Origin of the sequence: Clostridium sp. AM25-23AC, from assembly GCF_003435125.1 — a bacterium.
Lineage (GTDB): Bacteria > Bacillota > Clostridia > Lachnospirales > Lachnospiraceae > Pilosibacter > Pilosibacter fragilis.
The window spans coordinates 57,672-115,342 of sequence record NZ_QWGI01000005.1 but is presented as its reverse complement, the minus strand read 5'-3'; the positions used below and the strand labels follow the sequence as shown (position 1 = coordinate 115,342).

48 protein-coding genes (1 of these 48 only partly in view) are annotated in these 57,671 nt (G+C 51.2%); 4 read left to right on the top strand and 44 right to left on the bottom strand.

Annotated features, from left to right (window positions below; translation table 11 throughout):
* The 7 genes from rpoZ to citD all read right to left on the bottom strand — a co-directional run.
* Positions 1-140 carry the beginning of a DNA-directed RNA polymerase subunit omega gene (rpoZ, locus tag DW677_RS04905; protein ID WP_015554588.1) on the bottom strand. Its footprint begins 178 nt before the window's first position, so only the first 140 of its 318 coding nucleotides appear in the window; it begins with the start codon at positions 138-140; its stop codon lies off the left edge, out of view.
* Positions 141-230: 90 nt separating this feature from the next.
* Positions 231-857 (bottom strand): guanylate kinase, encoded by a 627-nt coding sequence (gene gmk, locus DW677_RS04900; RefSeq protein WP_117469648.1) that lies wholly within the window; start codon positions 855-857, stop codon positions 231-233.
* 16 nt (positions 858-873) lie between these two features.
* Positions 874-1,752: a YicC/YloC family endoribonuclease gene (locus DW677_RS04895; protein ID WP_117469649.1), complete on the bottom strand. Its 879-nt coding sequence runs from the start codon at positions 1,750-1,752 to the stop codon at positions 874-876.
* Positions 1,753-1,982: 230 nt separating this feature from the next.
* Positions 1,983-3,383 carry a citrate:proton symporter gene (locus DW677_RS04890; protein WP_117566585.1) on the bottom strand — a complete coding sequence of 467 codons (1,401 nt, stop codon included), beginning with the start codon at positions 3,381-3,383 and terminating at the stop codon, positions 1,983-1,985.
* Between the two features lie 127 nt (positions 3,384-3,510).
* Positions 3,511-5,082: a citrate lyase subunit alpha gene (gene citF / locus DW677_RS04885; protein ID WP_117566584.1), complete on the bottom strand. Its 1,572-nt coding sequence runs from the start codon at positions 5,080-5,082 to the stop codon at positions 3,511-3,513.
* 1 nt (position 5,083) lies between these two features.
* Complete coding sequence (locus tag DW677_RS04880; RefSeq protein ID WP_021904969.1) at positions 5,084-5,983, bottom strand: aldolase/citrate lyase family protein; 900 nt, start codon at positions 5,981-5,983, stop codon at positions 5,084-5,086.
* On the bottom strand, positions 5,983-6,282 hold the full coding sequence (gene citD / locus DW677_RS04875) for a citrate lyase acyl carrier protein (RefSeq protein ID WP_015554593.1): 300 nt from the start codon (positions 6,280-6,282) through the stop codon (positions 5,983-5,985). The genes DW677_RS04880 and citD overlap by 1 nt, the downstream gene beginning before the upstream one ends.
* 382 nt (positions 6,283-6,664) lie before the next feature.
* Here citD and DW677_RS04870 point away from each other — a divergent pair, with 382 nt between their 5' ends.
* The 3 genes from DW677_RS04870 (at position 6,665) to DW677_RS04860 (ending at position 10,227) form a co-directional block, all read left to right on the top strand.
* Entirely contained in the window at positions 6,665-7,579 is a 915-nt protein-coding gene (locus tag DW677_RS04870) for a LysR family transcriptional regulator (RefSeq protein WP_117566583.1), read from the top strand.
* A 45-nt stretch (positions 7,580-7,624) separates the two neighbouring features.
* Positions 7,625-8,194 (top strand): citrate lyase holo-[acyl-carrier protein] synthase, encoded by a 570-nt coding sequence (citX, locus tag DW677_RS04865; RefSeq protein WP_117483706.1) that lies wholly within the window; start codon positions 7,625-7,627, stop codon positions 8,192-8,194.
* Positions 8,195-8,484: 290 nt separating this feature from the next.
* A complete protein-coding gene (locus tag DW677_RS04860) occupies positions 8,485-10,227 on the top strand; it encodes an NFACT RNA binding domain-containing protein (RefSeq protein WP_117566582.1) in 1,743 nt (580 codons plus the stop codon).
* Positions 10,228-10,323: 96 nt separating this feature from the next.
* On the opposite strand, the gene DW677_RS04855 is transcribed toward DW677_RS04860, so the two are convergent.
* The 36 genes from DW677_RS04855 to DW677_RS04680 form a co-directional block, all read right to left on the bottom strand.
* Positions 10,324-11,007, bottom strand: coding sequence for a precorrin-8X methylmutase (locus DW677_RS04855; protein WP_242992106.1), 684 nt, complete (start codon positions 11,005-11,007; stop codon positions 10,324-10,326).
* Positions 11,004-12,560 (bottom strand): cobyric acid synthase, encoded by a 1,557-nt coding sequence (locus DW677_RS04850; RefSeq protein ID WP_117566581.1) that lies wholly within the window; start codon positions 12,558-12,560, stop codon positions 11,004-11,006. The genes DW677_RS04855 and DW677_RS04850 overlap by 4 nt, the downstream gene beginning before the upstream one ends.
* Positions 12,561-12,665: 105 nt before the next feature.
* Positions 12,666-13,652 (bottom strand): adenosylcobinamide-phosphate synthase CbiB, encoded by a 987-nt coding sequence (gene cbiB / locus DW677_RS04845; RefSeq protein WP_117566580.1) that lies wholly within the window; start codon positions 13,650-13,652, stop codon positions 12,666-12,668.
* A gap of 128 nt (positions 13,653-13,780) precedes the next feature.
* Positions 13,781-14,071, bottom strand: coding sequence for a hypothetical protein (locus DW677_RS04840; RefSeq protein WP_117469656.1), 291 nt, complete (start codon positions 14,069-14,071; stop codon positions 13,781-13,783).
* 46 nt (positions 14,072-14,117) lie between these two features.
* Positions 14,118-14,744 (bottom strand): histidine phosphatase family protein, encoded by a 627-nt coding sequence (locus DW677_RS04835; RefSeq protein ID WP_117566579.1) that lies wholly within the window; start codon positions 14,742-14,744, stop codon positions 14,118-14,120.
* On the bottom strand, positions 14,741-15,496 hold the full coding sequence (gene cobS, locus DW677_RS04830; protein ID WP_117566578.1) for an adenosylcobinamide-GDP ribazoletransferase: 756 nt from the start codon (positions 15,494-15,496) through the stop codon (positions 14,741-14,743). The genes DW677_RS04835 and cobS overlap by 4 nt, the downstream gene beginning before the upstream one ends.
* The gene (gene cobT, locus DW677_RS04825) at positions 15,493-16,659 is read right to left on the bottom strand and encodes a nicotinate-nucleotide--dimethylbenzimidazole phosphoribosyltransferase (RefSeq protein ID WP_117566606.1); all 1,167 of its coding nucleotides are present in this window, start codon (positions 16,657-16,659) and stop codon (positions 15,493-15,495) included. Before cobT ends, cobS begins: the two co-directional genes overlap by 4 nt.
* A gap of 163 nt (positions 16,660-16,822) precedes the next feature.
* A complete protein-coding gene (locus tag DW677_RS04820) occupies positions 16,823-18,340 on the bottom strand; it encodes a cobyrinate a,c-diamide synthase (protein ID WP_242992105.1) in 1,518 nt (505 codons plus the stop codon).
* 22 nt (positions 18,341-18,362) lie between these two features.
* Positions 18,363-20,516 (bottom strand): precorrin-6y C5,15-methyltransferase (decarboxylating) subunit CbiE, encoded by a 2,154-nt coding sequence (gene cbiE, locus DW677_RS04815; RefSeq protein ID WP_117566577.1) that lies wholly within the window; start codon positions 20,514-20,516, stop codon positions 18,363-18,365.
* Positions 20,513-21,253, bottom strand: coding sequence for a precorrin-3B C(17)-methyltransferase (cobJ, locus tag DW677_RS04810; RefSeq protein ID WP_117503849.1), 741 nt, complete (start codon positions 21,251-21,253; stop codon positions 20,513-20,515). Before cobJ ends, cbiE begins: the two co-directional genes overlap by 4 nt.
* Entirely contained in the window at positions 21,250-22,020 is a 771-nt protein-coding gene (gene cobM, locus DW677_RS04805; RefSeq protein WP_117566576.1) for a precorrin-4 C(11)-methyltransferase, read from the bottom strand. The genes cobJ and cobM overlap by 4 nt, the downstream gene beginning before the upstream one ends.
* Positions 22,017-23,321 (bottom strand): hypothetical protein, encoded by a 1,305-nt coding sequence (locus DW677_RS04800; RefSeq protein ID WP_117566575.1) that lies wholly within the window; start codon positions 23,319-23,321, stop codon positions 22,017-22,019. Before DW677_RS04800 ends, cobM begins: the two co-directional genes overlap by 4 nt.
* A gap of 97 nt (positions 23,322-23,418) precedes the next feature.
* Positions 23,419-24,831, bottom strand: a complete 1,413-nt coding sequence (cbiD, locus tag DW677_RS04795; protein ID WP_117566574.1) for a cobalt-precorrin-5B (C(1))-methyltransferase CbiD — start codon at positions 24,829-24,831, stop codon at positions 23,419-23,421.
* A gap of 2 nt (positions 24,832-24,833) precedes the next feature.
* Complete coding sequence (gene cobA, locus DW677_RS04790) at positions 24,834-27,317, bottom strand: uroporphyrinogen-III C-methyltransferase (RefSeq protein ID WP_117566573.1); 2,484 nt, start codon at positions 27,315-27,317, stop codon at positions 24,834-24,836.
* A gap of 3 nt (positions 27,318-27,320) precedes the next feature.
* Complete coding sequence (cobI, locus tag DW677_RS04785; protein WP_117566572.1) at positions 27,321-28,013, bottom strand: precorrin-2 C(20)-methyltransferase; 693 nt, start codon at positions 28,011-28,013, stop codon at positions 27,321-27,323.
* A gap of 96 nt (positions 28,014-28,109) precedes the next feature.
* Positions 28,110-28,913 (bottom strand): zinc dependent phospholipase C family protein, encoded by an 804-nt coding sequence (locus DW677_RS04780; RefSeq protein ID WP_181968297.1) that lies wholly within the window; start codon positions 28,911-28,913, stop codon positions 28,110-28,112.
* A 127-nt stretch (positions 28,914-29,040) separates the two neighbouring features.
* Complete coding sequence (gene serS / locus DW677_RS04775; RefSeq protein WP_015554613.1) at positions 29,041-30,321, bottom strand: serine--tRNA ligase; 1,281 nt, start codon at positions 30,319-30,321, stop codon at positions 29,041-29,043.
* An 83-nt stretch (positions 30,322-30,404) separates the two neighbouring features.
* Positions 30,405-31,232: a pyridoxamine kinase gene (locus DW677_RS04770; protein WP_015554614.1), complete on the bottom strand. Its 828-nt coding sequence runs from the start codon at positions 31,230-31,232 to the stop codon at positions 30,405-30,407.
* A 210-nt stretch (positions 31,233-31,442) separates the two neighbouring features.
* Positions 31,443-32,027 (bottom strand): ECF transporter S component, encoded by a 585-nt coding sequence (locus tag DW677_RS04765; protein ID WP_015554615.1) that lies wholly within the window; start codon positions 32,025-32,027, stop codon positions 31,443-31,445.
* A 265-nt stretch (positions 32,028-32,292) separates the two neighbouring features.
* The gene (locus DW677_RS04760) at positions 32,293-32,985 is read right to left on the bottom strand and encodes a thiamine diphosphokinase (RefSeq protein WP_015554616.1); all 693 of its coding nucleotides are present in this window, start codon (positions 32,983-32,985) and stop codon (positions 32,293-32,295) included.
* Between the two features lie 52 nt (positions 32,986-33,037).
* A complete protein-coding gene (rpe, locus tag DW677_RS04755) occupies positions 33,038-33,703 on the bottom strand; it encodes a ribulose-phosphate 3-epimerase (protein ID WP_015554617.1) in 666 nt (221 codons plus the stop codon).
* Between the two features lie 4 nt (positions 33,704-33,707).
* Positions 33,708-34,586: a ribosome small subunit-dependent GTPase A gene (gene rsgA / locus DW677_RS04750; protein ID WP_117469667.1), complete on the bottom strand. Its 879-nt coding sequence runs from the start codon at positions 34,584-34,586 to the stop codon at positions 33,708-33,710.
* On the bottom strand, positions 34,583-36,757 hold the full coding sequence (gene pknB, locus DW677_RS04745) for a Stk1 family PASTA domain-containing Ser/Thr kinase (protein WP_015554618.1): 2,175 nt from the start codon (positions 36,755-36,757) through the stop codon (positions 34,583-34,585). The genes rsgA and pknB overlap by 4 nt, the downstream gene beginning before the upstream one ends.
* Positions 36,754-37,494 (bottom strand): Stp1/IreP family PP2C-type Ser/Thr phosphatase, encoded by a 741-nt coding sequence (locus DW677_RS04740; protein WP_015554619.1) that lies wholly within the window; start codon positions 37,492-37,494, stop codon positions 36,754-36,756. The genes pknB and DW677_RS04740 overlap by 4 nt, the downstream gene beginning before the upstream one ends.
* The gene (rlmN, locus tag DW677_RS04735; protein WP_117566570.1) at positions 37,491-38,537 is read right to left on the bottom strand and encodes a 23S rRNA (adenine(2503)-C(2))-methyltransferase RlmN; all 1,047 of its coding nucleotides are present in this window, start codon (positions 38,535-38,537) and stop codon (positions 37,491-37,493) included. Before rlmN ends, DW677_RS04740 begins: the two co-directional genes overlap by 4 nt.
* A 102-nt stretch (positions 38,538-38,639) precedes the next feature.
* A complete protein-coding gene (gene rsmB / locus DW677_RS04730; RefSeq protein WP_117566569.1) occupies positions 38,640-39,971 on the bottom strand; it encodes a 16S rRNA (cytosine(967)-C(5))-methyltransferase RsmB in 1,332 nt (443 codons plus the stop codon).
* A complete protein-coding gene (locus tag DW677_RS04725; protein ID WP_015554621.1) occupies positions 39,961-40,686 on the bottom strand; it encodes a zinc metallopeptidase in 726 nt (241 codons plus the stop codon). Before DW677_RS04725 ends, rsmB begins: the two co-directional genes overlap by 11 nt.
* Positions 40,687-40,780: 94 nt before the next feature.
* Positions 40,781-41,707 carry a methionyl-tRNA formyltransferase gene (fmt, locus tag DW677_RS04720; protein WP_117552406.1) on the bottom strand — a complete coding sequence of 309 codons (927 nt, stop codon included), beginning with the start codon at positions 41,705-41,707 and terminating at the stop codon, positions 40,781-40,783.
* Between the two features lies 1 nt (position 41,708).
* Positions 41,709-42,185 carry a peptide deformylase gene (def, locus tag DW677_RS04715; RefSeq protein WP_117469670.1) on the bottom strand — a complete coding sequence of 159 codons (477 nt, stop codon included), beginning with the start codon at positions 42,183-42,185 and terminating at the stop codon, positions 41,709-41,711.
* Positions 42,186-42,222: 37 nt separating this feature from the next.
* The gene (gene priA / locus DW677_RS04710) at positions 42,223-44,442 is read right to left on the bottom strand and encodes a primosomal protein N' (protein WP_117566568.1); all 2,220 of its coding nucleotides are present in this window, start codon (positions 44,440-44,442) and stop codon (positions 42,223-42,225) included.
* 36 nt (positions 44,443-44,478) lie between these two features.
* Positions 44,479-45,867: a UDP-N-acetylmuramoyl-tripeptide--D-alanyl-D-alanine ligase gene (gene murF, locus DW677_RS04705; RefSeq protein WP_117566604.1), complete on the bottom strand. Its 1,389-nt coding sequence runs from the start codon at positions 45,865-45,867 to the stop codon at positions 44,479-44,481.
* Positions 45,868-45,916: 49 nt separating this feature from the next.
* Positions 45,917-47,401 (bottom strand): UDP-N-acetylmuramoyl-L-alanyl-D-glutamate--2,6-diaminopimelate ligase, encoded by a 1,485-nt coding sequence (locus DW677_RS04700; RefSeq protein WP_117566603.1) that lies wholly within the window; start codon positions 47,399-47,401, stop codon positions 45,917-45,919.
* A gap of 73 nt (positions 47,402-47,474) precedes the next feature.
* A complete protein-coding gene (locus DW677_RS04695) occupies positions 47,475-49,145 on the bottom strand; it encodes a formate--tetrahydrofolate ligase (protein ID WP_117469672.1) in 1,671 nt (556 codons plus the stop codon).
* Between the two features lie 92 nt (positions 49,146-49,237).
* Positions 49,238-52,528 (bottom strand): DNA translocase FtsK, encoded by a 3,291-nt coding sequence (locus DW677_RS04690; protein ID WP_117566567.1) that lies wholly within the window; start codon positions 52,526-52,528, stop codon positions 49,238-49,240.
* Positions 52,529-52,635: 107 nt separating this feature from the next.
* On the bottom strand, positions 52,636-53,310 hold the full coding sequence (locus tag DW677_RS04685) for an ATP-dependent Clp protease proteolytic subunit (protein WP_117566566.1): 675 nt from the start codon (positions 53,308-53,310) through the stop codon (positions 52,636-52,638).
* Between the two features lie 87 nt (positions 53,311-53,397).
* Positions 53,398-55,041: an SH3 domain-containing protein gene (locus DW677_RS04680; RefSeq protein ID WP_117566565.1), complete on the bottom strand. Its 1,644-nt coding sequence runs from the start codon at positions 55,039-55,041 to the stop codon at positions 53,398-53,400.
* Between the two features lie 314 nt (positions 55,042-55,355).
* On the opposite strand from DW677_RS04680, the gene DW677_RS04675 reads away from it, so the two are divergent.
* Positions 55,356-55,922 (top strand): hypothetical protein, encoded by a 567-nt coding sequence (locus tag DW677_RS04675; protein ID WP_117469678.1) that lies wholly within the window; start codon positions 55,356-55,358, stop codon positions 55,920-55,922.
* A gap of 91 nt (positions 55,923-56,013) precedes the next feature.
* On the opposite strand, the gene cls is transcribed toward DW677_RS04675, so the two are convergent.
* Entirely contained in the window at positions 56,014-57,600 is a 1,587-nt protein-coding gene (gene cls / locus DW677_RS04670; protein WP_181968296.1) for a cardiolipin synthase, read from the bottom strand.
* Positions 57,601-57,671: the final 71 nt, after the last annotated feature.

Sequence of the window (57,671 nt, the reverse complement as noted above, 5' to 3'; positions counted from 1 at the left end):
TCGTCACCTGCGATGAGCTGTCTCGCACGCTTGGATGCTGCGATAACGATGGAATAACGGCTCTGGACTACCGGCTGCTCGCCCGGCTCAACGTCGCTGTTTACGGCTTCAATTAAGTCTGTATAAGACGGATGTAACATAAAATATGCCCCTTTCAGATCATGAAATTAAAAAGTTCTTAAATATCTGAAGTATCCGGTTTTACACATGGTATTTTTCGGATACATTCTTTATTTTGTCATATCGTGCAGCTCCTGCTTCATTCTCGCCACGAGGTCTGTGTTCGCAGACTCTTTAAAGTGGCTGGAACGGATCAGGCTGTGAAGGTCTTCCACACAGGTGTCCACATCGTCGTTGACAACGATATAGTCGTAGGAATCCATTCCATCGGACTCCTCCGCGGCACGGCGGAGACGTTTCTCGATTACTTCCGCACTTTCCGTTCCGCGTCCGATCAGACGTTTTTTTAAGTCTTTTGCGGTCGGAGGAACGATAAATACGAGAAGGGCGTCCGGGAACTTCTTCTTGATATTCAACGCTCCCTGAATCTCGATCTCAAGGATCACGTCTTTTCCCGCAGCCATCTTATCTTCCACATATTTTCTGGGTGTTCCATAATAATGGTCCACATAGCGCGCGTGCTCGATCAGCTCATCGTTTCTGATCATATCCTCAAACTGGGATTCTGTGAGGAAGAAATACTCTCTTCCGTTTTCCTCACCCGGTCTCGGGCTTCTTGTTGTGGCCGATACAGAAAGCGCGTAGTTATCATATTTTTCTAAAAGCGCCTTCATCACGGTTCCTTTTCCGGCTCCTGAGAACCCGGAAACTACAACAAGGACTCCTTTTGTCTGCATTACAAATGCCCCCTGATCATTCAATATTCTGGATCTGCTCTCTTACCTTTTCGACCTCAGTCTTTAAGAGGATCGCGCGGTCAGAGATCTCAAGATCCGTAGATTTCGAGAGGATCGTATTTGCCTCCCGGTTCATCTCCTGGGCGATAAAATCGAGCTTTCTTCCGACACTGCCGCCGGCCAAAAGTTCCTTCTTCATTCCCTCGATGTGGCTTCTCAAACGGACGGTCTCCTCATCCACACAGATCTTATCGGCAAAGATCGTAACCTCCGTCGCGATCCTGGAATCGTCCACAGAGGCGGAAGCGAGAAGTTCTTTCACCTTGTCCTCTAACTTCTGGCGGTACTCCACGATCACCTTTGGGGAACGCTCCTCGATAAAATCAACTAATTCCAGCATATGGTCAAGCTTTCCGATCAGGTCGTTCTTTAAATTCTCTCCCTCGCGGATCCTGGACTCCACAAAGCCCTCGCAGGCCTTAAGTAAAGCATCCTTTAAGAGTTCCCACATATGCTCTTCGTCCTCCGGAACCTCCTCCATCGTGAGGACCTCCGGACACCTTGCCAGCATAGACACTTTTACGTCGTTGTCGATGCCGAAATCATCGGACATCTTTTTAAAGCTGTCCATATATTCCTGCGCAAGGGATCTGTTATATTTGAGGAATACCTTCGCATCGGTATAATCCTCGTAGGTTACAAATATATCTACCTTTCCCCTCTGGATATGATCCTTTAAGAGGGTACGCATGGATGCCTCGAAGTAATTGAATTTCTTCGGCATCTTAATTCCCAGATCCAGATACCGGTGGTTTACCGCCTTTATCTCTACTGAAATCTTACACTCGTCCGTCACCATCTCGTGGCGGCCGAATCCGGTCATGCTCTTAATCATCAGACATGCCTCGCTTTCCCATAGATAACTTTTATTATACGGCAAATAAAAAATACAGTCAACCAGATTCTGTAAATCAAAAGATTTATGAACGGGAACCTTATGAACAGGAAAACACCCCGGAGATCCGATCGAAGCTCCGGGGTGTTTGAAAAGAGGGTAGTTTGCAGCCGTCTGTGGGGTAAAAAGAGCGGCCGCTCTATTCTATCTGAATTCAAGAAAATTGTCGTTTATAACGGAAGGATTCCGATCAGTACTGCAAACAGCATGCAAAGGATCGAGAAGATCCATACATAACCGAAGCTGGCCTTGATGTGATCCTTGATGTCCACATCGGCAAGTCCGATACCAAGCAGAGTTGCCGGTACCATCGGGCTGATGAAGGTTGCGCAGTTACGGCAAACAACCATTGCAACGGCGATCGGGAATGCCTCAACTCCGAAGGAAGCACCGATTGCGATCATGACCGGGAGCATTCCATAGAAATAGGAATCGGTATCAAAGCAAAGTGCAAGCGGAACGGAAAGGATACCGATCACAAGCGGTAAGTGCTGGCCAAGTGCTGCTGGGAGGATCATGGAAATGATGCTGGCCATGTTGGATACAACGGAGGTCTTCATCATCTCTACGCCCGGCTTTGCGATCGCAGCGGCACCGCTTGCGTTAAAGCCATATACAAGGACACCCATAAGGACTGCAGCGCCCATCAGAGTGGAACACATCATAAGCGCCGGACCCGCATGGCGGTTGATCATCTTCTTCTGAAGCTTGATCGGTGTATAGTTTACAAGAAGAGCTGCCGCCACACCGAGCATGAACGGGAAATAGCTTGGGAACTGATCCCATACAAGCATAGCGATAACTGCGATGGTCAGGCAGATATTGAAAGCGAAAAGCTTCGGTCTCGCATACTCATTCTCGTCCTTCTGATGCTGTACTTCTTCTGCAGCGTCCTCAGAAGCTGCTTCCATTGCAAGCTTTCCGTTCAGACCGGCGCCTCTCTTCTTCTCCTGAATACCTGCAAACACCGCATGTGCCAGGCAGAGAATGATTCCAAAGATCTGGATCGGGATCAGACCGCCCCAGAGCTGTCCTGCCTCCATACCGAGAACAGATGCTGCACGCATGGTCGGACCGGCCCATGGCATCAGGTTTAATACACCCATTGCAAGAACAGCTACGCGAAGGAGTGTTGTCGGTCTCATATGCATCTTTTTGTAGACCGGAAGCATGGACGGAACAACGATCAGGAATGTGGATGCTCCGCCGCCGTCAAGATGACCGATCAGGGCAATAACCGCTGTCATGACGGTCACACCGATCACATTGTCACCGACGCACTTCATAAGCTTGTCGATAATTACATCAAACATACCGGCATCTGTCATGATTCCGAAGAACAGGACAGAGAACACAAACAGGGCTGCGGTCGGGCCGGTGCTTTTAAATCCGCCTTTGATCAGGTCTCCGATCTCACCGATGGTGTAATATCCACCAAGGACAAGAATGAGACCAAGGATCGATGGGAAAATGATGAATGCCATACTTGGCATGGTCTTGCTCTTAAAAAGGGTTATAACGATCGCAATGATACAGACAAACCCTAAAATACCTACTGTTAATTCTGACATATGTGTGATCCCCTATACTTTATTATTTGTCCGGCCGGAATCTGAAGCTTCCGGCCGATGTTCCACAGGCTGCAAAGTGTTCCCCCACGCTTTCCAGTCAGAGCAAGCTGACAGATCGCTCTCTGAGTCACTCTACATCTGTTGTAAACTCATAATCCTTGATCTTTCTGACTACATCAATGATGGTGCCGTCACGGGCCTCGATGACACCGACAATGCGGTCATCAAACTGTACCGGATCCGGTGTTCCGACCATGGCATATGCCTTGTCGCGAAGCTCTTCGATCGTACAGAATGGAAGGTCAACATCCTTCATGCATTCGATGAGGTCCTGTCTTCTCGGGTTGATGGCAATACCATAATCTGTGATTACCACGTCAACAGACTCACCCGGTGTTGTAACAGTCGTAACATTTGTACAGATTGCCGGGATTCTTCCCTGAAGCAGCGGAGCAATGACGATCGTGCACTTCGCTCCTGCTGCCGTATCCGGATGTCCGCCCTGAGCACCTGTGATCATGCCGTCGGAACCGACAACGACGTTACAGTTAAAGTTTACGTCAACCTCAAGAGATGCAAGGATCACGAAATCCAGCTTGTTGACATAAGCGCCCTTGTTGAACGGGTTTGCGTACTCGGACGCGGAGATTTCGAAGTGGTTCGGATTTGTCTTGATGGATTCGATCGCACCCTGATCAAAATCCTGGGTATCAACGAGCTTGTTTATGAGGCCTTTCGCCAACAGCTCACACATCGGAGTTGTGATTCCGCCGAGGCCAAGTCCCATATGGATGCCTCTCTCTTCCATGATCTTTCCGAGGGAGATCGTGGAGGCGATGGAAGCTCCGCCGACACCTGTCTGGTAGGAGAAACCTTCCTTGAAATACGGGGTATTGACAACAAACTTTGTGCAGTAATCCGCCATCATGATCTTTCTGACATCCGTCGTCGGTTTTGCAGCACCTGTCGCGATCTTTGCCGGATTTCCAATCTCATCTACGACACAAACGTAATCCACATCTACCATGGAGATGCTTGCCGGAATGTTCGGGAACGGAACGAGACAGTCTGTCACAGCAACAACCTTATCTGCATACCGGGCGTCGACCATCGCGTAGGATAATACGCCGCAGTCGCTCTTTCCGCCGTTTGCGCGCATGTTTCCGTACTCATCACATGTCGGAGCGCCGATGAAGGCGATATCGATATGGACTTCGCCGGACTCGATGGCGCGGACACGTCCGCCGTGGGAGCGCATGATCGCAAGGTTTTTTAACCGTCCTGTGGAGATCGCCTCACCGATCTTTCCGCGGACACCGGAGGACTGGATGCCGGTGATGGTGCCATCCTCGATGTACGGAACGATCGGATCGTGAGCTTTTCCTAAGGAGCTTGCACAGATCGTGATGTCCTTGATGCCCATCTTATGAACCTCTTCCATGACCATGTTTACCACATAGTCACCCTCGCGGAAATGATGATGGAAGGAAAGGACCATGCCGTCCTTAATGCCGCATTTTGCAAGGGCATCATGGATGTTCTCGACAAGCTTGCTTCTTGTCGGATCGTTTAACGTACGGACGGTCGGAGCCGCCTTTGTATATTCGTAATTATCATAGGCATAGACGCCCTTGAACGGCTCCTTGCCTGTTGCTTTTAAGATCTCTTCGGGAATTTCTCTTCCAACTGCATTGATCATCTTATAAATCCCCCTTATAAACGCCTGCTGCTTTCGCCATGGCGAGTGTTCTCTTTGCTCCGTCGTAGAATGCGATGTCGATCATCTTTCCGTCAACAGTGAAGACTCCGATTCCCTTTGCCTTCTTGTCATCGATCTCGCGGACAACCTTCTCCGCGAAGATGATCTCTTTTTCCGACGGTGTGAAGACCTTATGGACGATGGCGATCTGTCTCGGGTTTACGAGAGACTTCCCGTCGAAGCCCATCATCTTGATCATTCTTGTCTCATTCTCGAAGCCTTCCATATCGTCAAGGTTTGTGAACACCGTATCCCAGCACTGGACACCTGCCGCTCTCGCCGCCATGATCATGTGCTGTCTCGCTCCCATGAGCTCCACTCCGGTTCCTGTGATCGTTGTCTGGAGGTCCTTTGTGTAATCTCCGCCGGATAAAGCGATTCCGATAAGTCTGTCAGAAGACTGACATACCTCCAAGGCATTTAAAACACCTTTGCAGGACTCTAAGGCTGCCATTAAGAGCGTGCTTCCCTCCGGGCGTCCAAACTCTTTCTCTGCCGCAAGGACATGCTCCTCAACGGTCTTAACATCCTGTGCTGTCTCGGTCTTTGCGATACGGATCGTATCAGCACCTCCGGCAACACAGACACGGATATCCTCTTTCCAGTGCGGGGTATCAAGACCATTGATTCTTACGACTCTCTCAACACCGCGGTAATCGATCTCCTGAAGTGCATGATATAAGGAATATCTCGCTGCGTCCTTCTGGTTCTCGGCAACTGCGTCCTCAAGGTCCAACATGATGGAGTCCGGTTTATAGATATACGGATCCTTGATGAGACCCGGTTTCTGGCAGTTTAAAAACATCATGGATCTTCTTAAGCGTTTTTTATTCGGATGCATTATTTGATGACACCTCCCCACGGAAGATTTTCGGTGATGCCGTTGGAACGGTAGACCGCACACTCAACTCTCGCCTTTAAGGTACAGTCGAGAGCTCCCTTATCGAAGATCGTGACCTTCGCGTTGTCAACACCGAGACGGTCCAGCGTCTCTAATGTGACTTTTCTGATCTGTCTGCCGTACTGATGGATCACGCTGCTCTCGATGGTGAGCTCGATCGTTCCATCGCCCGGTTCAACAGTGACCTGGGCATCGCTGGATTCCAGTGTGCCGGCCATGGCTGTCTTCTTGATTTCCATTTAATCCCCTCCTGTGATCATTCACGGTCGGCAGCCATTTTTCAGGCGGCCGCATGGTCCGCTGTTGTCATTCCTATGTATATCCCGCTGCCGGACCTTCCGTTTTTCTTTTTATGCAGGATGCACAAAATCATTTTCGTTTCCTGCTTGAGTTCTATGACTTTCTATGACTTTACTATATCACTTGTATTTTTTTTAATCCAATACATATCCGTCTATAGTGAATATAGGAGAATTCTTATGAGGGAAATTGCGTTGTCCTTTTCCGCACGTTGAATTTTCAGGCGTGATATGATAAAATATAGGAACGCAAAATATCAGGGAAATTCAGATGGAATGGTGTATTTTTTACAAATCTGTTCTGGAAAGGAGTGCCCCTCTCATGAATGAAAAACATATGCAGTACGTACTGACCGTCTTAAAAGAAGGCAGCTTTACGAATGCGGCAAAGAAGCTCTATGTCTCCCAGCCCTCTTTGAGCCAGATCATAAAGACGGCAGAAAGCAATCTCGGCGCTCCGATCTTTAACCGTTCTACCGATCCGATCACCCTGACGCCCGCGGGACAGCTCTATGTGGAAGCAGCAAGACAGGTCACAACGATCTCCACGAATCTTGTAAAGCAGGTGGAAGAACTCAGTAATGAGGAATTCGGAAAGATCCGTCTTGGTATCTCTGTTCAGCGCGGCATGGAGCTTTTACCGGAATTATATCCGCGTTTTAAAAAACGATTCCCCCATGTGGAGATCGAGCTTCACGAGCAGGGGTCCGCGACGATGGAAAAAAGTGTTCTGGAGGGGGAGGTCGGAATCGCACTCCTGACCACGTTTCCGAAGCATGCGGATCTATATTATGACCTGATCCAGGAGGAACAGCTCGTTCTCATCGTGAACAGAGACTGCGCACTCGCAAAACGGATCCGGCCCGGAACGCCTATCGATATTATAGAGGCAAAGGATGAGACCTTTGTCTCCAGCCGCCCCGGACATTCTGTCCGGTCGATTCAGGACACTCTCTTCATCACAAGAGATATGAAGCCGAAGATCGATCTTGAGACGATCAGCATTGAGATTGGAAAGCATGTAGTAGCGTCGAGCCCCGTTGTTATGGCGTGTCCGGACGCCTATGTGGATACGTCCCACTCCGCAGAATCCCCTTACTTTTCCTATCCGATCCTCGGAGTAGAGAATCCACGGCACTTTTATGCCTGCTACCGGAAGGACATGTATCTGACAAAATATATGAAGGGATTTCTCGAGATCCTGCACACGCTCCGCAATCCGGCAAAAAACACTTAACGGATCCTGCACGGAGTCTCCGCATTTTCAGAATTTGAGGTTTTTATGGAACATTTTTTATTGAGTGATACAGAAAAAGAAGAATTAAAACAGTTTATCGGTGCGGAGGCAGAACTGCCGGATATGCTGAATGCCAGAGAGCGGCGTGTCTGGGTACAGGAGAAACTTCTCGCGGAATATTCAGGAGTTCTCGTCTCCTTCACCCTGAATATTCCGGGTCCTGTGAAGGTCCTGCCCTATGTGCCGGAGACCTTTGAGCTTGCGTTGAAGGAGATCCTTCAGGCGTTATCCGATTCCGGTATCCCGGTCTTAAAGCGCAGTCTGATCCTGGATCGGACAGGTCCGGAGGCCTTCTTATGCGTGGACGCGGATGCCCTTGATGTAAAGCGTCTGCTGGTGCCGTTGGAGGACGCGTCAAAGCTTGGACGTCTTTACGATATCGACATCATCGGACGGGATGGGAAAAAGATCTCCCGAAGTGATATCGGAAAACCGGGACGGACCTGTCTTCTCTGCGGACGCCCTGCGAGGGAGTGTTCCAGAAGCCGGACACATTCCGTGGCGGAACTGACAGCCGCGATCGAGAAGATTTTTAAGGAAAACTTTGCCGGATAATGTTCCACCAGAAATCGGTTAAGGCCTTATCTCCTTCCTTGTCCGGCATTCCATATTTTGTACAAAATCGTAACTATTCAGTACCTTCATAGTTACACGCAAAAATCCATTCCAGATCAGCTTCGCTGATGGGATTTTTGCCCTCAAGCCCATGTTTTCTTACGGTCAGCGCAGCAAGTGCGCAGACCTACTGAACAGTTACACAAAATCTATATTGAGACAGCAGATTCCACAGTCACGGCTTTTGACATTTCAGACGGAGCTGTTGTCAGAAAGGAACCACCACAACAATGGCATTTGACGGAATTGTGATCGCGAATCTGGTCCGCGATCTGAACGATAAGATCGTCTCCGGCAGGATCTCAAAGATCGCCCAGCCGGAAAAGGACGAATTACTTTTTACGATAAAAGGAAACCGGGAGAACGTGCGGCTGCTCGTCTCAGCCAACGCCAGTCTCCCGCTTCTCTATTTTACGGCAAACAATAAACCGAGCCCGATGACGGCCCCGAACTTCTGTATGCTCTTAAGAAAGCATATCGCCAATGGCAGGATTATCTCTGTCACCCAGCCGGGGCTGGAGCGGATCGTCCGGATCGAGGTGGAGCATCTGGATGAGATGGGCGATCTCAGAAGAAAATTTATCGTGATCGAGCTCATGGGAAAACACAGCAATATCATCTTCTGCGATGAGAATAACGTGATCTTAGACAGCATCAAACATATCTCGGCTCAGGTAAGCTCTGTCCGGGAAGTCCTCCCGGGAAGAGATTATTTTATCCCCCACTCCGGTGAGAAGAAGAATCCGCTTACGATCACGGAAACGGAATTTAAAGAGCTTCTGCACAGCACACCGCAGGATCTTTCCAAAGCGCTCTACATGGACCTTACCGGCTTAAGTCCTGTGGTTGCCGCAGAGATCTGCCATCTGGCATCCTTAGACGGTGATATCTCCGCGAAAGAATTTTCCGACGCGGAACTCACCCACCTCTTCCACGCGTTCAACTGGATCATGGACGATATCCGCGAGGGCAATTTCACCCCGAATATTATCTACGAGGGAGAAAAACCCATCGAATTTGCCGCTGTCTCGCTGACGATGATGGAAGGCGGAAATTACAGGACTGTAAAGTTTGATTCCATCAGCGAGCTCCTCGAGCGGTACTACTCGGAAAAGAATACGGTATCACGGATCCACCAGAAGTCCACGGATCTTAGAAAGATCATCTCCAATGCACTGGAGCGCAGTGTGAGAAAGCTGGATCTTCAGACAAAGCAGCTCAAGGATACTGAAAAACGGGAAAAATACCGGATCTACGGAGAACTTTTGAATACCTACGGATATGGTCTCTCCGGCGGTGAAAAAAGTTTCAAATGTTTAAATTATTACGACAATGCGGAAATTACGATCCCTCTGGATCCGACGATGACAGCCCAGGAGAACGCAAAGCGGTATTTCGATAAGTACAATAAACAGAAACGGACCTACGAGGCCGTCACGGAACAGCTCGCGCAGACAAAGGCGGAGATCGACCATCTGGAATCCATCAGTACCTCCATGGATATCGCAAGGCTGGAGGAGGATCTTGTACAGATCAAGGAAGAACTTACGGAGTACGGCTATATCAAACGCCATTACACCGGCGGGAAAAAGGTAAAGATCACAAGCCGCCCGTTCCACTACCTTTCCAGCGACGGATTCCATATCTATGTCGGAAAAAACAACTACCAGAATGAAGAACTCGACTTCAAGTTTGCCAACGGCGGCGACTGGTGGTTTCACGCGAAGGGAATCCCCGGCTCCCATGTGATCGTAAAGACCGAGGGAAAGGAGCTGCCGGACCGCGTTTTTGAGGAAGCCGGAGCGCTGGCTGCCTATTACTCCAAGGGACGGGGAAACGAGAAGGTGGAAGTCGATTATATCCAGAGAAAGAATCTGAAAAAAGTTCCCGGCGCTGCTCCCGGTTTCGTTGTGTATCACACGAACTACTCCCTGATGGCTGTACCGGGGATCACGGTGCAGGAAGTGAAATAGACAAATTATCATGCAGGCATAAAAAAGCCTCAGAGTTTTGCACATTCTGTGCTGCTCTGAGGCTTTTTCTATATCAGTATTCCATCCTATATTCTTTTATCTTCCGCCAGCTTCATATAATAACGCATTGCAGATCGCCGCCGCGATATTACTGCCGCCTTTCCGTCCTCTTGCGACGATGGCCGGAACATCTGTCCCTAAGATCAACTCTTTTGCTTCCACCACATTTACAAATCCCACCGGGACTCCGATAATAAGCGCCGGGCGGATCTTTTTCTCTTCGATCAGCTCATAAAGGCGCATCAGGGCTGTCGGTGCGTTGCCCACCGCGTAGATGCATTCCGGATAACATCCTGCGGCTTTTTCGACACTGACCGCAGATCTTGTCATGCCGCTCTCCTTCGCTTTTACCTTCACATCCTCATCTCCGATAAAACAGTGCACCTCGATCCCAAATTTTCCTGCCGCCGTTTTATTGATCCCGGATGCAGCCATCGTGGTGTCCGTGATGATCGGAAGTCCGCGTCGGATCGCTTCCTTTGCCTTTTCGACAGCTCCGTCGGTGATCGTCAGGGTGTCCCTGTAGGAAAAATCCGCCGTCGTGTGGATCACCCTGCAGAGGAGCGGCAGTGCATCCGCCGGATAGGAGGAAACGAACTCGTCCCCCAGCTCTCCCTTTATGATCTCAAAGCTCTTCTTTTCGATCTCCATCGGGCGGGTCGTCAAAAAATCGATGCCCGTCCGCTTCTTTAATTCTTCTGTCCAGTCGAGTCCGCTCATCCTCTCACATCCTTTCGCTCTAAGATCCGGTAGATCATATCCATATCGAGATTTTCCCGGATGATCTTTGCCATTTTATCGTACTGTTCCTCTTTGTATTTCGCCATGGAAAAGGTCACTCCGCTCTCATATTCTTCCAGACGTACACCTTTCTGTTTTGCAAGGAAGTTACGAACCGCTGTCTGCATCTCTTCCGTATCGAAAACGCCATGGACGTAGGTTCCGAATACATTTTTGTATACACAGCCATCGTCTTTCGTATCGGCTGTGTGTCCGCCAGTTCCATCACTGCAACAGATTTCCGAGAAATTCCTTCCACCATCCCGGATCGTCTCACCCATATGGATCTCGTAGCCGGAGATTTTAACCGGTTCGCCGTCCTCCGAAAATCTCGCCGTGCCGGTTACTCTCGTTCTCGTTTTCTTCTCCGCGAAGATCGTCCGGATCGGTAAGAGCTCCATTCCCCGCATGGTCCCGCCCTCCTCGACCCCATGAGGATCGTCGAGACTCGTTCCGAGCATCTGGAATCCACCACACACACCGATAACAGGAGTTCCCTTTCCTGCCATCCGTGTGATCACTGCCTCCAGCCCGTTCTGGCGGATCCATTTGAGATCACCCATCGTATTCTTTGTTCCGGGTATGATAATGAGATCGGATCCTGTCAGTTCTTCCGGCCGGCTCACATAGGAAAGAGCGATTCCCGGAAGGCGTTCAAGGGAATTGAAGTCCGTGAAGTTAGAGATCCGCGGAAGTCTTACCACCGTAACCTTTGCAAACGCCTCATGTCCGGATCGGTCGAGCAGTGGCCCTGAACCATGTTTTCCGGTCAGTCGCTCCGAGAGACTGTCCTCATCGTCCACATCCACATCCATATATGGGATCACACCCGCGAACGGGATCCGGATCCGCTCATAGAGCATGGCAAGGCCCGGTTTTAAGATCTCCTTATCGCCGCGGAATTTGTTGATCACAAAGGCCCGGATCCGCTTTTGCTCCGCTTCTGTGAGCAGGGCCGCTGTCCCGTAGAGCTGGGCGAAAACGCCGCCCCGGTCGATGTCCCCGGCGAGAAGTACCGGCGCATCCAGCATCTCGGCGAGTCCCATGTTCACGATATCGTTTTCCCTCAAGTTGATCTCTGCCGGACTTCCGGCGCCTTCCACAACGATCACATCGAAGCGGGATGCCAGGGAATTGTAGGCATCCATGATGTCCGGGATCAGACTCTTTTTCATCTTAAAATACTCCGCCGCCGGATAATTGCCGCGGACCTCGCCGTTCACGATGAGCTGGGATCCCATGTTCGAGGTCGGCTTTAAAAGGATCGGGTTCATCGCCGCCTCCGGTTCGATTCCCGCCGCCTCCGCCTGCATGACCTGAGCACGGCCCATCTCAAGACCGTCCTTTGTGATGTAGGAATTTAATGCCATATTCTGGGATTTGAACGGGGCGGTCTTGAGCCCGTCCTGTTTAAAGATCCGGCAGAGCCCCGCCGCGAGAAAGCTTTTCCCAGCATTCGACATCGTTCCCTGGATCATGATTACTTTTGCCAATTTGATTCCTCCGTAGTGCTGCAGCCGTTTTAACACAATTTATAATCGTATATACTCTGCATTACGACTGCTGCCATATCCTGTTTTTATGCCTCTAAACCATCTTTACAATAAATTGAGAACCGTTTCCACCACCGCACAGAGTCCCATAAGGATCCACGATGTCCGGTAAAGAAGCTTATTCGCCCGCGGAATATCCTCGATCTCTACCGGCCGCAGATCATCCCCAATGTATTTCTTCTTCACAAGTTTTCCGAAATACCAGGCATCTCCCGCAAGGCGGATCCTGAGTGATCCGGCGCAGACCGATTCCGTCTGGGCGGAATTTGGGCTCGCGTGGTTGAAACGGTCCCTTAAAAAGATCTCCTTCGCATGGGAACCGTCAAATTCATGATCTTTTGATGGCAGATAGGAGGCGAAGATCATGACCCAGGCGCAGAGTCTCGCCGGTATGAAGTTCAGGAGATCGTCAAGCTTTGCCGCCGCCCTTCCAAGATAAAGATACTTGTCGTTCTTGTATCCCACCATGGAATCCATGGTGTTAACTGCCTTATATATCCAGCCGAGGACCGGGCCGCCGAGAGTCATATAAAAAAGCGGGGCTGCGACACCGTCCGAAGTATTTTCCGCTACAGTTTCCACCGCCGCTTTCGTGACTCCCGTCATGTCGAGACGTTCCGTATCACGGCCCACGATCATGGAGACCGCGTACCGGGCTGCCGGTAGATCATCTTTTTTCAATTCCCGGTAGACCTTCATGCTCTCATCTTTTAAGGATCTCACCGCAAATAGCTGATAGCAGAGGATCACCGAGACCAGAAATTTAAGCCCTGGGGAGATCCGCCCACAGGCATAAAGAATGCCGCCGGATACGACCGCCGTCGTTCCCGTCGCAAAAAGGACAAGGACGACGCCGCCCGCAAGCAGCGCCCGTTCCCCGTCTCCGAAGATCTTCCGTATTCCTTTTTCCAGAAAACTGATATATGCCCCGATCAGCCGCACTGGGTGATACAGCCAGTGCGGATCGCCGAGGACCTGATCCAGCAGAAAACCAAGCGTGATCACCGCCAGAAGTTCTATTCTGTCTATCATGTAAATTCTTCCTTATCTGCCGTAATTTTCCTGTTTTCAGCTGCACAAACGAAACTATATTTCCATACGCATGTGAGCCTGTCGTTCTTTTCTCCCGCAGACAAAAAATTCAGGAATCATCACAACCTCTATTTCAAATATTTTCCGTTATTCTTATATGCCATGATGATAATAACCACCGTCAGTACAAGAAATGCCGCCAGCCATAAAACTGCCGGAAATACGCTGCATCGGTACATGACAAAGAATGCCAGATCCAGCCCCCAGAGCATCTTTGTGACGCCCTCTGTGTGGCACCATTTTGCCCGCTCTTCGTCCTCCACAAGGATCTTTGAGCTGATCGGCGTGTAGATGCCGCTTACAACCAGCGCACCGTAAATCAGAAATCCGATGCTGCATGCAGATAATAAAAGTATCATGTTTTTGTTCTCCCTTCATCGTTTCCTTTACACGTTTCGTTATCGGTCATTTAGCTTTAATGATCCGCGCGTTGCGGATCTGTCCATCTGACGCATCCATTTTTCCCAAAACGCCTTCCCCGTTCCCAACCTGCCAGTCATAGTAACTTTTCTTTTCCTCCGAAAACGCCTCCATGACTGCCATGATCGTTCCTCCATGAACGACAAAAACGAGCGTCCGGTCAATCCCCTGTTCAGCCTGAGAAGAAATTTCCTTCCATACTTCCTGAAATGCCTCCACTGTCCGGGCTTTAAATGCCTCCGTGGTCTCCCCGCCGGGAAATCCCTCTCTCCCCAGCGTGTCGATAAAATGCTGATACTCCGCATCCCCGGAAAGTTCCAGATAATTCTTATACTCAAAGGTTCCAAAATCACACTCGGAGAGTCCGGCTTTCTGGATTCTCGGAACATGTTCATATAGCTTCTCCGGGAACAGAATTTCTGCCGTCTCAAGACACCGCTTCATCGGGCTTGTGATGATCGCTGCCACGTTTCCTGAAATCTCCCGAAGCTTCAGTGCTTCTTCCTTCAGATCCGACACTGCCTGTTCCGTCAGTCCCTCATCAGTCCGGCCCACATACCGTTTTTCCAGATTCCCGGCCGTTGCCCCATGCCGGATCATGAAAAGTTTCATCCGATCACCGCCTTCCCGATCACGGCCGCAAGGAGGATCCCAAGCTCACAGATCTGCAGGAAAAATCCCGCCAGATCTCCCGTGACCCCACCGAACTCCTTCACTGCCATATGCCGGTAGTAGAAAAAGATCAGGATCGATGCTGATAGAATGATTCCCCCAATTCTGCCACCCAGAAAAAGTTCCAGAACTGCTGCCGCAAGGAACAGGATGACCATCCAGACCGCCACCGTCTTCTTTTTCGCGTCCTTCATAAAATCTGCCAGCATCCCATGTTTTCTCGCCTCCGGGAATGTCACCGTGGAGAGTCCGCTTAAGGATCTTGAAATCACAAAACCGATCGAGACAAGCACCGCCGTCTCCCGGTCAAGCTCCATACACGCCGCCGCATAAAGGATCAGATACAGTGCGCCAAAGATCACAGCGAACGCCCCCGTGTGGGTATCCTTTAAGATCGCGAGTTTCTTCTCCCTGTCTCCGTAGGACGCCCTTGCATCACACGTATCCATAAATCCATCCATGTGGATTCCGCCTGTTATGAAGATCGGAACTGCGAGAAGGATTCCCGCTGCCAGAAAGCTTCCCGGAAGAAGCCATGAGAGCAGCAGGAACATCCCGTAAAATACTGCCCCGATCACCATGCCGATGGCCGGGAAGAAACACATGGCATATTTCATGTCCTCCTCTTTCCACTCGAACATCGGCATCGGTATTCTGGAATACATGGAAAAAGCGATAAATGCCGCCCTCATGGCCGCTCTCCTTTCTCCTGATAGTCCACGTACTGTTCCACAGAGATATCAGAAAATGTGCTCATCTCCTCATATACCTTTGCACCCATCCTGAGAAGCGGGATCATGGCAACCGCCCCGCTTCCCTCGCCGAGATGCATTCCCATGTGAAGAGGTGCCGGAAGATCCAGCATCTGAAGGACCGCCGCCCCGGCAGGTTCTGTGGAGATATGGGACGCGAGCATATAGTCCTTCGCCTCTTTCCTGATGAGAACCGCCAGAAGGCCAGAGACGGTGGAGAGGAATCCATCCGTCAAAACCGGGATCTTTGCCGCCGCTCCGCCGAGGAATAGCCCCGTCATTCCAGCGAGATCGAAACCGCCAAGCTCTGCAAGCACCGTCACAGCGGACAGCTCTCCACTCTCATATTGTTCTTTTGTTCCATTCCGGTATTCCGGATATTCCTCATAGAAACGGGAAACTGCCATCTCCACTGCCTTTTTTTTCTTCTCAAGTCCCGCGTCAGAGAGTCCGGCGCCCCGGCCGGTCGCCTCTTCAGGTGGGAGCCCCGTGAGCACCGCGCTCATGGCGGCAGCAGGAGTCGTATTTCCGATTCCCATCTCCCCTGCGGCAAGAATTTCGTATCCCTTCTCTTTCAACCGGAATGCGAGATCTATGCCGGAAAGAAGTGCCTGAAGACACCCGGTTCTGCTCATCGCCGGTTCCCTCGCGATATTTCCGGATCCTCTTGCCACTTTCCGGTCCAGGATCCGGTGCATGTCAGGTTCCTTCTGCCCGGTCGGCCCGCAGTCCATTCCCATGTCCACCGGGTAGAGGTCTGTTCCGGAGATCCGGCACATCTTGGAGGTGGATGTCTCGCCTTTCGTGAAGTTTTCCGCAACGATCCTCGTCACATCTTTACCTGTCTGGGAAACCCCTTCCGCAACGACACCATGGTCGGCACACATGACTGCCAGTGCGGACCGGTCCAGTTTCATTCCCGATGCGTTCCCGCGGATCCCCGCGATCTTTATAATATCCTCCTCCAGAATTCCGAGACTTCCGATGGGTTTTGCCACAGAATTCCAACGCTTTTTCGCAAGCTCCATGGCAGTTCGGTCTGCCGGTTCAATCTTATTCAGATATGCTTTCCAGGTCTTTTCTACTGAAGTTTTTTCTGTCATATTTATTTTCATTCTGCTGTCATATTTCATTTCACTATTCATCTTTTTGATTATGTCATATCAGTAAGAATCTTTTTCTACTGCAATTTTTGTCAATGCAAAAAATTTGCTAAAATTCAAATTTATCGAACCTTCAAAGTGCTATACTTTTCTGGATTTGTAACTATTCAGTACCTTCATAGTTACGTGCAAAAATCCATTCCAGACCAGCTTCGCTGATGGGATTTTTCTTTTTCCACGTTTCTGCACATTTAATAAAGTTCTCAGCAATTTTCACATTACTGTAAAAATACAAGTGCGGAAAGCCTGCATAAAAGCTCTCCGTCGTATATCCGCAGTCCCAGCCCCGTGTTCCCACCGGCTTTTTTGCTGCGAAATCCGTCCCGTTCTCCTCCGAATCCCAGTGGTGGAATTCATGGGCGCGGAATTCAGTTCCCGCAGGTCCTAACAGTCCCTCTTTCTTTGAGGTAACAGTAATATACCCAAATCTACCAAGCTTCCCCGTGTCACGGCTGCTGCCCGGCAGCACACCTGCCATTGGCCATTCCACGCCGTCCGGATCCACGATCGAATCCTTCAGGTACAGATATCCGCCACACTCCGCGATACACGGCATCTCTTCCATCACCGCCTGACGGATCGCATTCCGCATACTGATATTTTCTGAAAGTGCTTTCGCGTGAAGCTCCGGATAACCGCCGCCAAGATAGACTGCGCAGGTTTCCACCGGAAGGTTTCTGTCGTGGATCGGGGAAAAATACTGTATTTCCGCTCCAAGTTTTCTCAGAATATCCAGATTATCCTCGTAATAAAAGCAAAAAGCTTCATCTTTGGCGACTGCAACTACTGTTTTCTTAATACCTGTCCCGCAATCCACATTACAAAACTGCCTTACAGCTTCTGGCAATTTCACTTCTATCTCTGCCGCTCTCCCAGCCTCCTCAATAATCCCATCCAGATTGATTTCCACTCGAACCTTTTCTTTGATCAGATCCAGCCGTTCCCGGATCCCTGGAATCTCTTCCGGCATCACAAGCCCCAGATGGCGGGACTCCAGCGTCATATCCTTTAATTCCGGCACATACCCGAATACCCGGATTCCAAGCTCCCGCTCTGCCCGCTCTTTTAATCTCGGATACAACATCGGTGACAGCCGGTTAAAGACTACCCCTGTCACATGGCTCTTCTCCTTGTAATCAAGAAATCCCTTGATCGACGCTAAAGCAGAAAGACTCCGCCCCATCATATCCACCAGAAGGATCACCGGCGTATCCGTGAGATCCGCCACCTCCCAGGCACTGGACCGCTCCGAGACACCGCCAAGTCCATCGTAAAAGCCCATGACGCCCTCCAGTACAGCGATTCGGCTTTCCGGGAATTTCTCCATTTCGAGGACTTCCCTGCCGAGCAGATATCTCAGCGTATCCCCGTCCGCAAAAAAGCTGTCCAGATTTCTCGACGGGATCTCCAGCACCGTCCGGTGAAACATCGGATCGATATAGTCCGGCCCGCACTTAAACGCGCGAACCTCCTGAATTTTCTCTTTCAAAAGAGAAAGCAGCGCACAGGTAAACAACGTCTTCCCCCCACCGCTCTTCTCCGCGGCAATCATGATCCGGGGAAAGCGGACGGAAACTGCCTGAGAATCCTGAACCAAACACTTCATCCGCTCCTTATCCATATTTCCAGCTCCTTCATAATCATTAAATTCCGCTGATGCAGGTTTTTCCCTCAAACGTCACGATCCACACCGGATTCTGCCCCATCATCAGATGGCTGGAACCGACTTTTTTGGACCTTGCGGCAGTAAGCGTCACAAGATCCGGTTCTGTCACCGGGAGAGTCTTTGCGGCTTCAAGGACTGCTGCCAGAGACTCAGGAGTGATGAGGTTTACAACAAATCGTGTTTTAGGATTTTTCTTAAGGCATAATGCGATAACCTCTTCCATCTGTCCTCCGCTTCCGCCAATGAAGACATGGGTTGGCGCCGGAAGATCTTCTAACGCTTCCGGCGCTGTTCCCGCTATGATCTCCAGATTTGTGAGGGCGAATTTTTTCCGGTTTTCATAGAGAAGCTCCACGGCCTCCGAATTCTTCTCGATAGCATAGACTTTCACCGAATCGGAAAGGCCTGCGCACTCCACAGAGACGGATCCTGTTCCGGCTCCGACATCGTAGAGAACGGAATTTTCCGTGAGTTCCAGCTTTGCCACGGACACGGTGCGGACTTCCATCTTCGTCATCGGAACCTTCCCGCGGGTGAACGCCTCATCGGAAATACCGTGGGATAAAGGTCTTCGGGGCCCGGTCCATTCCGCATAGAGGACGGCCAGTGAAGGGGCTTTCCTGCCCTTTATTTCCTCTGGAGTGGAGGTGAAGATCTGTTCGTCTTCAAGTGTCAGGTTTTCCCCGGCAAAGAGCTTTGTCTCCTGCATCCCAAGATCGATGAGCTGTCCGCAGATCGTTTCATAGAAATCCGAGCCGCCGCCAAGGATAAAGGCACTGCCGGAGCGCTTTAATTCCAAAGCGAAGTTTGCCGCCTGCCCGTGCATGCTGAAGAGTTTCGCGTGATCCCAGGGACGCCGGATCTTCGCGAAAAAATATCCAACGGAAGAGATCCCCGGAATTACTTCCACGGTATAGTTTCCGCGGCGTTCCAGCACTGCACCGAGTTTTTCCGCTGCGCTGTAAAATCCGGTATCACCGGACATGGCTCCACAGATCACCTGTACCTCCGGGTGGGCATCCAGATAGTCCGCAATTTTTTCCGGCTGGTATGCCTCAAATACAGGTTTGTGGAAACTTTCCAGCTGTCTCACACAGCGGCTTGCGCCGACGATCAGATCACATTTGTCGAGGCGTTTTTTTGCCTCACCGGTTAGATAGGATTCGCTTCCGGGTCCTGTGCCGATAAGGAATACCTGGCGTTTCCCAGAATTTTCAGCTGACCTTCCCAGAGCAAAATGCTCCTCCAGATAAGCAATTCCTTCTTCTAACGAGATTCCTTCTTCCACCGGTCTTCCGATCACGACAAGACCGACACCTGCTTTTTTCGCCGCACTGACCTTTTCCTCGAATCCGCCCGCCTTCCCGGACTCCTTCGTCACCATCCACTTCGCATGGACCGCTTTCATCATTGCAACATTTAAGTCTTCCGCAAAGGGCCCCTGCATTGCGATCAGATGGCTGCCGTAAAAGCCCATATCGGCACAGGTCTTTACCACCTCCGGCATGGAAAGGACTCTCGCGTAGACTCTCGTCTCCCAGTCCGGGAGAGCTAAAAATGCGGAGAGCTCCTTACTTCCCGTCGTGACGAATACCGGACCTTCCGTGGTCTTTAAAAAGTCCACTGCCGCCTGAATATTCTCCACCGTGATGATCCGGCAGTCTGAACCGTCTGAAATGCCTTCCGTTTCTGTCCAAGCACTTTCTCCGGGCATTTCCATATCTGTTTTTGTGTTCTTTTTTTTCTGGTTGTCATCTTCAAAAGTACGGGGTCCGTTTTCAGAAGTGAAAACATTTGTTCTCTCACCGTTTTTATCCCGCAGGATCCTTAAAAGCGGGGTCCCTGTCTTTTCTGCCGCCTCCCTGATATTTGCCGTGACCACCACCGCAAAAGGATGGGTTGCATCAAGGATCAAGTCATACTTCTTTTCCTGAAACAGTTTCTCCATCTGGATCTCATCGACACGCCCGTCATGGACCTGAAGATTCTCAGCCTTCGGGATCTCCTCTTTTCCATATTCCGTCGCAACAAACACATCAGCCGCTACCTGACTTCCGGCAAGGCGGGATGCCAGAACCCGTCCTTCCGTTGTCCCCGCAAAAACCGCAATTTTCCCTTCCGCTATCTTCATATCCGGTATCCTCTCGGTGTGACCATCCAGTTCTGCCCGCCAAGGACGGACTTTTCGGTCCGGCTGTTTCCAATAAACACGGTGGTGAACATGTCCGCCTCGTAATCTTTCAATTCCGCTAACGTCATGACCTTCTTCGTCTCCCCGTCTCTTCCGATGTTCTTTACAATGCCGCAGACGGTATTCGAGCTCTTGTACCGTAAAAAGATCTCACACGCACGCTTTAAATAGTCCGCCCGCTTCCTGCTGGACGGATTATAGAGGCAGATGGAAAAATCAGTCTTCGCCGCCGCGTCCAGGCGATTCTCAATGGTCTCCCAGGGTGTTAAAAGATCACTTAAGCTGATCACCGCAAAATCATGCATCAGCGGTGCCCCGAGGACAGCGCCGCCGGAGAGAGCCGCCGTGATCCCCGGGATCACCTCGATCTCCACCTCCGGGTGCTTCTCCCCGAGTTCCAGGATCGGTCCCGCCATTCCGTAGATTCCTGCGTCCCCGCTGCAGATCATCACGACAGATCTTCCTTTTTCCGCCTCCGCAAAAGCCATCTCGCAGCGCTCGATCTCCCGTTTCATGGGGGTCGTCAGAAATTCCTTATCTGGAAAGTACGGCTTCGCGAGATCCACATAGACCGTGTATCCCACGATCACATCGCAGGTGTTAAGCGCCTTTACGGCACGGAGCGTCATGGATTCATATTCTCCAGGTCCCATGCCGACCACTGTCAGCTTCTTCATATGTCCGTCCCCTTTCTGAATTCCGTGGAGAAGTCCGGCGCATAGAGTCTTGACTCCTCGTAACCGTTTGCCTCTCTCGTGCCGAATACATCACCGATAAAGATCATTGCCGTCTTCTTAATTCCGTTCTCCTCTGCGGACTTCGCCAGCGTAGAGACGGTGCAGCGGACGATCTTCTCCTCCGGCCATGTCGCCTTGTAGATGATCACCGCCGGCGTGTCCGACTCATATCCGGCTTCCGCAAGTTCCTTTTCCATCTGTGACAACAGTCCCGTGCTTAAGAACACCGCCATGGTCGCATGGTGAGCCGCCAAGGAACGGAAACTCTCCCGCTCCGGGACTCCGGTCCGCCCCGCCATTCTCGTGATGATCACGGACTGGGACACGCCAGGCAGCGTGAGTTCCGCATGGAGACTCGATGCAGCGCCGCAGAAGGAGCTGACCCCCGGGCATACATCGTAAGCAATCTTTTTCTCATCCAGCCGGTCCATCTGCTCCCGGATCGCGCCGTAGATCGCCGGATCACCGGTATGAAGCCGCACCGTCATTTTTCCCTCACGCTCCGCTTTCTCCATGGCACGGATCACCTCGTCAAGAGTCATGTAGGCACTGTTTAAGATCTCACACCCCGGCTTCGTCTCCTTTAAAAGCTCCGGATTCACAAGGGATCCCGCATAGATCACCACGTCCGCCTCCCGAAGGAATTTCTGTCCCCGGACCGTGATCAAGTCCGGCGCTCCGCTTCCGGCTCCCACAAAATGTATCATGATGGTTTTCCTCCTGTTTTTCGAATCTTCATGACCGTCCATGCATGGTCTCTCATGTCATACTCCCGCTTGCAGTACGGGCAGTGACGGATCTTCATCGCGTCAAAGCTTGCCCCGCAGCTTTCACAGGAGACCTGATGGATCGAGTATCCCGGGTCCTGCGGGATCTGGATATTCTTTCCGACGATCATCCGGATCCTGTCGTTTTTCTCCTTCATCGAACTTCCCCTGTCATATGTATCGCAGAAGTACAGATCGATATCCGCATACACATACGGGCCTTCCTGCCAGCAGTTCCCCACCGACATAGCTCCCCTGTATACAATGTCCGTGATGTTCTGGAAACTTTCCCCATCCCAGGGACCGCGGATAATAGAAAGGTCCTCTCCCGGCTCGGAAAAGATAATATTTTTTGCCAGAGCAATGACCTGGTTTGCAAAGTTTTCATAGCCAAAATCCGGCTCGTAATTCTTCATGAACCGGATCAGCCTGTTTTTGCTGCCAGAAGTGGCAAACAGAAGTCCAAGGCTCTGCATCGCCCGCCAGAAAATATACCCAAGTGTTTTTAAGGCAAACAGCATATATCCGCCGAAGGCTCCGATTACTGGATACCCGATCAGCGGGCAGATCATGGAATATAGTGTCAGAGGATCACCGGTCTTTGCCCTCTCCCATGCCAGGTATGCCAGCATGAACACCGTGAAGATGACTGCCCCTCCGCCGCACCAGGGAGTTAATGTTCTCTTGATCTCTTCCGTGGAATAGCTGAGGTCTTCAATGGAATAAAAATTCGCGACCTTCGGATACAGATCCTGCATCAGAAATCTTGTGTGGCAGTATGGGCAGCCTTCAAACAGCGCCTTGATCTGGCTCACCGCTCCGCAGGACGGGCAGGTACATGGCTCCGTTCCGTCTACCGTCGCCTCATTCGCGAAGGTGATCGTCTGGTATAAGATCTCTTTCTTCCGGAATTTTCCGATGATCCGTCCACCCCTGGAATATGTCGTATTTCTCTGCGCCGTGCGGAATTCTGTCACATTCGTATATTTCTTTCCGACCTTCGGCGGGATCGCGCCAGCTGAGGCCAGAAGACCCCGGAGTTCTATGGATGAATCTCTGTGAAGTCCGCGTTTTTCCAACCGCTTCCGCTGCTGGCCCAGAAAATACTTTATATCCTGATTTCCGGTATCCGGGATCGGTCCGCCGGAAAGCCACTCGTTGTATTGTTTCAGGAAGCGGTTATACATCATGGATGCCTTTGTGTCATGGACGCTCCCGTAATTTTTCTGCCTGTTTTCCATAGTGTTTCCTTTAATTTCGATGAATGATCAGAGACCGTAACTTTCATGCGTTGTTCCAAAACTTATTGTTTCAGTTCTTTCAGCGCTAAGTGGAAGCTTATTGATCCAGCTCTTTCAACGCTGACCGCAGAATCGCATCCGCGCCTTCCGTCTCTCCCAGATACTCCCCCTTTGTCCCGAAGACGATCATTCCCGTCCTCACCTCGTCCCTGGATCGATGGGTAAGGTGCCAATCGGCACGCTTTAAGAATACGTTTATCGTGTCCTCTATGATTCCCGCCTGTTTTAAGTGATCCATCGCCTCATCCGTCGTGTTGGATCTCTGGATCTTTCTAAGGAGTTCCAGGTCCTCGGTTCCGGCAGATAACGCGCAGGACAGCATCGTGTCCATGCGACCATCCGCCTCCCTGGAGTGGGTGTTCATGATCCCGTTTCCGATCTTCACGAGTTTTCCCATGTGACCGGCGATCAGGATACCGGAAAAGCCCAGTTCCGCGGCAAGGTCAATGGTCTTGCCGACGAAGTTGCTCATGGTGACGAGGGAATTCATAAATCCTTCCAGAAGTGATGGTTCTGTTTCCGTTGATAATTCTCCATAAGCCATCTGTTCCGCCTCAACAGCAGCATCCGTGTCCGCCGCGTTACTCCCTTGATGAGCATCGGTACAGAATTTACCATGTTCTACGAGATACCTCTCTAAAAATCCCGCGCCCATATTTCCAGGCACTGCGATCACCCATTTTCTGCCCTCTGCCTTTAAGACATTTAGATGGGTACGGATCGTCTCGACAAGCGCTTCCTCACTCATGGGCTCCACAATCCCGCTGGTCCCGAGAACGGAGATCCCGCCCTCGATTCCCAGGACCGGGTTGAAGGTCTTCTTCGCGGCTTCTACGCCTGCAGGAACCGATATTGTGATCGATACCAGGCGAAGCTCTCCGGCTTCCTCCAAAAGCTCGTAGACAGCGTCCCGGATCATCTTACGCGGCACAGAATTGATCGCTGCAGCGCCTATTGGCTGATCCAGACCGGATTTTGTGATGCGACCGATGCCGATGCCGCCGTCGATTCTGACAAGCGACTCAGGAAGTGCCTCTTTCTGATGAGCGGCATTCGCTTTTTTCTGTTGTTTCTGGTTTTCTGGACTCAGACCAGGTTTTTCTCCTGCAGCTCCGAACCCGGAACTTTCCAGATGTGACATCTGAACCTTTTCATAAAAGTTTTTATCTTTCACAAACTCCGCCCGCGCATACACCAGGATCCCGTTCGTCACATCATAATCGTCCCCTGCGTCCTTCCTGACCGCGCACTCCGCCCAACTATCCCCGGAAGTTTTCTCTTCCAGCGATACGCACACCGGAATCCCCTTCGGGGTCATGATCTCCTCCGTCTCCTTCCAGGATCCTGTGAGCAGAAATCGCACCGCCCCCTGAGCCGCCAGAGCCGCGCAGGTTCCTGTGGTGTATCCGCATCTTAACTTTTTATGGTCTTTGTATACAAAGGTATCCATGTTTACCTCGTGATCTCGTTTCTGTCCGTCAGCAGCACCTCTAAAATTCCGTCCGCTGTATAGTCGGAAGCTGTCAGGGCATTCTTCACTCCGTATTCCGCAAGGACTGCCGCTGTCACCTTTCCGATGCAGACTGGTCTCACCGTCTCAAACAGAGATACCGCTTCCGCCTCACGTCCCGCGAAGAATCCTCGGACGCCGGAGCCGCTCTCAAACGTGATATAGTCGGCAGTTTTAAGTCTCGCAAGCTCCGTCTGCTCCACCAGGATATCATAGATTGGAATATCATCAAACGCATATCCCTGTTCCGCCAGTGTCTCCGTGAGGACCTTCGAGCCCTGCTTTGCCCGCGGGATCAGAAATTTTCCTGCCTCAGCACACGGACAAACATTTTCTGAACTGGAAATGCTGTAGGCTATATTGGCGGCAGCAGTTTTTGCCCCAGAAGTCTCTCCATTCTCCTTCAGGTATTTGACAAGTCCATCTGCCAGCGCCTTCGTTGTATATTCCTCCGGGATAAAGTCCGGCGTGATTCCGACGCTCTCCAGATACTCCCCTGTTCCGCGCCCGACAACCGCAAATTTTAATCCGCCAAGTTTTCTGATATCTACATGTTTCTCCCGCATCCGGTCAAAGAAGATCCGGACTGCATTCCGGCTCGTAAAAATCACCCATCTGTAACGGGAAAGGTCCGCAAACGCCTGATCCAGCCGTTCCATGGACTCCCGTACCACAAGGGATTCCCCCGCGCGGACCGTCTTCGCACCCTCATCGGACAGGCGGCTTATGATCCGTCCTCTAACGGCCTCTGTTCCGGTGACTCCCACCGTGATTCCAGTAAGCACGCCCGGCACCATAGATGTAAAGTGGAAGGCACAGACCTCACCCACAGCGATGATTCCGGGAGGCGTAAGTCCCGCTTTTCTTACAGCCTCAGGCAGATCCTTTAAGGATGCCCGGACAACGCGCATTCGGGACAGTGTTCCGTCCGTCACAACGGCTGCAGGCGTCTCCCCGTCTTTTCCGCCATCTATGAGACGTTTCACGATCTCCTCAAGGTTTGAGAGTCCCATAAGGAAGATCAGAGTTCCCGGAAGCTTCGCGTACAGGCTGTAATCCCCGGAGAGTCCCTCACCGCCTTCGTGGGAGATATGTCCCGTAAAGACATGGAAATCTCTCGCGATATTCCGGTGGGTGACAGGGATTCCAGCCGTCTCCAGTGCCCCGATGGCTGAGGTAACGCCGGGGATCACTTCATAGGGGATTCCTGCTTCTGTGAGCGCCTGGATCTCCTCTCCGCCGCGCCCGAACACAAAGGGATCTCCACCCTTTAACCGGACGACGCGCTTTCCTTCCAGTGCCTTCTCCACCAGGATCCGGTTGATCTCCGACTGCTTTTTGATATGGTGTCCTGCCTCTTTTCCCACATAAATCCGCTCGCAGTCCTCCGGCACCAGAGAGAGCAGTTCCTCGGAGCCAAGCCGGTCATAGACAAGGACCTCCGCTGCCTTTAGCGTCTGCTGGCCCTTCACCGTGATAAGGCCGCCGTTTCCAGGACCGGCTCCCACAAGATATGCCCTTCCAGCGGGAATATCCTCCGCGGTTCCCTGTTTCACGAGAAGTTCCGCAAGCTTCATGGAATCCTCCGGCGCTCCGGAGACCTTTGTGCGGATCACTCCGCTCTTTGTCTCCCGCATAAGGTCCATCCGGAACGCCCCGTTCTCTTCCTTCGCGTACACGCCAACCGCCGCAGTACAGCCGGCACCTAAAAGGCGCAGCACTTTTCTCTCCGCGAACAGTGCTCGTTCCGCTTCTTTGTCATTTAATTTTTCCAGGATTTTTAGGACATCGCTGCCTTTTTTCGCCTCCACGGCGATAATTCCCTGGCCTCCCGCCGGGATGAAAGTCTCCGGTTCAAGAAACTCAAAGGAAAATCTCGGATCCTCAAAAAGTCCCAGCCTCGATAGTCCCGCCGCAGCCAGGATGATCCCGTCGTACTCCTTCTGGTACAGTTTTTCCAGTCTCGTGTCGACATTTCCGCGAAGCAGGCGGCATTCCACATCCCCGTGCTCCATGATCTGCACCTGACGTCTCGGACTTCCCGTTCCGATGATCCTGGGACTCCGCTCCGGAGTACGACCCTTTACCGTCACAAAGACATCCCTCGGATCTTCCCGCTTTAAGACGGCACCGATACAGAGCCCGTCGCTCAGATCCATCGGCATGTCCTTCGCGCTGTGGACCGCAAGATCAATATCCCCGTTTAAAATGGACTGCTCAAACTCCTCCACAAAGGCCCCTTTTCCTCCAAAAGCAACAAGAGAGGTCTTTAAGATCTTATCGCCCTTTGTCATCAGGGGAACCAACTCACATTTTACCTCCGGGCATGCGGCCTCGATTGCCTCCGCCACCATGTTTGTCTGCACAAGCGCCAGCCTGCTCTTTCGCGTTCCGATCCGGACCGTCCGGCGTTTTATTGCTCCCATCCTTTACTGTTCCTCCCTGTCTTTTGCGATAATAAGGGAATAATATCCCGCGTCTTCCGGGATGTCGGCTGCACTTCGTATCAGCCGCTCACCCTCCATCCCGCAGTTTTCCACCATCCAGGCAGGACACTCCGTGAGAAGAAGCTCCCGCTTCACATCCGCGATCTTTTTCCCGGATTTCATCAAGATCTTTGTCCCTGAAAGCTTCAGCCCATCCTTCACCGGATAGGAGCCCGGCAGGATATGGATGGACTCCGCCTTCTCCCCCAGGGAGATCCCGAGCTTTGCCGCCGCCGCGCAGAAAGACGGGACTCCGTTAATCAGGACAGACTCGTATCCCAGAGCCAGAAGCTTTTTATGGACATAGCCATATGTGGAATAGACCGTCACATCCCCCAGTGTCAAAAACGCCACGGTCTTTCCCTGATCCATGAGGGCTGACAGGCTCTTCACCGCCGCCTCATGGCTCTCCTTCAGCACCGACTCGTTCTTCGTCATCGGGAATACCACAGGGATGATCTCCTTTTCATCGATCTCAGGGACCGCCCCCAGAGCGATCTGATATGCGGTACATGTCTCTTTTTCTTTCCCCGGGATCGCGATCACGTCCACCTCCCGGATCAGGCGTACCGCCTTCAATGTCATAAGCTCCAGGTCCCCCGGTCCCACTCCGATTCCATAGATCTTTCCCTGCATGTTGTTCTCCTTTATGTCCTGTTTCTTCAATTCTGTGCAGCCTTACCAGCCTTTCCGGCTGACATACTATCCGCCTTCAGATTCTGCCGCACATCTCTATTCGCCATTAAAATTCCCCTGAAAGATTTCCGGCATCGGTCCTTTTCCTCTCAGGTATGTAAGCAGATCGCTTAAAAGTTCTGCTCCTTTAGGGACTGCCTCATGAAATTCACGCTCCAGGTGGTCTGTGATGGCCTCACAGCCCGGCGTTGGCTGTTTCCTCATAAACATGCCGTGAATGACCCCATAGCTTCCTGTAAAACGCAGCAGGAAGCAGCAGAGCCTTTTCGTCCTCTCACTCGAGTTGATAAACAGACGGTTCATGGTCCGAAAACTCATGATCGCCTTTGCCACCTTGATGGGATCTTCATCGAAAAGCCTCGATGATGCCCGCACAGTCTGGGCTGTGATCTTTAAATGACAGGTGAGGTTCGAGTGCAGCGGGCGCATATGTTCCCGCTCCAAAAGTCTTCGTTCCAGTTCCGTCTCGATCTCCGCGTGGGTGATCCCGGTCCGCTTCTCCTCTGCGTTCACGTAAGCGTGGACGCGGTTGTCGAGACAGAAATGGCAGGCAACACCCATGAGATACGCGATCATCTCGTCTCTCTCGTCCTTTGTCTCGGCCTCTCGTACCAGCATCCGGCCACGTTCCATGAGCTTTGCAGCGGGTTCGCCGTGCATCCGCACGCCTTTCTGGTTTACCTTGTTTTTTCCAAGTGCCTTGTAAAAGAACAGGATATCCGGCCCGTGGACCCCTAAAAGGAAGCAGTACCGCTCCTTCTTTATGATCCGTTTAATGACCGGATCAGCCTCCATATATACTTTTCTCCCGTATAGATCATGCGCAAATGCTGCTGGCATGGATCTCATCTCCTTCGTAATATGCTCTGCGTGACAAAACCCCCGGTGCTTCTGACAGTTCCCGGGTCTGTCCTGCAACTGAAAAAGCTGTGACAAAATGAATCGCCACAGCTTTACAAATCCTTATTTATTTGATCTCTGTCTTTCCGCCCATATACGGTCTTAATACTTCCGGAATTCTTACAGAACCGTCTGCCTGTAAGTTGTTCTCAAGGAAAGCGATTAACATTCTCGGCGGAGCTACAACTGTGTTATTTAAGGTATGTGCGAAATATTTCTTTCCATCCGGTCCGTTTACGCGGATTCTTAAACGTCTTGCCTGAGCGTCACCAAGGTTGGAGCAGCTTCCTACCTCAAAGTATTTTTTCTGTCTCGGGGACCATGCCTCAACATCGACAGATTTTACCTTCAGGTCAGCAAGGTCACCGGAGCAGCACTCTAAGGTACGAACCGGGATATCCATGGAACGGAACAGATCTACGGTGTTCTGCCATAACTTGTCGAACCACATCTTGGATTCTTCCGGCTTGCAGACAACGATCATCTCCTGCTTCTCGAACTGATGGATACGGTATACGCCGCGCTCCTCGATGCCGTGTGCGCCTTTCTCCTTACGGAAGCACGGAGAATAGCTTGTTAAGGTCTTCGGAAGCTCCTCTTCCGGAATGATCTGGTCGATGAATTTGCCGATCATGGAATGCTCACTTGTACCGATGAGGTAGAGATCCTCGCCCTCGATCTTGTACATCATAGCGTCCATCTCAGCGAAGCTCATAACGCCTGTGACAACGTCGCTGCGGATCATGAACGGCGGTACACAGTATGTGAATCCACGGTCGATCATAAAGTCTCTTGCGTATGCGATCACTGCGGAGTGAAGTCTCGCGATATCGCCCATTAAGTAGTAGAAACCGTTTCCGGCAACTCTTCTTGCGGAGTCGAGGTCGATGCCGTTAAATTTCTCCATGATCTCTGTGTGGTACGGGATCTCAAAATCCGGAACGACCGGATCACCGTACTTCTGAACTTCTACGTTCTCGCTGTCATCTTTACCGATCGGTACGGACGGGTCGATGATATTCGGGATCGTCATCATGATCTTCTTGATGCGCTCCTCGAGATCTTTTTCTTTCTCCTCCAACTCAGCAAGGTGGTCGGAAGCTGCTGTAACCTGTTTCTTAACTTCCTCAGCTTCTTCCTTCTTACCCTGTCCCATCAATGCGCCGATCTGCTTGGAGATCTTATTTCTGCTCGCGCGGAGGTCATCAGCCTCCTTCTTTACTTTTCTGTTCTCCTCGTCCAGTTCGATCACTTCGTCTACTAACGGAAGCTTCGCGTCCTGGAATTTATTCCGGATATTCTGCTTTACGATTTCCGGATTTTCTCTTACAAATCTTAAATCTAACATGAGCTTTTCTCCTTATTGCCGTGTAAAAACACGCTTTGGTAAAAATATATCATATTTTGCTGAGAAAAGGAAGGGGATTTCTCCTACTTTTTTATCAGTTTACCAAGAATCTTCTCAAAACAAACACCGTTCGCGTGAGGGATCTGCTCCTCATCGGAGACTTTTATGCACTCTTTTACGAATCCTGCTGCCTGGCTCACCGCCTCCGGGAGGGACTTCCCGTTTAATAACGCGCCCGCCACAACAGAGGAAAATACATCTCCGGTTCCCGGACGCTCTCCACCGGAGGACCTTGTCCGGATAAATTTTGCATCGTACTGTCCCTGCTCCAGAACCACATTGGTGTAGCAGCTTCCCTCCCGCACTCCTGTGATGACCACAGATTTCGCGCCCATGAGCCGCAGCATCATCGCCATATTTAAGAGTTCTTTTCTCGTCCAGTTTTCCTCCCTGTATGGAGTATCCGTGAGGATACAGCACTCCGTCACATTCGGAAGAACAACATCCGCCATGCAGACAAGTTCCTTCATCTGCTCGCACATCTCCGGTGTATAAGTCTCATAGGCATGTCCATGGTCTCCCATCACCGGATCCACAACAACAAACGTTTTCTCTGCCTTTAATTTCTGAACGATCTCCATGACGATCCCGATCTGGGCCTCCGACCCAAGAAATCCCGTTGCGATCGCGTCAAAGGAAAGTCCAAGTTCTTTCCATTTGTCCGTATATGTGGTCATTTTTTCCGTATAGTCATCGAAAAAGTAAACCGGAAATTCCGTATGGTTTGAAAGGATCGCCGTCGGTATCGGACAGCACTGATGACCCATCGCGGATAAAACAGGAATAGCCACTGTTAATGAACAGCGGCCATAACCTGAAAGATCATTGATCACAGCAATTTTCTTCTGCATGAATTTATCTTCCAATCTTCCTGCTTCCGCAGTATATTTGCTGCTCGCAAGTAGAATTTTTTATTGTCCACATCCGATACAGCAACATCTATGTTACACTGCAGAATTTATTTTTCTTAGTTTTAAAATCCATCCCAAATCGACTGCGTCGATGAGATTTTTGACTTCCAGCCTATTCTTTTTTACGGTCAGCGCAACAAGTGTGCAGACCTACTGAGCAGCTAAAAAACCAGCTCGTTTTAACGCCGGGCGAAGCGCCGCATAAAGGACGACTGCGATCACGGAGTTGATCACCGCGTTGATGATCGTGGTGTACGTTGTGATCGCTATCAGCGCTTTGATCGCAGATGCTGCTTTATCAGCGTTCGGGAATAATAAGGTATACCATACATACTTTAATGCCGGCTCAAAGAAGCAGTTAAAACCGAGACCACAGACAGCCGCGATCGCAGACCAGCGGATCACATAGGCATGGTCATGTTCATCGGAAAGCTTTGCGATCCTGTGGGCAACGAAGCCTACGATGAGACCGATCACAAGCTTTGTGATAAAAGTTCTCGGTGCAGATGCCGCATAGCCGCCAACGATATCAGCAATGGATAAGCCAACAGCACCGGAAAGTCCACCGTAAACGCCGCCGAGAAGATATGCGGAAAGCACAACAAATGCGTTTCCGATATGGATCTTCGTTCCGCTGGCTGAGATCGCCGGGAACACGGCATATCCGATATAGCAGAGCGCCGCCATCAGGCCAGCCTGCGCAATTTTCATTAACTGCCCATTCTTTTCTTTCATAAGTAAAATCTCCCCTCGAGTGTTATTGACAGGCAGAACCGTTCATATTTTCATAATCGGTTCAAGGATTTCTGAATGGATCATCCGGAAAGCCTTTCTGTCATCCTGATACCCATGGTAGCATGCGAGTGGATTGTATGAAATGTCCAGTTTTGTTTTTTTTATACAGTCCAGTCTGTTTTCCTCGCCGCAACATTGCAGACTGCAACGTATATCATCCTTCTTTTTTGCTTTTTCACGCTGATATTTTCACGCGGTGTTCTCTTTAATCTCTTGACTCCACGCAGATCAGGATCCCTTTCCGGAACGTGATCTTTGCCCGCTCCCCTGGAATCTCATTGCTGACACAGAGACTGGGATCCTCTAAGATCGAGATGTCCTTATTGTGCAGCGGATATTTAAATCCATCCAGCGTGATTCCAAGAACGGTCTCCGTAAGCGGAAGAAAGGAGACATATTTCCCGTAGATCCGGTCTTTCAAAAAAACGGAATATTCCTCATCATCCGGTGTCAGGAGAAAGATACGGTTTTTTGCATCATAGATCTCCATGAAAAGTCCTGCATCCTTCGCCGCCCGCATCAGATGGATATTGGAAAGCTCATGATCCAGCCTGCCCCCTGTGGCTCCCAGAACATGGGCGGTATGAAACCCTGCCCGGAGTGCGGAGCGGACCGCAAGATCCGTGTCCGTCTCATCCTTCTCCGGCTTATGGACATCCGTCGCCCATCCCTCTTTCTTTCTGAGTTCTTCCATCCGTTCCAGCCCGAAGGTATCAAAATCGCCCACCGCAAGGTCCGGCACAAGCCCCAGCTCCTCGCAGACGGCAAGACCCGCGTCCACTGCGATCACATAGGGATATTTCCGATTTTTCACGAATTCCGCAGCAAATTTCCGGTCCGTCGGTCCGCCCGACACGATCAGGCAGGTATCCGTCATTTCTCTTCTGTCTGCATTCATATTATCTGCCTCTCCCCTATCCATGGCACATCCTCACGCCGGGTGCGGCCCCTTATCTTGCGGAATACTCCTCAAAGATCTTCAGGAACTCCTTTGTATTCGCTGCCGCATCGTTCTTAAACACCGCGGAACCCGCAACGATCACGTTCGCGCCTGCATCGAGAACCTCTCTGACATTTGCCGCATTCACGCCGCCGTCCACCTCAATATCGGTGGTGAGTCCGGCCTCATTTAACATGCCGCGGAGCTTTTTGATCTTCTCTAACGTATACGGGATAAACTTCTGTCCTCCGAATCCCGGATTTACGGACATAATCAGAAACATATCTGCTTCTTTTAAGATACAGGAAAGTGTCTCGACCGGAGTTGCCGGGTTTAACGCAACAGCTGCTCTGGCACCGGTCTCCTTGATCTGGTTGATGGTACGGTCCAGATGAAGACAGGCTTCCTGATGGACACAGATGATATCCGCGCCGGCCTTTCTGACATCATTTACATATCTTCCCGGCTCCTCCACCATCATATGGACATCAAACACACGGTCTGTTGTCTTTCTGAGGGATGAGATCACCGGCATACCGAAGGAAATGCTCGGGACAAACGCTCCATCCATCACATCCAGATGGATGTACTGCGCTCCCGCGTCAGAAACTGTCTTTACATCTTCACCAAGTTTTGAAAAGTCTGCTGAAAGAATCGATGGCGCTAATATATACATGATCTTAATATCTCCTTTTACTCTTCAGTTCTTCATAGATCAGCCGGTAATTTTCATACCGGGAATCCGCAATCTTTCCTGCTTTTACGGCCTCCTTGACGCCGCACTCCCGTTCTCCCACATGGACACAGCCCAAAAACCGGCATTCCGGCTCGTAGGCCTCAAATTCCGGAAAGAAATCCTTTAACTCTTCCGGCTTCATATTGTCGACAAAGATGGAGCTGAAGCCCGGCGTGTCCATCACGAAGGTCTCCTTCTCGACGAAGAACAGCTCCGAATGTCTTGTGGTATGGCGACCCCTGCGGATCTTCTCACTGACGGCCCCCGTCTCCATCTCCGCCTCCGGCTGGATCCTGTTTGTCAGGGATGATTTTCCAACACCGGACGGGCCGGCAAGTGCCGTTGTCTTCCCCCTTAAGAGGTCATGGATCGCCTCGATCCCTTCCCCCGCCAGAGCACAGGACAGATGGACATCATATCCGGCATCCCGATAGATTCCAGCAAGTCGTTCTGCCTCACCCTCTTTTCCGAGATCTGTCTTATTAAAGCAGATCACCACCGGAACATTCTGGGCTTCCATCGTAACCAGAAAGCGGTCCAGAAGGTTTAAATTCGGTTCCGGGTCAGCGACGGCAAACACGATCATTGCCTGATCGATGTTCGCCACTGCCGGACGGATCAGGGAGTTCTCCCTCGGAAGGATCTCCACGATGTTTCCGAGGCTCTGCTCCTCAGAAAGCACGTCGAACTCCACATTGTCGCCCACAAGAGGCTTGATCTTCCGGTTCCGGAATACGCCCTTTGCCTTACACTCGTATACTTTGGAAACGCCGTCATGTACGTAATAGAATCCGGCAATTCCCTTTATGATCTTTCCAGTCAACCGTCAACCTCCGTAAATGTCACATTATAGGATGTCAGTACCACGTTGTTCGTGAGGTCCACGATCTCCACCTCACCGGTCTGTACGCCGTCGGCGCCGCGGATCCTGTCTAACTTGATATTCAGGGTTGTGTCCGCGCTGTAAGACTTTGGCTCCGCAAGCTTCGTATAGGTCACTTTGCCGTTCACCGTCTGCTTTAAACGGATCAGGATCTGGATCTCGGAGGACGCTGCCCCCGGTCCATAGGAGACCTGAAGCGGATAGCTTGCATCCAGAGATGCAATAAACTGTTTTTTCGGAGCTTCCGGCCCAAGACTCAGAGTGTAATCCACGGTATCCCCAGGTGCTACCTGAGTTCCTGCCTCAACGCCCTGACTGATGACGTGACCGGCCGAGATCGTGCTGTCGTACTCCTTTGAAACCTCTCCGGTCACAAGTCCTGCCGCGGAAAGAAGTGCTGCCGCCTCCGCGTCCGTCTTTCCATAAAGATTCGGTACAGGAACGAATTCCTCCTCCGGTCCCGTACTCACATATAAGGTTACGGTACTTCCGAGGGCCACTTTTTCCTCCGGTTCATAGCGGATGATCGTTCCGGAAGCCACCTCCTCGCTGGCTTCCTCCCGAACATCTGCTTTTAAATTCTTTCCCTCCAACAGGCGGACCGCCGTTTCCAGTGTCATTCCGGAAAGGCCAAGTTCTGAGAGATCAACCTTATCAGAACCCGCGCTGATGACAACGGTTACCTTGGAGAAACGCGGAATCACGGTATCGGGCTCTTCCTTCTGTGAGATGACTATGCCTTTTTCCACTTCATCCGAGTTTTTCTGCTCTACCTGCATGGTGAGATCGAGTCCCTGTAAGATCTTCTCGGCTTCCTCCTCGGAGTGGCCCACAAGCTTCGGCATATAGACTTCCTTCTGGCTGATAACAGTCTCCGATGCCGCAGTTGTCTTCGCTTCTTCCGTCATAGCTTCCTCAGAAACGGTTTTTGTCGGATCCTCCGGAGTGCTGCTTCTGAACAGACCGCCAAGCTTCAGAACAAACACGATCACAACCGCGACAATGACGATGGCTGCCGCCACGCCCAGGCCTGTCAGGATCTTTTCCAGTCCTGTGGCTTCATCATCCACTTTATTCTTTTTCGGTTCCTTCTTCGCGTTGTCCGTCTGATCATACCGCTTTTCCAGATCCCGCCGTTCCCTGCGCTCACGGATCTCTTTTACCGGCTTTGACTCCCGGATCCGTTCCCCACTTCTCGTCTTGATCAGATTCAGTTCTTTTGGGCTGATGACGATGGTATCGGAGCTGTGGTCTTCCTCTTTAACGGCGCCGATAGTCGGGTCATCATCATTTAAAAGTGCTCTTCTCAGGTCACTGATCACGGCCGCCGCGTTCGGGTATCGGCGCTCCGGTCTCTTTTCCGTACATTTTAAGATGATCCTCGCAAGACTTGGGGACACATCCGGATTCAACATTCTGGGATCCGGCATTGGTTCTTCCAGATGTGCCAGCGCGACCGTCACCGTGTTGTCCCCCTCAAACGGAACATGGCCGGTGACCATCTCAAACATGGTGATACCTAAGGAATACAGGTCGCTCCGCTCATCGCTGTATCCGCCTCTCGCCTGTTCGGGGGAGATATAGTGGACAGATCCCACAACTGTCGCCGCATTCATGGTCTGAGACGACACAGCTCTCGCAATTCCGAAGTCCGCTACCTTCACCTTTCCATCCATGGAGATCAGCATATTCTGAGGCTTGATATCACGGTGAATGATATGCTGTTCATGGGCTGCTTCGATTCCGGAGGCTACCTGGATCGCGATCCCGATGGCTTCCTTTACATCCAGATGACCTTTTTTCGTGATATAGCTCTTTAAGGTGATTCCCTCTACGAGCTCCATAACGATAAAGTGGATATCTCCCTCATCCACGACATCATATATATTGACAATATTCGGGTGTGAAAGTCCGGCCGCTGCCTGAGCTTCCATCTTAAATTTACTGACAAAGGTCGCGTCGGAAGTAAACTCCGATTTCAGTACCTTGATTGCGACCAGACGGTTTAATTTATGGCATTTTGCTTTATAGACCTCTGACATTCCGCCGGAACCTATCTTTTCCAGAATCTCATATCGGTCCTGCAGCATCGTTCCAGGGTATAAAATCATAGCTTCACCTCACTTATCTGAGGTTCTACAAGGACAATCGCAATGTTGTCCTTTCCTCCGTTCCGGTTTGCCTCGTCAACCAGCGCTTCCGTCTTCTCTTTCAGCGTATCCGTTGTCTTTAAGACCCGGCTGATCTCGGCATCATCCACCATGTTCGTCAATCCGTCAGAGCAGAGCAGAATACAGTCACACTCAAGAAGCGGCACTTCAAAGAAATCCGCCTCCACCCGGTTTCCGATTCCCATGGCGCGGGTAATGATGTTCTTCTGACTTCGGTAGGACTCGCTGTCCCGCTCCATTTTTCCTCTCGCGACCATCTCTTCCACAAGGGAATGGTCTCTCGTGATCTGTGCAAGACTGTCCCGCAAAAGATAAAGTCTGCTGTCCCCCACATTTGCCACGTACATCATGTCGTCCTCGATCGTAGCGGCAACCAGAGTGGACCCCATTCCTTCCCGGTCCGGGTTTCCCTGAGCTTCCTCAAAGAGCCCCTGATTCGTCTTCTCCAGAGCTTTTCTGAGGATCATCACAGGACTGGCCGGATCAGAATTTTCAATATATTCTTTCATATGTTCCACGACATACCGGGACGCGAAATCCCCGGCCTTATGTCCGCCCATTCCGTCTGCCACGATGAACAGATTCGGAAGCGGTCCCACCGGCTGATCCGCTGCAAACAGGAAATCCTGATTGGATCTTCTCACAAGACCGGTGTCTGTCTTCGCGTAAGAGATCATGACGATTCCTCCTCACTCAGATAGCTCTTTCTAAGCTGTCCGCAGGCACCGCCGATATCGCGGCCCATCTCCCTGCGGATCGTAACGTTGATGCCGTGTTTTTCAAGATAACCCCTGAACGCGTCAATGGCATCCCGATTGGACTGTTTGAAGTCGCGCTCCTTGATCGGGTTTACCGGAATCAGGTTCACGTGTCCCTGCATATCCTTTAAAAGCGCAGTCAGGCGCTTTGCCTCGTCAAGGTTATCATTGACGCCCTGTACAAGACTGTACTCAAAGGTCAGGCGTCTTCCTGTCTTTTTATAATATTCCTTACATGCCGGAAGCACCTCCGATAAGGAGTAGCTGTTGGCGATGGGCATAAGAGTCTTTCTCGTCTCATCGTCCGGTGCATGAAGGGAAAGTGCCAGAGTAATGGAAAGACCTTCCTCCGCAAGCTTTAAGATCTTTGGTACGATCCCGCAGGTGGATACCGTGATGTTTCTCTGACTGATATTCAGACCGTTTTCATCGGAAAGAAGCCTGATAAACCGGATCAGGTTATCATAGTTATCCATCGGCTCACCACTTCCCATGACCACAACGTTGGAGACACGCTCTCCCGTGGATCTCTGGATCCGGTAGATCTGATCCAGCATCTCCGAAGGACGTAAGTTTCTTGTGAGTCCGTCCAGGGTGGACGCACAGAACCGGCAGCCCATGCGGCAGCCCACCTGAGAGGAAATACACACAGAATTTCCGTGGTGATATTTCATCAGGACGCTCTCGATCACGTTTCCGTCATCGAGACCGAACAGATACTTTCTTGTCCCGTCGATCCCCGATTCCAGCATCTTTACGGTCTTAAGGGACGTGTATGTACTGTATTCCGAAAGCTTTTCCTTAAGCGACTTCGGAAGGTTCATACATTCGTCTAAAGACTCGGCTAATTTTACATGCATCCACTGGTATAACTGTTTTGCCCGGAACGGTTTTTCACCCAGCTCCTTCACGAACTCTGTCAATTCTTCCAGTGTCATTGATTTCAGGTCTTTCTTTTCCATTCTCGATTCTCCAAAAGCCTTGGTTCTGTCATGTTTCCACATAAATCCGTTTTTAACGGATCCGCAGGCAGTCATGTCCGCGGATTCAGAACCTGCACAGTATTATTTCTTCTTTTTGAACACAGAGATAAAGAAGCCGTCGCAGGGATGGAGTCCCGGAAGAAGCTGGATCCTGTTCTCCTCGCAGGAACTCTTAAGAGCCTCCGGCAGGAGATCTGCGATCCTCTTCTTTTCAAACGCCAGATGCTTCTCGATCCAATCCGCGTTTTCTTCATTCTCTTCCTCAGTGATCGTACAGGTACTGTAAACAAGCGTTCCACCAGGTTTTACATACTGAGTCACCACAGAAAGGATCTCCCTCTGCAGCTTCGCAAGATTTTTGATCTCATCTCTCGTCATCCGCTCTTTGATATCCGGTTTCTTTCCGATAATTCCGAGACCGGAACATGGGAGATCCGCCAGAACCACATCTGCCTGCTCCACCATAGACGGATCCAGAACTGTCGCGTCCCAGACGTTCGTGCGAATGTTCCGGAAGCCGCAGCGCATGATGTTCTCCTCAATAAGATCCGTCTTTCTCCCGCTCACATCTCTCGCTTCCACCATGCCGGTACCTTTTAAAAGATCTGCCGCATGCATGGCCTTACCTCCCGGAGCTCCGCACACGTCAAGAACGAAATCTCCCGGGGCAATAGATGCCATCCGTGCCGCAAGGGAGGAGCTTGGATCCTGAACTGTGATCTTACCTTCCGTGAACGCGCACACCCGGTCTAAGTAGTCGAAACCACGGATCGAAGCGATCCCCGGAAATATCCCGGACTCCTCCACCGTAATGCCATGATCTCTCAACTCTCCGATCGTTTTCTCCGCCGGGGAGATGCTCTCATTAAAGCGCACCGTAAGGGGGCGTTCTTCTAAAAATGACGCAGCAATGGCTTCAGAAGTCTCTTTTCCATACATTTCCTCCCACATGGATAACATCCACCGGGGGATCGAATAGCGCTCCGAAGCGTCCTTCCAGACAAGTTTCTCTTTTTCTCTGGAGACCGTCCGCAGGACACCGTTCACAAATCCGGAAAGGCCCTGGAATTTTCGTTTCTTTGCAAGCTTTACCGCCTCATTGCAGACCGCGGAGTCCGGTACACGCTCCATATACAGAATCTGGTAGACCGACATTCTGAGGATCTCCCGGATCACCGGTTTCATTTTCGCGGTCTTCACCTTCGAAAAACGGTCAAGCACCGCATCGATCTGGATCCGGTACTCCAGAGTTCCCTCCACGCATCTTGTGATAAACGCGCGGTCCTGACGCTCCAGAAACAGGTACTTTTCCAGTGCCTGTTTTAAAACAATATGGCTCAAATTATGGTTTTCGAGGACTTCCAGAAGGACGTCAAGGACGACCTCCCGGATATTTGTCGTATTATCTGTCACGTCTGTTTCTTCCTCCAAAGAGAATTATGAGACGGAGAAGCTGTAGGATCGAAGTCGCTGCTGCCGCCACGTAGGTCAGTGCCGCCGCGTTCAGTACTTTTCTCGTTCCGTTTACTTCCTCGCCCGCGAGAATGCCCTGCGCATCCAGAAGTCTTACCGCACGGGCAGATGCATTGTACTCTACCGGAAGGGTCACAAGCTGGAACAGCACCGCCAGAGAGAACATTAAGATTCCGATCTCCACCAGCGGAGAACCAAGTCCGCCGAACACAAGTCCTAAAAGGATCAGCGGCCAGGAAAGACTGGAGCCGAAGTTTGCCACCGGAACGAGAGCACTCCTGAACCGTAACGGTGCATATCCCTCATTGTCCTGCATCGCGTGGCCGCATTCGTGGGCAGCAACACCGATAGCCGCAACGGAAGTCGCTCCGTAAACGGACTGGGACAGGTTTACGGTCTTCGTCCGCGGATCATAGTGGTCAGTAAGTTCACCGGCGATCTGCTGGACCGTCACATCGTAGATTCCCTGCGCATTTAAAAGGCGTCTCGCCGCCTCCGCGCCTGTCATGCCAGTCATGCTGCGAACTCTGGAATATCTCGAGAACGTGGAATTTACACGTCCCTGAGCCCAGAGAGAAAGGGCAACTCCGATCAATACAAGGATGATCGTCGGATCAAGACCATAACCATAACCGTAACCATACATTCCGTACATAAAACATCTCTCCTTTCGATCTCGTTTCTGTCGTCCCGGCAGCCGGCTTTTCAGCCGGATTTTTCAGGACCGCCCGCGGCATCACCCGCGAAGCTTACCCGCAGAAACTTCCGTCTTCCATCTGGAAACCGCGCAGGAAGGAAGCTGTATCCATCCGCTTCTTTCCCTCAAGCTGAAGCTCCTTTACATCAAGGACACCCTCTCCGGTCTCAAAAAAAAGCCGGTCCTTTGTCACATGAATCTTTCCCGGAGCTCTTTCTCCCGGAAGATCCGTAACCTCTGCTGACCAGATTTTCATCGTCTTTCCGGCATATGATGTATATGCGCTTGGCCACGGATTTAAGCCGCGGACAAGACGTTCAATGGACACCGCGTCCTTCGTCCAGTCGATATGTCCCATTTCTTTCGTGAGCATCTTCGCGTAGGAAGTACCGGACTCTCCCTGCGGAGTTCTCGTGATCGTTCCGTTTTCCAGTCCCTTTAGAGTGGATAAGATCATGGATCCACCGAGGGCAGAGAGCTTGTCAAACAGGCTTCCGCCAGTCTCTTTCTCATCTAACGGGATCGCTTTCTGTTCCAGCATATCGCCGGTATCCAGCCCCACATCCATCATCATGGTCGTCACTCCGCTCTCCTTCTCACCGTCAATGACCGCCCACTGGATCGGGGCAGCCCCGCGGTATTTCGGAAGCAGGGACGCGTGTACATTCACGCAGCCGTATTTCGGAAGATCCAGAATGGACTTCGGAAGGATCTGGCCAAATGCGACGACAACGATGGCATCCGGTGCCATCGTTTTTAAAAGCTCCACAAATTCCGGATCCCGCACCTTTACCGGCTGGTATACCGGGATTTCATACTCGATCGCTTTTTCCTTTACAGGAGTCATAAGGACGGCTTTTCCGCGCCCCTTCGGCTTATCCGGCTGTGTCACCACAGCCACAACTTCATGTCCGCCCTCAATGAGAGCAGTCAGCGTCGGAACCGCAAAGTCCGGCGTTCCCATAAAAACAATACGCATACTATTCCTCATCCTCTCCGGCTGTATCCTGAAGTTCGCCTTCTACGAGATCGACGTAAAGTTTTCCATCCAGATGGTCGCACTCGTGGAGAATGCATCTCGCGAGAAGTCCGTCTGCCTCGATCACATACTCTTCCATATTCTCATTGAGAGCTTTTGCCTTTACATGATCCGCGCGGGTCACCTGTCCGCATTTTCCCGGAACACTTAAGCAGCCTTCCTGACCGGTCTGGCTTCCGCTCGTCTCGAGGATCTCCGGATTGATCAGCACATACTGGTTTCCGTCCTCCACATCGATAACCACGACGCGCTTGCGGACACCCACCTGCGGTGCGGCAAGGCCGACGCCGTTATTCTCATACATTGTCTCAAACATATCTTCGATGAGCTCAAGGGTCCTCTCATTCATTTCCTTTACCGGCTTACACTCTTTTGTAAGGATCTCATCTCCGATGGTTCTGATCTGTCTGATTGCCATTTTATCTTATTTCCTCTCAATTTTTTATCGAAAACTACTAAGTCAGATCATACTGGACGAACACATTCCGGAAAAGATCCGGGATGTTCTCCCGCTTCCGGGCGCAATTTCTGACTTTTAATAGTATATCATAACTTTCATGTTTCATATATAAAATTTTTCTGTAATTATCATTAAGTTTGTAGGGGGAATCCTCCACCGGACCGATGACCTTCAGTCCATCCAGTGCATATTCCCTCAGAATGACCCGTTTCATATCCTCTGACGCACGGATCACATCCGCCTCCCTCTTTGAGGAAAGTCCGATGGTCAAAAGTCTTACAAGAGGCGGATATCCCATCATCTTCCGGTACAGAAGCTCCTGCCGGTAAAACTGCAGATAGTCCTGCTCTGCCGCGGAGGATACTGCATAATGGTCCGGCGCATATGTCTGGATCACCACATCTCCCTGAAGCTCCCCGCGCCCGGCCCGCCCGGATGCCTGAGTCAGGAGCTCAAAGGTACGCTCTGCGCTCTTATAGTCCGGTGCATAGAGGGAGAGATCCGCTGCCATGACACCCACAAGGGTCACACTCGCGAAGTCATGACCCTTTACGATCATCTGGGTCCCAATGAGAATATCCGCCCCGCCCTCTGCGAAGGTGGCGAGGATCTCTTCATGAGCCCCTTTTTTTGCCGTAGTGTCCGCATCCATCCTTAAGATCCGGGCCTTTGGAAATTCCCTCTTTGTAAATTCTTCCAGTTTCTGGGTCCCCGTCCCAAAGGGCGCGATAAACGGGGAACCGCAGGACGGACATCGATCCGGCAGCGGCCGTTCAAATCCGCAGTAGTGGCATTTTAACCGCCCGTTTTTGTGGTATGTAAGACTCACATCACAGTGTGGGCATTTCATCGCCTTTCCGCAGGAGCGGCAGGACACAAAGCCCGCATATCCCCGCCGGTTCATGAACAGCATCACCTGCTGCCTGTTCGCCAGCCGGTCCTCGATCAGCCCTTTTAATCTCCGGCTGAAGATCGAGCGGTTTCCCTCTGCGAGTTCTTCTCTCAGATCCACAATATGGACCCCCGCCAGACGGCTGTTCTCCTTTGCCCTCTTTGTGAGGGTCAAAAGCTTATACTCGCCCTGTTCTGCCAGATAATAGCTCTCCACGGACGGTGTCGCAGAGCCTAAGACTACGGCTGCCCGGCTCATATCTGCCCGGACCTTTGCAACCTCCCTGGCATCGTACCGCGGTGCTGTCTCACTCTTGTAAGCTCCCTCATGTTCCTCGTCGATGATGATGAGCCCCAGATCCGGAAACGGTGTGAAAAGAGCGGAACGCGGACCGATCATAATATCGATCTCCCCGTTTGCCGCCCTCTCCGACTGCTCATAGCGCTCTCCCGCCGAAAGTCTGGAATTCATGATACCAACCCGGTTTCCAAATCGCCGGTAAAAACGCATCACGGTCTGGTAAGTCAGGGAGATCTCCGGGATCAGGACGATGGCCTGTCGGCCTTTCCGAAGGACGTGGTCGATGAGCTCCATGTAGACCTCCGTCTTACCGCTTCCCGTGATTCCGTAGAGCAGATAGGTATTACGCTGTCCGGAATCATAGTCCCGGATCACGGTCTCCGCCGCGTTCTTCTGTTCCTGATTCAGGGCAACAGGTCCGGTCTCTGGAAATCTGTTTCCTGCTCCCGGTTCTTTTTTGACTGTTTTCAGGTCCACGATCTCTTTTTCTACTAACGGTTTCAGCATCGCAGCCGTGATGCCGAGCTTTTCGGAAGTCAGCTTCAAAGGCAGCTCCCCGTTTTCAAGAAGTGCCCGGTAAAGCCTTATCCGTGCCCGGTATTTCTTCTTTTCCGCTTCTATAAGCAGCGTTTCGATCTCATTCTTCGGTTTTAAGGAAACGATCACACGTTCTTCCCTCGGCATCACCTTCGCCTTTACGGGAAGAACCGTCTTCAGTGCCTGATTCATCGTGGTGGAATAGCGGTCCTTCATCCAGAAGGCGAGGCAGATCATCTGAGTACGGATCGGGACAGCGCCTGTCTCCACATCCAGGAGCTCTTTCATTTTTTCAGGGTCATAATCTGTCTCTTTTGAGAGACCTACCACGATCCCTTTCCGTTCGGTATTTCCCTTTCCGAAAGGGATATTCACCTGAACTCCGGGCTTTACAAGCTCTTTCAGATGGTCAGGGATCCGGTATTGGAAGATCCGGTCCACATTTTTTACGGAAAGATCAATGATGACATCCGCATACGGTTCCATTTCGGATCCCTCCCTTCTCAAAACTTCCGTCCATTCCTACCTTCCGGCCATCTCCACGAATTGATCTGCCACAGCAGACAATCCCATGGAGTTGGATCCCTTAAAGAGAACGCAGTCTCCGTCCCGGATCTCCGTCTCCAGATATTTCACCATCTCCCCGCAGTCTGAAAATTCCACCACCGGAATCTCCTTTACCGCACGGACGCCTTCTGCCAGACTCCTGCATGCCTCGCCCAGCGTCACAACAAGATCCACGCCGGAATTGGCCGCGTACTCGCCCACCTCCCTGTGGTAGGCCAGATAATTCCCGCCAAGCTCCTTCATATCCGCAAGGACAGCAATATGGCGTTTTCCCGTGAGTCCCTGAAACACATCGAGAGCCGCCTTCATGGATGCAGGACTCGCGTTGTAAGAGTCATCCATCACCGTAAATCTTCCGTCGGCATAGACCTGCTGGCGGTGTTTGAATCCATGGAAAGTCAGAAGACCCTCCGCGGCTTCTTCCATCGTCATACCGCGTTCACAGCAGACCGCAATGGCTGCCAGGGCGTTCATCACATTGTGTGTGCCCATGACGTTCAAGAGGACTTTCTGGGTTTTTCCCGCATGAACAACCGTAAACTCCGTCTTTCCGTCCATGAGGACGATGTCCACCGCGCGGTAATCACAGGTTTCCCCGGTGCCATAGTAGACTGTCTTCACACCAGCCTTTCCTCTGGTCCTGCAAAGCATATCATCGTCGCCGTTTAAGATGAGGATGCCGCCATCGGAAAGTCCGTCCTGGATCGTCAGCTTCTCCCTGTAAATATTCTCGCGGGATCCAAGCTGCTCGATGTGGGTGATCCCGATGTTTGTGATCACTGCCACATCCGGCTTCGCGATCCGTGCGATCACGGTAAGTTCACCCGGCTCGCTCATTCCAAGCTCCAGAACACCCACTTCATCTTCTTTTGTGATCTCGGACACGGTAATCGGAACTCCTACCTGACTGTTGCTGTTGCCCGGAGTCTTGTATACATGAAACCGCGCGGAGAGTGCCGCCGCGATCATTTCCCTCGTTGTGGTCTTTCCGACGCTCCCTGTGACACCGACAATGGGCAGTGTCAGACGTTTTCTGAGGTAACGGCCTACGGCCTGAAGTGCTTTTTTCGTGTCATCCACAGCGATCCAGGCACAGGAGGTCTCCGCCATTTCTTCCGTTTTTTCCTTATGCTCACTTGTAAGCACCGCACCGGCTCCCTTTTCGGCAACCTGTTCCAGAAATTTATGTGCATCTACTTTCTCGCCGATGATCGGCACGAAAAGATCTCCGGTCTCAACCTGTCTGGAATCCAGGCGGATCTTGTTTAACATGACACCGTCATCTCCGGAGAGCAGTACGCCTCCGGTGGCAAGGACGATATCCTGAACGCTTACGTTCTCCATTCCTTTCCAATCTCCTTTACTGCTGCAGTCTGCGTCCCTCTGCGGACGATCATACATTATTTACCGCCTCTTCCACGACTTCCCGATCCAGAAAATGATGTTTCACACCTTCGATCTCCTGATAATCCTCATGGCCTTTTCCGATAATGGCGATCATGTCACCCTCCTCGGCGTTCCTGATCGCGTAAAAGATTGCTTCCCGTCTGTCCGGGATCACAAGATATGTTCCGTCCGTCTTCGCAAGGCCCACCTCGATGTCCTTGATGATGTCCTCGTTTTTCTCAAAACGCGGATTGTCGGCCGTGATGATACAGAGATCCGCCATCTTTCCACCGATCTCCCCCATTGAATATCTGCGATCTCTGGCGCGGTTTCCACCACAGCCGAATACACATACGAGACGCTTCGGATGATAATCCCGGAGTGTTGTGAGCAGACTTTCCATGCTGACCGCATTGTGGGCGTAATCCACGATCACACTGCACTTTTTCGATACGTGCGCGATCTCCATGCGACCATCCACGCGGACCTTCACGAGGGATCCAAGGATTGCCTGTTTTGTATGATCATCAAGCACCCCGCTTCCACCGGAAAGCGCCAGAGTGCAGACCGCCAACGCCGCCAGAGCATTATCCGCGTTGAATTTTCCCGGCATCCCTACGCGGACTCTTCCGTCAAGCATGCCGTGGATTGAGAATTCAATTCCCACAAAATCGTGATTTGATGCATAGTGAATGTCATCACCCATGAAATCCGCGTTTCCATTCAGGGCATATGTAAGAAGTCTGCAGGTCGCATCCTTTACGACCTCATCGTAGTGGTCTGTCAGACGATTCACGATCCCCGTTTTGCAGACAGTAAGAAGCCTTGACTTATAAAAAAGATACTCTTCAAAGCTCTTGTGTTCCTTCGGCCCGATATGGTCCGGAGAAATATTTGTGAACAGACCGTAGTCGAACATGATCCCGCCGACCCTGTGAAGCATTAAGGCCTGAGAGGAGACCTCCATCACACAGCACTCACAGCCAGCTTCCACCATTTTATGGAAATAATCCTGCACCACATAGGATTCCGGTGTCGTATTGGAGGTCGGGAATTTCACATCCCCGATGACTGCGCCATTCGTTCCGATGAGACCGGTCTTCTTTCCGGCTGCCTCAAGGACCGCCTTGATCATATAGCTCGTCGTGGTCTTTCCCTTCGTGCCGGTGATCCCGATGGTGATCAGTTTCTCTGCCGGATAACCGAATCGCGCCGCAGAAAGCTCCGCCAGCGCGAGTCGTCCGCTCTCAACCCGGATCACAGTCACATCCGCCGGTACTTCCACTTCTTTTTCTACCACAAGAACTTTACAGCCAGCCCTTAATACGTCCGGAATAAACTCGTGGGAATCCCTGGTGCTGCCCTGAATGCACACGAATACGGAATCCGGTCTTGCCTTTCTCGAATCATAGATCACTTCATCTACGTTCTGGTCCAGACTGCCGCAAACCAGATCGTATTTCATGCGTTTTAACCAATCTCCAATTACCACTGTCGTCATCCTTTCTCATAACCCACACAGGCGGGAACATATGCGCCCGCCTGTGAGTTTTCTTACTGCTTTTTTAGAATAATCCTGTGATCTTTCCGTTCTCGTCCACGTCAATATTGTCCGCTGCCGGTTTCTTCGGAAGTCCCGGCATAGTCATGATGGAACCGGTAAGCGCAACCACAAAGCCTGCGCCCGCGCACACATACGCATCGCGCACAGTCAGGTCAAATCCTTCCGGACGGCCAAGCTTCTTCTGGTCATCGGATAAGGAATACTGGGTCTTCGCCATGCAGACCGGAAGATCGCCAAAGCCCATCTCTGTGATCTTCGCGATCGCCTTTTTTGCCGCCGGTGAGTAGCTTACGCTGCCCGCGCCGTAAATCTCCTTCGCAATGGTCTCGATCTTATCGGAGATTCCCATCTCATCCGGATATAACGGAGCGAAATCACTCGTTTTTTTCTCCAGGGTGTTTATTACCTTCTCTGCGAGTTCAATTCCGCCGTCTCCGCCTTTTGCCCATACCTCGGACAGCGCAAACTCACAGCCTCTCTCCTCGCAGAAGTTCCGGATAAATTCATACTCTGCCTCTGTGTCCGTGAGGAAGGAGTTTAAAGTAACGACAACCGGCACATGGTATTTCTGGATGTTCTCGATGTGTTTCTCAAGGTTTACGATACCTTTCTTCAATGCCTCAAGATTCTCCTCGGAGAGCTGATCCTTCGGAACACCGCCGTTGTACTTTAACGCGCGGACAGTAGCCACGAGAACAACGGCATCCGGATGGATCCCCGCCTTGCGGCACTTAATATCAAAGAATTTCTCTGCGCCGAGATCTGCGCCGAATCCTGCCTCTGTGATCGCCACATCCGCAAGCTTTAATGCGGTTCTTGTCGCCATAACGCTGTTGCAGCCGTGGGCGATATTCGCAAACGGTCCGCCATGTACAAGAGCTCCCGTGTGCTCTAAGGTCTGTACCAGATTCGGTTTGATGGCATCCTTTAAGAGAGCTGCCATGGAGCCGACCGCGTTGAGATCCTTCGCTGTCACCGGCTCACCCGCAAAATTATACGCTACAATGATCCTTCCGAGGCGCTCCTTCAAGTCCTTCATATCCGTTGCCAGACAGAGGATCGCCATGATCTCGGAGGCAACCGTGATCACAAAATGGTCTTCGCGGACGAAACCGTCTGCCTTTGCGCCGAGTCCCACTACAATGTTTCTCAGCACACGGTCGTTCATGTCAAGACATCTCTTCCAGAGGATCTGTCTCGGGTCGATTCCAAGAGTATTTCCCTGCTGAATATGGTTGTCAAGAAGTGCTGCCAACAGGTTGTTCGCTGTCGTGATCGCATGGAAATCACCGGTAAAATGAAGGTTTAAGTCCTCCATCGGAACGACCTGCGCATATCCGCCGCCGGCTGCTCCGCCCTTGATTCCAAAGCACGGTCCGAGGGATGGCTCACGGAGAGCAAGCATTGCTTTCTTTCCGCACTTTGTCATCGCCTGTGCAAGTCCGATACTGGTTGTGGTCTTTCCCTCTCCTGCCGGAGTCGGGTTGATCGCTGTCACCAGAACGAGTTTTCCATCCGGTCTGTCCTTGATCTCCTGCCAGAGCTCATTGGAGATCTTTGCCTTGTACTTTCCGTAAAGTTCCAGATCGTCCTCAGTAATTCCATACTGGGACGCAACGGTGGTAATCGGGAGCATCTTCGTCTCCTGTGCAATCTCGATATCGGTCTTCATAATCGGTATCCTCCTTTTGTAGTAGCATATCATTTCTGTGGATCTGCGGATTCCGCAGCCGGCAGCCATTTCAATTTCAACAGCCGCAGGCTTTAGTACCCCGCTTCCAGGAATTCTTCGAACTCTTCCATGGACATCAGGATCTTCCTTGGCTTCGTTCCTTCCTCTTCCCCTACAACACCGGCCTCGGCAAGCTGATCCATGATCCGGGCAGCACGGTTAAAGCCGATCTTGAACATTCTCTGAAGCATGCCGATCGACGCTTTATCCTTCTCGATAATGAACTTGCCCGCATCGGTAAACAATGCGTCCCGCTCATTCTGTCCGCCCGCTCCTCCGGCTAAGGAGGACTGGGTCAGTTTTTTCTCGATTTCCGTGTTATATCCTGTATCCTCGTTCTGTTCTTTTAAGAACTCGGTTACATTTGACACCTCGCCGTCCGATACAAAAGCGCCCTGCACACGGAGCGGCTTCGGATAACCGGACGGGTAAAACAGCATATCGCCGTTTCCTAACAGTTTCTCTGCGCCGTTCATGTCGAGGATCGTTCTCGAATCCACGCCGGACGCAACAGAGAACGCGATCCGTGACGGCACGTTCGCTTTGATCACACCTGTGATGACATTGACGGACGGACGCTGGGTCGCGATAACAAGATGAATTCCCGCTGCCCGGGCAAGCTGTGCCAGACGGCAGATCGCGTCCTCCACCTCGTTTGAGGCAACCATCATGAGATCCGCCAGCTCGTCGATAATGATCACGAGCTGCGGCAGTTTCTTCGGAATCTGGTCCGCAGGGATATCCCCGCTCTCCGCCAGAGTCTGCACCTTCGCGTTATACCCTTTCAGGTCGCGGACATTCGAGGAAGCGAACTTATTGTATCGTTCCATCATCTCTGCAACTGCCCAGTTGAGGGCACCGGCCGCCTTCTTCGGGTCGGTGACTACCGGGATCAGCAGATGTGGGATTCCGTTATAGACGGAAAGTTCAACCACCTTCGGATCGATCATAATGAGCTTCACATCATCCGGGGATGAGCGGTAGATCAGGCTCATGATCATCGTGTTGATCCCTACTGATTTACCGGAACCAGTCTGCCCGGCGATCAGAAGGTGCGGCATCTTTGCGAGGTCTGCAATGACTACCTGTCCGCCGATGTCCTTACCCACCGCAAAAGCCAGTGTCGATTTATGATTTTTAAATTCCGGGCTCTCTAAAAGGTCACGCAGATAGACCATGCTGTTGACCTTGTTCGGCACCTCGATTCCCACAGCTGCTTTTCCGGGGATCGGCGCCTCGATACGGATATCTGCCGCCGCAAGGTTTAACTTGATATCGTCCGCCAGCGACAGGATCCGGCTCACTTTTACCCCCTGCTCCGGGTGAAGTTCGTACCGGGTAACGGTCGGCCCACAGCTGATATTCGTAACAGTGACTCCGACACCAAAGTTTCTTAATGTCTGCTGGAGCTTGATCGCCGTATCCTTAAATTCCTGTTCCGACTGCCCCGTCACGGGAGCGCCTTTCTTTAAGAGGTCAAGCGGCGGGATCATATAAGGTTTCTTCGGTTTTTCTTCCGTCTGCCGGATCTCCTTTAATACCTCGTTTCCTGCCTCTTCCCTCTCGGCTGCTTCCCGCTTTCTTACTTCCGCCTTTTTCTTTATGATCTCTTCTGTATCCGTTTCAATGACTTTTCCGGACGCGGTCACGACCTGACGGTGTTCTTCGGACGGTTCCTTAGCGGCCGGGCGTTCAGGGGATTTCTCGCTGCTGCCGTGTGCTGCCACATATGCACGGCTTCCCGGCTCTGCTGCCTGAATCCAGTAGTCCTCATTTTCCACATAAGGTTCTGTGTCGAGAAATTCGTCATCTGAAAGATCGCTCATGGATCCTTCTCCGGATACAGGAATTCCGGCCGTCTTTTCATTTTCTTCCGTCTCCGGGAACTCGGTTTTTTCCTCCTCTGCCGTCTTCGAAGTCTCTGCAGTTTCGTCTGGCTCTGCAATTTTGTCTGGTTTGGCATTCTCTGCACGGAGTCCGTCCGCTCTTCTCTCCGTGTCCCTTCTCATGGACTCAAAGATCTCGTCATCGTCCGCCGCGGGCTCATCTAACGGGATATCCGGGATATTGGATAAGACGGACACCTTCGGTTTTTTCTCCCAGGCCTTTGTCTCCCTTTTCTTTTCGTCCGGGAACATATCCTCATCATCAAAGGCACTCTCCCCATGACTGATAAACACGTCCTCATCCTCATGGATTCCGGCCGGGACAGCATCTTCCTTAAACGGAACGCGTTCCACATCCTTCATCGCGTCTTCTCCGGACCGGCCTTCCTTACTCTGATCCTCACCGGAAGACTCCGGATTTTCTACCGGCCTGCCTCCCATCGTGATCTTTCCTTTAAAGATATCTGCAGGATCCGGCTGCATACTTCCTGTCTCCGCCTTCGGATCCGCCGTTTCTTCTTTATATGTATCGGAAACATCTATTTCCTGTTTCGTCTCATCTGCCTCGGACACAGCCTCAGCATCCACAACGCCCATATAGCCACCGGCAATTCCACCGAAATCCGGAGTTCTCGAGAGATCGGTCGCAGCAAGATCCACGCCCTGAACGCGCTGCTCTTCCCGGAGTCTGCGTTTTTCCTCCTGACGTTCCTCGTGGAGCTCTTTTCTTCTGCTGTAGTCTTCCTTTGCATACCGATATGCCTTTCCACTTCCGCTCTTAACAGCGGACACGAAGGATTTTTCCGTGATGCACACCAGTGAGATGATCATAAATACGAGAAGGACCACATAGGCCCCGATGGTTCCCACCGCTGTGTGGAGAACCATAACAAGGACACCGCCGATCACGCCGCCGCCAAGTCCACTTACTCCGGCGGACTTATAGATGTCGAGGATCGTCTGACCTTCCCGGTATCCGCCGCCGAACACAAGCTGCGCAAGACCACAGAGCACGATCAGAAGGACTTCCACCGCGATCATCTTGTAGACTGCCCGGATATTCCCCTTATTCGAAGCGTAGAATAACAGTTCTGTGAACAACAATAACGGAGCCAGATAACCGATACAGCCGAACACGCCCAGCATGATCCGGCTGAAAAAGTCACCGAGGAATCCGCAGATATGGAAGTTGCTCAAGAATAACAGCACACATACCGCGAAGGTGCCGAGGATCACTGCCTCAGACTGTAAGAATCCGGTATCTTCCTCATACTGCGGTTTCGTTTCTCTTCTCTTTTCGGAAGCCCTCGCCCCTGTCCTTGTTGTCTTATTCTTAGGCGTCTGTGCAGATTTCTGCGTTGTCTTTGATGTGGTTTTTGTTCTCGCAGACGCCTGTGATTGTTTTGTCGTTTCTTTTTGTTTTCTGGTTCCAGCCAAGTGCTTTTCCCCCTTTAACTTTACGGGGCAAGTACCCCAAAATATAGTATACAAAAAAAAATGCCAAAATGCAACCGTAAGAAATTATAAATCGAACATATTTTCGGTCAGTCGTTTTTTATCAGCACATTCAGCTTTTCGATGGCGTCCCTGATTCCGCCTTCTCCGTCGATCAGTCCGCACTCCACCGCCTCTTTTCCGACCAGAACCGTCCCGAGATCCTTCGTCAGCATCTTCGTATTGTGCATGAGCCGTTTCATTTTTTCCCGATCGATCCTGCTGTGCTCTGATACAAAGCTTATGATCCGTTCCTCGATCATTTCAAAATATTCGTAGGTCTGTGCCGTCCCGATCACCATCCCGCTCATGCGCACCGGGTGCACCAGCATGGTCCCGGTCGGCACGATAAAGGAATAATCTGACGCCACCGCCAATGGCACACCGATGGAGTGGCTGTCCCCGATGACTAAGGAAACCGTCGGCTTGCTGAGGGAGGCGATCATCTCCGCCAGTGCAAGCCCGCAGCTCACATCCCCTCCGATGGTATTCACAAGGATCAGGACCCCTCCGATCTTCTCATCGCTCTCCACCTTCGCAAGTTCCGGCAGAATATGTTCATACTTTGTAGTCTTCGTACTCCCGGATAGATTGTCATGCCCTTCGATCTCCCCGATGATAGATAAGAGATGGATCCTCTTACCGTTCTCTTCCAGCGTCACCTGTCCGTTCTCCCGGATCCGCTCCTCCTCCGCCTTTGTCTCCTTCTGTTCCTTTTCATTCATAACAAAAAACTCCTTTCTGACATGCCAGGTACACCCAGTATGTCCAGAAAGGAGTTCTCATATCCATTTTTATCACAATTTACCCGATCAGGACCTGTTTCCAATTACATCCACGATGCACACCGGAGTTCTGTAGTTCCAGGTAGAGATCTTGATTCCGCTTCTTCGGCTCGCTGCGTGGATGATCTGTCCATTGCCGATGTACATGGCAACATGGTTGATCCTTCCGCGGCTGCTTCCGTAGAAGATCAGGTCGCCCGGCTTCATCTGGCTCGACTTGATCCGTTTTCCGCTGTTCGCCTGGGAACCGGAGTAATGCGGAAGAGAAATCCCGAAGTTTTTCATAACCGACATGGTAAATCCGGAACAGTCAGCGCCTCTTGTAAGGCTCGTACCACCCCAGACATATGGATTGCCCAGGAACTTCATCGCGTAGTTTACGATCCGGCTTCTTAAGGAAGCACTCTCCTCCGTCGGCGAGAACTTGATCGCCTCGGAGAGCGCGTAGCGCACCTCCACGAACTCTGAGGATACATAGGCAGAAGAAACCTCATCACTTCCATCGCCTTCGCCGCCCTCATCAAATTCGATCTTTACCCATCCGTCAAGCTGCTCCGCGACATGATACCGCTCATTCTCGGAGATCTGGGTCCAGATTTTCGCGTCGGTGGACGGCTCTGTTCTCGCGTTTAAGCGGTCCGCATGGACGATCGCCATAAGCTCCGCATGGCTCATGGCTGCTTCCTTCGCTGCGTCACCGGTCAGGATATATTCACTCTTTACATATCCGGTAATTCCACCGGAACTGATCTTATACCAGCCGTTGGCGTCCTCTAAGATCTCACATCCGGCATAGCTCGGGAGCTTTCCGATGATCTTTTCGCTCTCACCGGCGCCCGCACGGATATTTAAATAATTGGAAACATTGGATACGCCCGGGCGGTCATAGAAATTTAAGACCATCGCCTTCATATCCAGCTTGTTTGCCTCGTTCATACAGAACCGTTTTTCCGCGTAATCCGCAGAGATATAACCGCCGGAGATCTGATACCATCCATCCGTCTCCCCAAGAAGTTCATGAAGCTCGCCCTGAAGGCACTTTCCAACGATGTTTCCGTCCATAGAAGGTGTCTCACGGATATTTAAATTGTCTGCGGTAATATATACACGTTCCTTTACAAGGTCTTTCGCCGCGGTCTTTGCTTCATCCCCGGTCAGGATATATTCCGCGCTGGCATATCCCTCGACCTCGCCGGAGCTGATCTTATACCAGCCCTCCAGGGTCTCCAGGATCTCGCAGGCACTTCCATCGGAAAGTGTTCCGATCACATTCGCTGCCTCATTCGGGTCTTTCCGGATATTTAAGTAGCCTGTGACCTTCGCGATACCAAGATTCGAGTAGGAATCGATCACTTCCTGAATCTTTGCATCCGTTTCCGCCGATTCGGATTCGATCTTGGCACGGCTCTCCTCCTCTGCCTGAAGGGAAGCTTCCTCCGCGCTCTCGCTTTCCGAGGCGGACTCAGATGCAGCCTGCGCTGCCGCCATTTTTCCTTTTACGGCATTCACGGCCTTTCCGCCAAATACCACCGCCACAACGATCACTGCAAGGACAGCCGCCCCGATCACAAGGATCCCGTACTGTTCCCAGAAAGACGGTTTTCTTCTCCGTTTTCTGCTTGCCTTGTTGATAGAGTCCATAAAGTTTACTGTATCTTTATCATCATTCATGTGTTTATCTCCATTACTCTTTTCCGTCTTTCTGTACGATACATACGAACAATAGTGTAACATATTTGTAATAAAAAATCAAAATTTTTTCTATTAAAAAAGTATGAACGGATTCGGGGCGGCTTTGTATTTTATTTGACACAATTTCAATTCATAATTGATAATATTGCCGGTTTTCTGTATAATATTTTTAAATATTTGTCCATATTGCTGTAGTTTTCCACCACCTGCAGTACATTCCAAGGCAAAACAGCAACCCGTCCACCTCTGCATAAGTCACCAAGACTTCTCTATACCCCGGGAGGTACCAGCTCATGAAGCACTACACAAGTCCCCGCATCCAGAGAGCGCAGCTATTCCTTATGAAAGTCTCCTCCTATCTGGAGATTGTCTGCGCCCTGATCCTGATCGTCGCGATCCTGATCGCCTTTGTGCCGGTTCCCCACAACCTGTACAGCCTGTATCTCGACAATGGCTTCGATCTTTCCGATTTCATGAAGAAAAGCTTCGATCTCGTCATTGGCGTAGAGCTTTTAAAAATGTTCTGCCGCCATGACATCGACTCCATCGTCGAAGTCCTTCTCTTCTCCGTGGCAAGACAGATGGTCATCGACCACCTTGCCATCAAAGAAGCTCTTATCGGCTGTGTTGCCGTTGCGATCCTCTTCGCTGTCCGCAGGTTTCTCTTCGTACCCATTCTGGATAATCCGGATGAGCAGGAAAGAAAATTAGAAAAAGACCAGTACATCAAAGAACGGATCGCGGACGCGATCGCAGCCTACAAAAAGGAGATTGGCGCAACCTCTTTACGGGAACGCGCAGAATCATCCATCAACACAGCCGCTGCCGACCCGCTGAACGAGAAGGAAGGAAGCGAGTAGAGGAAATTCTCCTCTGCCCGCTTCCTTTTCTTTTTCTGTATGATGCCATCCGGTTCTTTCCCCGCAAGGCCGTTTTTCTCCTGCGTTCTCCCTACATCAACGGTGCGATCAGCCGCATCGCCTTTCCGCAGAACTTATGCAGTGCCGGAAGCGCCTCTACGCTCTCTTTTGTCATCCGCACGCATTTCGGCAGTGTCTCATCAAAATCTTTTTTGATCTGCTCTACCACCGGATTCTCATAAATATAAACCCCGCACTCAAAATTCAGATACTGGCTTCTGAAATCCATATTGACGGATCCAACCACAGCTTTCTCCCCATCGCTGACAAACGTCTTTGAGTGGACAAACCCCGGCAGGTACTCGTAAATCTTTACCCCCGCCTCTATCAGCTCCGTATAGTAAGAATGGGCCAGCATGAACGCTGACTTTTTATCGGGAATATGAGGCATGATGATGACCGTGTCCACCCCGCGCTTTGCCGCATAGGTCAGGGCTGTGATCATATCATCATCGAGCACCAGATAAGGGGTCATAATGTACACATATTTCTTTGCCTGATAGATAATATCCAGATAAAGCTGGTGTCCCACCGGTTCCCCGTCGATCGGGCTGTCAGAAAACGGGATCGAAAATCCGTCCATGTCAAGCTCCGGAGAATGGAAATAATCCCCGGTATCAAGATATGGGCTGTAATCAAAATCCGAATCCAGCTTTTTTGAGCAGACATCCCACATCTGGAGGAACATCACCGTAAAGTTCTTCACGGCTTCTCCCTTCAGGCGGATCGCATTGTCTTTCCAGTGGCCAAACCGGACTTTCCGGTTGATATACTCATCCGCGAGGTTCACGCCGCCGGTGTAGGCGGTATGACCATCGATCACAAGGATCTTTCTGTGATCACGGTTATTCTGGCTTGTAGAGATCGCCGGGCGGATCGGATTGAAGATCCGGCAGCGGATTCCCTTTGCCTCCAGCTCCTTCGGATAGTCGTGGGGCAGGTTGGAAAAGGAGTTCATGCCATCATAGAGGATTCTTACCTCTACGCCCTCTTTCGCCTTCTGCTCAAGGATCTTCAGGATCGAATCCCACAGGATCCCTTTTGAAATAATGAAATATTCGACAAAAATATATCTTCTGGCCTTTTGGAGCTCCTGAAGGACATCCGTATAGAACTCATCTCCCAGCGGAAAATATTTGAAGTTCGTGCGGTCCCAGGTAGGATAGCCGCCGCTTTTCTTCATATAATGGCTGAGATTCGCATTTCTCCGGCTCCTGCGGCTAAGCCGTTCATAGACAGCCGTGTCCTGCTCCAGAAAGTGGTCCGTCCTCTTCTGAACCTCGGCGATCCGTTTGGCGAAGATCTTCGTCTCCATCTGAAGCTGGACAAACACGTAGAACAAGGTTCCGAATACCGGAAACAACAGGACAGGGATCAGCCACGCCATTTTAAAGCTGGCGTTCTGCTTTTCGTTCAGAATATGGATCGTGAGGATCGCACTGATCAAAGCGAAAGAACCGTATCCCCAGGCCTGATATTTGTTATCCAGCCATACATAGATCCAGAAGAAAAACGCCAGCTGCAGCGCGATAAACAGCAGGAAGAACATGGTTCGTCCGAATACGACTCTTAAAAGACCACGCTTTCCTCTTCCCTTCATTTCATCCATTTCGATCATAAATTATGCCTCATATCTTCTGTTAGGCCTCCAGAGACTGTTTCCCCGGCGGCTTCTTGTCATCTGGTCCT

Bases quoted from the DNA above. Each gene is read 5' to 3' on its own strand.
- gmk (WP_117469648.1), bottom strand. From the start codon at position 857: ATGCAGACAAAAGGAGTCCTTGTTGTAGTTTCCGGGTTCTCAGGAGCC.
- DW677_RS04895 (WP_117469649.1), bottom strand. From the start codon at position 1,752: ATGATTAAGAGCATGACCGGATTCGGCCGCCACGAGATGGTGACGGAC.
- DW677_RS04890 (WP_117566585.1), bottom strand. From the start codon at position 3,383: ATGTCAGAATTAACAGTAGGTATTTTAGGGTTTGTCTGTATCATTGCG.
- citF (WP_117566584.1), bottom strand. From the start codon at position 5,082: ATGATCAATGCAGTTGGAAGAGAAATTCCCGAAGAGATCTTAAAAGCA.
- DW677_RS04880 (WP_021904969.1), bottom strand. From the start codon at position 5,983: ATGCATCCGAATAAAAAACGCTTAAGAAGATCCATGATGTTTTTAAAC.
- citD (WP_015554593.1), bottom strand. From the start codon at position 6,282: ATGGAAATCAAGAAGACAGCCATGGCCGGCACACTGGAATCCAGCGAT.
- DW677_RS04870 (WP_117566583.1), top strand. From the start codon at position 6,665: ATGAATGAAAAACATATGCAGTACGTACTGACCGTCTTAAAAGAAGGC.
- citX (WP_117483706.1), top strand. From the start codon at position 7,625: ATGGAACATTTTTTATTGAGTGATACAGAAAAAGAAGAATTAAAACAG.
- DW677_RS04860 (WP_117566582.1), top strand. From the start codon at position 8,485: ATGGCATTTGACGGAATTGTGATCGCGAATCTGGTCCGCGATCTGAAC.
- DW677_RS04855 (WP_242992106.1), bottom strand. From the start codon at position 11,007: ATGAGCGGACTCGACTGGACAGAAGAATTAAAGAAGCGGACGGGCATC.
- cbiB (WP_117566580.1), bottom strand. From the start codon at position 13,652: ATGATAGACAGAATAGAACTTCTGGCGGTGATCACGCTTGGTTTTCTG.
- DW677_RS04840 (WP_117469656.1), bottom strand. From the start codon at position 14,071: ATGATACTTTTATTATCTGCATGCAGCATCGGATTTCTGATTTACGGT.
- DW677_RS04835 (WP_117566579.1), bottom strand. From the start codon at position 14,744: ATGAAACTTTTCATGATCCGGCATGGGGCAACGGCCGGGAATCTGGAA.
- cobS (WP_117566578.1), bottom strand. From the start codon at position 15,496: ATGAGGGCGGCATTTATCGCTTTTTCCATGTATTCCAGAATACCGATG.
- cobT (WP_117566606.1), bottom strand. From the start codon at position 16,659: ATGACAGAAAAAACTTCAGTAGAAAAGACCTGGAAAGCATATCTGAAT.
- DW677_RS04820 (WP_242992105.1), bottom strand. From the start codon at position 18,340: ATGGATAAGGAGCGGATGAAGTGTTTGGTTCAGGATTCTCAGGCAGTT.
- cbiE (WP_117566577.1), bottom strand. From the start codon at position 20,516: ATGAAGATAGCGGAAGGGAAAATTGCGGTTTTTGCGGGGACAACGGAA.
- cobJ (WP_117503849.1), bottom strand. From the start codon at position 21,253: ATGAAGAAGCTGACAGTGGTCGGCATGGGACCTGGAGAATATGAATCC.
- cobM (WP_117566576.1), bottom strand. From the start codon at position 22,020: ATGATACATTTTGTGGGAGCCGGAAGCGGAGCGCCGGACTTGATCACG.
- DW677_RS04800 (WP_117566575.1), bottom strand. From the start codon at position 23,321: ATGGAAAACAGGCAGAAAAATTACGGGAGCGTCCATGACACAAAGGCA.
- cbiD (WP_117566574.1), bottom strand. From the start codon at position 24,831: ATGGATACCTTTGTATACAAAGACCATAAAAAGTTAAGATGCGGATAC.
- cobA (WP_117566573.1), bottom strand. From the start codon at position 27,317: ATGGGAGCAATAAAACGCCGGACGGTCCGGATCGGAACGCGAAAGAGC.
- cobI (WP_117566572.1), bottom strand. From the start codon at position 28,013: ATGCAGGGAAAGATCTATGGAATCGGAGTGGGACCGGGGGACCTGGAG.
- DW677_RS04780 (WP_181968297.1), bottom strand. From the start codon at position 28,913: ATGCCAGCAGCATTTGCGCATGATCTATACGGGAGAAAAGTATATATG.
- serS (WP_015554613.1), bottom strand. From the start codon at position 30,321: ATGTTAGATTTAAGATTTGTAAGAGAAAATCCGGAAATCGTAAAGCAG.
- DW677_RS04770 (WP_015554614.1), bottom strand. From the start codon at position 31,232: ATGCAGAAGAAAATTGCTGTGATCAATGATCTTTCAGGTTATGGCCGC.
- DW677_RS04765 (WP_015554615.1), bottom strand. From the start codon at position 32,027: ATGAAAGAAAAGAATGGGCAGTTAATGAAAATTGCGCAGGCTGGCCTG.
- DW677_RS04760 (WP_015554616.1), bottom strand. From the start codon at position 32,985: ATGAATGCAGACAGAAGAGAAATGACGGATACCTGCCTGATCGTGTCG.
- rpe (WP_015554617.1), bottom strand. From the start codon at position 33,703: ATGTATATATTAGCGCCATCGATTCTTTCAGCAGACTTTTCAAAACTT.
- pknB (WP_015554618.1), bottom strand. From the start codon at position 36,757: ATGATTTTATACCCTGGAACGATGCTGCAGGACCGATATGAGATTCTG.
- DW677_RS04740 (WP_015554619.1), bottom strand. From the start codon at position 37,494: ATGATCTCTTACGCGAAGACAGACACCGGTCTTGTGAGAAGATCCAAT.
- rlmN (WP_117566570.1), bottom strand. From the start codon at position 38,537: ATGGAAAAGAAAGACCTGAAATCAATGACACTGGAAGAATTGACAGAG.
- DW677_RS04725 (WP_015554621.1), bottom strand. From the start codon at position 40,686: ATGTACGGAATGTATGGTTACGGTTATGGTTATGGTCTTGATCCGACG.
- fmt (WP_117552406.1), bottom strand. From the start codon at position 41,707: ATGCGTATTGTTTTTATGGGAACGCCGGACTTTGCGGTTCCGACGCTG.
- def (WP_117469670.1), bottom strand. From the start codon at position 42,185: ATGGCAATCAGACAGATCAGAACCATCGGAGATGAGATCCTTACAAAA.
- priA (WP_117566568.1), bottom strand. From the start codon at position 44,442: ATGGAACCGTATGCGGATGTCATCATTGATCTTTCCGTAAAAAATGTG.
- murF (WP_117566604.1), bottom strand. From the start codon at position 45,867: ATGGAGAACGTAAGCGTTCAGGATATCGTCCTTGCCACCGGAGGCGTA.
- DW677_RS04695 (WP_117469672.1), bottom strand. From the start codon at position 49,145: ATGAAGACCGATATCGAGATTGCACAGGAGACGAAGATGCTCCCGATT.
- DW677_RS04685 (WP_117566566.1), bottom strand. From the start codon at position 53,310: ATGAATGAAAAGGAACAGAAGGAGACAAAGGCGGAGGAGGAGCGGATC.
- DW677_RS04680 (WP_117566565.1), bottom strand. From the start codon at position 55,041: ATGAATGATGATAAAGATACAGTAAACTTTATGGACTCTATCAACAAG.
- DW677_RS04675 (WP_117469678.1), top strand. From the start codon at position 55,356: ATGAAGCACTACACAAGTCCCCGCATCCAGAGAGCGCAGCTATTCCTT.
- cls (WP_181968296.1), bottom strand. From the start codon at position 57,600: ATGATCGAAATGGATGAAATGAAGGGAAGAGGAAAGCGTGGTCTTTTA.